41 protein-coding genes are annotated in these 45,062 nt (G+C 73.5%); 11 read left to right on the forward strand and 30 right to left on the reverse strand.

The window, feature by feature from the left end; translation table 11 throughout:
* The first annotated feature begins 121 nt into the window (after positions 1-121).
* Entirely contained in the window at positions 122-874 is a 753-nt protein-coding gene (locus QRT03_RS30685; RefSeq protein WP_286056971.1) for a vWA domain-containing protein, read from the forward strand.
* A gap of 52 nt (positions 875-926) precedes the next feature.
* Here QRT03_RS30685 and QRT03_RS30690 read toward each other — a convergent pair whose 3' ends face one another.
* From QRT03_RS30690 to QRT03_RS30725, 8 genes are all read right to left on the reverse strand, one after another.
* On the reverse strand, positions 927-1,187 hold the full coding sequence (locus QRT03_RS30690; RefSeq protein WP_286056972.1) for an acyl carrier protein: 261 nt from the start codon (positions 1,185-1,187) through the stop codon (positions 927-929).
* Positions 1,187-2,767, reverse strand: coding sequence for an amino acid adenylation domain-containing protein (locus QRT03_RS30695; RefSeq protein ID WP_286056973.1), 1,581 nt, complete (start codon positions 2,765-2,767; stop codon positions 1,187-1,189). The genes QRT03_RS30690 and QRT03_RS30695 overlap by 1 nt, the downstream gene beginning before the upstream one ends.
* Complete coding sequence (locus QRT03_RS30700) at positions 2,764-3,777, reverse strand: LLM class flavin-dependent oxidoreductase (protein WP_286056974.1); 1,014 nt, start codon at positions 3,775-3,777, stop codon at positions 2,764-2,766. The genes QRT03_RS30695 and QRT03_RS30700 overlap by 4 nt, the downstream gene beginning before the upstream one ends.
* Positions 3,774-5,516, reverse strand: coding sequence for a carbamoyltransferase family protein (locus tag QRT03_RS30705; protein WP_286056975.1), 1,743 nt, complete (start codon positions 5,514-5,516; stop codon positions 3,774-3,776). The genes QRT03_RS30700 and QRT03_RS30705 overlap by 4 nt, the downstream gene beginning before the upstream one ends.
* Before the next feature lie 87 nt (positions 5,517-5,603).
* Positions 5,604-7,613 carry a glycosyltransferase gene (locus QRT03_RS30710; RefSeq protein ID WP_286056976.1) on the reverse strand — a complete coding sequence of 670 codons (2,010 nt, stop codon included), beginning with the start codon at positions 7,611-7,613 and terminating at the stop codon, positions 5,604-5,606.
* An 84-nt stretch (positions 7,614-7,697) separates the two neighbouring features.
* Positions 7,698-8,759, reverse strand: a complete 1,062-nt coding sequence (locus QRT03_RS30715) for a GNAT family N-acetyltransferase (RefSeq protein ID WP_286056977.1) — start codon at positions 8,757-8,759, stop codon at positions 7,698-7,700.
* A gap of 149 nt (positions 8,760-8,908) precedes the next feature.
* Positions 8,909-11,305, reverse strand: coding sequence for a xanthine dehydrogenase family protein molybdopterin-binding subunit (locus QRT03_RS30720; RefSeq protein ID WP_286056978.1), 2,397 nt, complete (start codon positions 11,303-11,305; stop codon positions 8,909-8,911).
* Between the two features lie 118 nt (positions 11,306-11,423).
* The gene (locus QRT03_RS30725; protein ID WP_286056979.1) at positions 11,424-12,530 is read right to left on the reverse strand and encodes an alkaline phosphatase family protein; all 1,107 of its coding nucleotides are present in this window, start codon (positions 12,528-12,530) and stop codon (positions 11,424-11,426) included.
* Positions 12,531-12,622: 92 nt separating this feature from the next.
* Here QRT03_RS30725 and QRT03_RS30730 point away from each other — a divergent pair, with 92 nt between their 5' ends.
* Positions 12,623-14,095 (forward strand): carboxylesterase/lipase family protein, encoded by a 1,473-nt coding sequence (locus QRT03_RS30730; protein ID WP_286056980.1) that lies wholly within the window; start codon positions 12,623-12,625, stop codon positions 14,093-14,095.
* 54 nt (positions 14,096-14,149) lie between these two features.
* Here QRT03_RS30730 and QRT03_RS30735 read toward each other — a convergent pair whose 3' ends face one another.
* From QRT03_RS30735 to QRT03_RS30775, 9 genes are all read right to left on the reverse strand, one after another.
* Positions 14,150-14,617 carry a hypothetical protein gene (locus QRT03_RS30735; RefSeq protein WP_286056981.1) on the reverse strand — a complete coding sequence of 156 codons (468 nt, stop codon included), beginning with the start codon at positions 14,615-14,617 and terminating at the stop codon, positions 14,150-14,152.
* A complete protein-coding gene (locus QRT03_RS30740) occupies positions 14,614-15,378 on the reverse strand; it encodes a hypothetical protein (RefSeq protein WP_286056982.1) in 765 nt (254 codons plus the stop codon). Before QRT03_RS30740 ends, QRT03_RS30735 begins: the two co-directional genes overlap by 4 nt.
* Positions 15,379-15,600: 222 nt before the next feature.
* Entirely contained in the window at positions 15,601-16,401 is an 801-nt protein-coding gene (locus tag QRT03_RS30745) for an alpha/beta fold hydrolase (protein WP_286056983.1), read from the reverse strand.
* 106 nt (positions 16,402-16,507) lie between these two features.
* Complete coding sequence (locus QRT03_RS30750) at positions 16,508-17,533, reverse strand: uroporphyrinogen decarboxylase family protein (protein ID WP_286056984.1); 1,026 nt, start codon at positions 17,531-17,533, stop codon at positions 16,508-16,510.
* A complete protein-coding gene (locus QRT03_RS30755; protein ID WP_286056985.1) occupies positions 17,530-18,411 on the reverse strand; it encodes a dioxygenase family protein in 882 nt (293 codons plus the stop codon). The genes QRT03_RS30750 and QRT03_RS30755 overlap by 4 nt, the downstream gene beginning before the upstream one ends.
* On the reverse strand, positions 18,408-19,229 hold the full coding sequence (locus tag QRT03_RS30760) for a citryl-CoA lyase (RefSeq protein WP_286056986.1): 822 nt from the start codon (positions 19,227-19,229) through the stop codon (positions 18,408-18,410). Before QRT03_RS30760 ends, QRT03_RS30755 begins: the two co-directional genes overlap by 4 nt.
* Positions 19,214-20,350 carry a CaiB/BaiF CoA transferase family protein gene (locus tag QRT03_RS30765; protein ID WP_286056987.1) on the reverse strand — a complete coding sequence of 379 codons (1,137 nt, stop codon included), beginning with the start codon at positions 20,348-20,350 and terminating at the stop codon, positions 19,214-19,216. Before QRT03_RS30765 ends, QRT03_RS30760 begins: the two co-directional genes overlap by 16 nt.
* Positions 20,351-20,430: 80 nt before the next feature.
* Complete coding sequence (locus QRT03_RS30770; protein WP_286056988.1) at positions 20,431-21,588, reverse strand: FAD-dependent monooxygenase; 1,158 nt, start codon at positions 21,586-21,588, stop codon at positions 20,431-20,433.
* A 284-nt stretch (positions 21,589-21,872) separates the two neighbouring features.
* Entirely contained in the window at positions 21,873-22,679 is an 807-nt protein-coding gene (locus QRT03_RS30775; protein ID WP_286056989.1) for an IclR family transcriptional regulator domain-containing protein, read from the reverse strand.
* A gap of 150 nt (positions 22,680-22,829) precedes the next feature.
* On the opposite strand from QRT03_RS30775, the gene QRT03_RS30780 reads away from it, so the two are divergent.
* Positions 22,830-24,281, forward strand: coding sequence for an amidohydrolase family protein (locus QRT03_RS30780; RefSeq protein ID WP_286056990.1), 1,452 nt, complete (start codon positions 22,830-22,832; stop codon positions 24,279-24,281).
* 25 nt (positions 24,282-24,306) lie between these two features.
* Here QRT03_RS30780 and QRT03_RS30785 read toward each other — a convergent pair whose 3' ends face one another.
* From QRT03_RS30785 to QRT03_RS30795, 3 genes are all read right to left on the reverse strand, one after another.
* On the reverse strand, positions 24,307-24,735 hold the full coding sequence (locus QRT03_RS30785) for a nuclear transport factor 2 family protein (RefSeq protein ID WP_286056991.1): 429 nt from the start codon (positions 24,733-24,735) through the stop codon (positions 24,307-24,309).
* Between the two features lie 80 nt (positions 24,736-24,815).
* Positions 24,816-27,377: a helix-turn-helix transcriptional regulator gene (locus QRT03_RS30790; protein ID WP_286056992.1), complete on the reverse strand. Its 2,562-nt coding sequence runs from the start codon at positions 27,375-27,377 to the stop codon at positions 24,816-24,818.
* Positions 27,378-28,547 (reverse strand): serine hydrolase domain-containing protein, encoded by a 1,170-nt coding sequence (locus QRT03_RS30795; RefSeq protein WP_286056993.1) that lies wholly within the window; start codon positions 28,545-28,547, stop codon positions 27,378-27,380. It abuts the gene before it with no gap.
* Positions 28,548-28,672: 125 nt separating this feature from the next.
* Between QRT03_RS30795 and QRT03_RS30800 the strand changes: the two genes are divergently transcribed.
* A complete protein-coding gene (locus QRT03_RS30800; protein ID WP_286056994.1) occupies positions 28,673-29,164 on the forward strand; it encodes a pyridoxamine 5'-phosphate oxidase family protein in 492 nt (163 codons plus the stop codon).
* A 1-nt stretch (position 29,165) separates the two neighbouring features.
* Here the strand turns inward: QRT03_RS30800 and QRT03_RS30805 are convergent, their stop codons facing one another.
* The 3 genes from QRT03_RS30805 to QRT03_RS30815 all read right to left on the reverse strand — a co-directional run bounded on the left by QRT03_RS30805 (position 29,166) and on the right by QRT03_RS30815 (position 32,241).
* Positions 29,166-30,743, reverse strand: coding sequence for a fatty acyl-CoA synthetase (locus QRT03_RS30805; protein ID WP_286056995.1), 1,578 nt, complete (start codon positions 30,741-30,743; stop codon positions 29,166-29,168).
* An 81-nt stretch (positions 30,744-30,824) separates the two neighbouring features.
* The gene (locus QRT03_RS30810) at positions 30,825-31,577 is read right to left on the reverse strand and encodes an alpha/beta fold hydrolase (protein WP_286056996.1); all 753 of its coding nucleotides are present in this window, start codon (positions 31,575-31,577) and stop codon (positions 30,825-30,827) included.
* 52 nt (positions 31,578-31,629) lie between these two features.
* Positions 31,630-32,241, reverse strand: a complete 612-nt coding sequence (locus tag QRT03_RS30815) for a dihydrofolate reductase family protein (protein WP_286056997.1) — start codon at positions 32,239-32,241, stop codon at positions 31,630-31,632.
* Positions 32,242-32,387: 146 nt separating this feature from the next.
* Between QRT03_RS30815 and QRT03_RS30820 the strand changes: the two genes are divergently transcribed.
* Entirely contained in the window at positions 32,388-32,990 is a 603-nt protein-coding gene (locus tag QRT03_RS30820; protein ID WP_286056998.1) for a DJ-1/PfpI family protein, read from the forward strand.
* A gap of 7 nt (positions 32,991-32,997) precedes the next feature.
* On the opposite strand, the gene QRT03_RS30825 is transcribed toward QRT03_RS30820, so the two are convergent.
* Together QRT03_RS30825 and QRT03_RS30830 are read right to left on the reverse strand one after the other, a co-directional pair.
* The gene (locus tag QRT03_RS30825) at positions 32,998-34,536 is read right to left on the reverse strand and encodes a CoA-acylating methylmalonate-semialdehyde dehydrogenase (protein WP_286056999.1); all 1,539 of its coding nucleotides are present in this window, start codon (positions 34,534-34,536) and stop codon (positions 32,998-33,000) included.
* An 80-nt stretch (positions 34,537-34,616) separates the two neighbouring features.
* Positions 34,617-34,949, reverse strand: a complete 333-nt coding sequence (locus tag QRT03_RS30830) for a LysM peptidoglycan-binding domain-containing protein (RefSeq protein ID WP_286057000.1) — start codon at positions 34,947-34,949, stop codon at positions 34,617-34,619.
* A gap of 201 nt (positions 34,950-35,150) precedes the next feature.
* Here QRT03_RS30830 and QRT03_RS30835 point away from each other — a divergent pair, with 201 nt between their 5' ends.
* Positions 35,151-35,435: a hypothetical protein gene (locus tag QRT03_RS30835; RefSeq protein WP_286057001.1), complete on the forward strand. Its 285-nt coding sequence runs from the start codon at positions 35,151-35,153 to the stop codon at positions 35,433-35,435.
* 3 nt (positions 35,436-35,438) lie between these two features.
* On the opposite strand, the gene QRT03_RS30840 is transcribed toward QRT03_RS30835, so the two are convergent.
* Positions 35,439-36,593, reverse strand: a complete 1,155-nt coding sequence (locus QRT03_RS30840) for an acetyl-CoA C-acyltransferase (protein ID WP_286057002.1) — start codon at positions 36,591-36,593, stop codon at positions 35,439-35,441.
* Positions 36,594-36,750: 157 nt separating this feature from the next.
* Between QRT03_RS30840 and QRT03_RS30845 the strand changes: the two genes are divergently transcribed.
* Entirely contained in the window at positions 36,751-37,314 is a 564-nt protein-coding gene (locus tag QRT03_RS30845; protein WP_286057003.1) for a TetR/AcrR family transcriptional regulator, read from the forward strand.
* Positions 37,311-39,080 carry a CocE/NonD family hydrolase gene (locus QRT03_RS30850; RefSeq protein WP_286057004.1) on the forward strand — a complete coding sequence of 590 codons (1,770 nt, stop codon included), beginning with the start codon at positions 37,311-37,313 and terminating at the stop codon, positions 39,078-39,080. The genes QRT03_RS30845 and QRT03_RS30850 overlap by 4 nt, the downstream gene beginning before the upstream one ends.
* Here QRT03_RS30850 and QRT03_RS30855 read toward each other — a convergent pair.
* From QRT03_RS30855 to QRT03_RS30865, 3 genes are all read right to left on the reverse strand, one after another.
* A complete protein-coding gene (locus QRT03_RS30855) occupies positions 39,071-39,712 on the reverse strand; it encodes a histone-like nucleoid-structuring protein Lsr2 (protein ID WP_286057005.1) in 642 nt (213 codons plus the stop codon). The two genes, QRT03_RS30850 and QRT03_RS30855, sit on opposite strands and share 10 nt — an antisense overlap.
* A 119-nt stretch (positions 39,713-39,831) precedes the next feature.
* Positions 39,832-40,407 (reverse strand): hypothetical protein, encoded by a 576-nt coding sequence (locus QRT03_RS30860; protein WP_286057006.1) that lies wholly within the window; start codon positions 40,405-40,407, stop codon positions 39,832-39,834.
* Positions 40,404-41,735, reverse strand: coding sequence for an FAD-dependent oxidoreductase (locus QRT03_RS30865; protein WP_286057007.1), 1,332 nt, complete (start codon positions 41,733-41,735; stop codon positions 40,404-40,406). Before QRT03_RS30865 ends, QRT03_RS30860 begins: the two co-directional genes overlap by 4 nt.
* A 75-nt stretch (positions 41,736-41,810) precedes the next feature.
* On the opposite strand from QRT03_RS30865, the gene QRT03_RS30870 reads away from it, so the two are divergent.
* Entirely contained in the window at positions 41,811-42,452 is a 642-nt protein-coding gene (locus tag QRT03_RS30870; RefSeq protein WP_286057008.1) for a TetR/AcrR family transcriptional regulator, read from the forward strand.
* Here QRT03_RS30870 and QRT03_RS30875 read toward each other — a convergent pair.
* Positions 42,430-43,191: an ABC transporter permease gene (locus QRT03_RS30875; protein ID WP_286057009.1), complete on the reverse strand. Its 762-nt coding sequence runs from the start codon at positions 43,189-43,191 to the stop codon at positions 42,430-42,432. The genes QRT03_RS30870 and QRT03_RS30875 overlap by 23 nt on opposite strands.
* A 36-nt stretch (positions 43,192-43,227) precedes the next feature.
* Here QRT03_RS30875 and QRT03_RS30880 point away from each other — a divergent pair, with 36 nt between their 5' ends.
* Both QRT03_RS30880 and QRT03_RS30885 read left to right on the forward strand, forming a co-directional pair.
* A complete protein-coding gene (locus tag QRT03_RS30880; protein ID WP_286057010.1) occupies positions 43,228-43,656 on the forward strand; it encodes a TIGR03618 family F420-dependent PPOX class oxidoreductase in 429 nt (142 codons plus the stop codon).
* Positions 43,657-43,763: 107 nt separating this feature from the next.
* Positions 43,764-45,062, forward strand: a 1,299-nt coding sequence (locus QRT03_RS30885; RefSeq protein ID WP_286057011.1) for a DUF222 domain-containing protein, incomplete at its 3' end; no start/stop codon positions are given.

Raw genomic sequence — 45,062 nt, forward strand, 5'->3', positions numbered from 1 at the left:
GAAGACGTCGCGGGCGGACCTCGCCCGTCGTCACGAGGACTTCGAGTCGGTCTCGCCGCAGGTCGGCGAGATCGACCAGGAGACCTTCGACGCGCTCCTGCGGGAGGACCCGGGGGCCGCGATGGAGCTCCTGGTCGACATGACGAAGGCGACCGACGAGACGCTGCGGGAGAAGGCACGCCGACTGGCGGGCACGCTCCTGCTGGAACGCTCCAAGGTCGGGCCGTCGCGCGCCCGGGGCTCCTCCAAGCTCCGGCTGCGTCCGGCCGACCGCGGCGGGGACATCGACATCGACGCGTCGATGGAACCGCTGGTCGAGGCGCGGGCCGCCGGCCTGCCCCCGCACCTGGAGGACCTCCACGCGATCGACTGGGCCCAGCCGGGCATCGCGTTGTGCCTGCTCGTCGACACCTCCGGGTCGATGACGGGCGGGCGACTGGCGGCGGCGGCCCTCACGGCGGCCGCGTGCGCGTGGCGGGCGCCGGAGGAGTTCGCGGTGGTGTCGTTCGAGCGGGAGGCGACCGTGCAGCGCGGGCTGCACCAGCCGACGCCCCCGGAGATCCTGGTCGACCAGCTCCTGGCCCTGCGGGGTCACGGGGTGACGGGGTTGTCGGCGGCGATGCGTTCGGCGGCGGACCAGCTCGTGGCGGCGCGCTCGTCCCGACGGGTCACGGTGCTGCTCTCGGACTGCCGGGCGACCGACGACAAGGACCCGGTGCCCCTCGCCGCGTCCCTGGACGAGCTGCTGATCCTTGCCCCGGCCGACGACTCGTCGGACGCCGTCGCGCTGGCGGAGGCGGTCGGGGCGCGGGTCGAGACGATGGCCGACCCGTCGGAGGCCCCGGCGGCGCTGGCGCGGTTGCTCGACGCGTAGGAGGTGGCTTCGCCTCGTGAGCACTCAGTGGGGCTACAGCCCCACTGAGTGCTCACATGGGGCTCGCCCCCACCTCCACGAGGAAGTCGGCCATCGCCGCGACCGAGCGGAAGCGCTCGATGTCGAAGTCGTCGAGCGGGAGCTGCACGCCGAAGGTCTCCTCCAGCGCCACGATCAGCGTCACCAGCGCCAGGGAGTCGATGAGGCCGGCCTCGAGGAGGTCCTCCTCGGCGGACGGCACGTCGATGCCCGCCCGGTCGCTCACCACGTCCGCCACCTGGGACCGGAGCGCGGCCGTGGTCTCGGTCAACATCACTCGCTCTCCTTCGGCGCCGGTCGGAACCGCTCCCGCAGCACCGGCCGGTCGATCTTCCCGTTCACGTTCTTCGGCAGTTCGTCGAGCACGAGCCACTTCGCCGGCACCATGTAGCGCGGCACGAGCGTCCCCACCGCCCGGCGCATGTCGTTGACCGGCAGCTCCGCGCCCTCGGTCACGGAGTACGCGCAGCAGATCGTCGTGCCCTCGAACCCGCCGAGGTCGACGCCCACCACCGCGCACTCGCGCACGCCCGACACGGTGTTCACCGCGGTCTCGATCTCGCCCAGCTCGATCCGGTAGCCGCGCGACTTGATCTGCGAATCGGTCCGTCCGAGGAAGTGGACGACGCCGTCGGCGTCCGCGCGGGCCAGGTCGCCGGTCTTGTAGATCCGCTCTCCGTCCGGCCCGGTGACGAACGCGGCGTCGGTCTTCTCCTGGTCGCGCCAGTACCCCGGCGACAACCCGACCCCGCCGATGTACAGCTCGCCGATCTCCCCGACGGCCGCCTCCCGGCCCTCGTCGAGCACGACCAGCGACTCGCCGTCGCACGGCCGCCCGATCGGCACCGGGACGGACTCGTCCTCCGGGACCGAGGGAACGTCGTAGTACGACGAGGCGATCGTCGCCTCGGTCGGCCCGTACAGGTTCGTGAACCGCACCCGCGGGAGCTTGCGCATCCAGTGCGCGAGGATCGGCGTCGGCAGCACCTCGCCGCACCACAGCAGCCGCTCCAGCGCCGGGAAGTCGTCCTGCCCGACGGCGTCGAACCGCGCCAGGTAGGTCAGCACCGACGGCACCGAGAACCACTGCGTGAGCTCCCGGTCGCGGATGAACGCCGCCGTCCTCCGCGCGTCCAGGCCCAGCGACGCCGGCACGAGGTGCAGCTCCGCACCGGCGGCGAGCGTCGCGTAGATGTCGAACGTCGAGAGGTCGAAGTGCAGCGGCGGGTGCCCCGAGATCCGGTCGCCCGGCTTCGTCCCGAAGTGCCCGAGCGCCCAGTCGACGAACGCCGACACCATGTCGTGCGTGATCATCACGCCCTTCGGGATCCCGGTGGATCCCGAGGTGAAGAGCAGGTGCGCGAGCGGATCCTTCCCGACGTCGGGTCGGGTCGGGTCGAGCGCCGCGATGTCACCCGCGGCGAACGCCGTCGTGAAGCGCTCCCCCTCCAACGGCGACTCCAGCGAGCCCACCGTGAGGTCCGGGAGGCCTTCGTCGACGAGGCCGTCGACGAGCGTCTCGGCCGTCGCGTCCGCGAGCAGCACCGTGGGCTCGGCGGAGCGGACGATCCGCGCGACCCGCGCGGCCGGGCTCGCCGAGTCGACCGGCACGTAGACCCCGCCGGCCTTGAGCGTCCCGATCAGCGACGCGATCGTCCACGGCGTCTTGGCCGCGAGCACCCCGACGCGGTCGCCCGGCGCCACACCGCGGTCGACGAGCATCGACGCGATCCGGTTCGTCAGCGCGTCCAGGTCGGCGTAGGAGAGGGTCTCGACGCCGTCCGGCCCGACCAGCGCCGTCGAGCCCGGGGAACGTTCGGCCGAGGCGGTGAGCAGGTCCTCGAGACGAGTCACTCGCCGCCACCCACTGCCACCACGCCCGCCCGGCGGAAGACCTCGCCGATGTGGTCGAGCTCCTCGGCCGACGGCGGGATGTCCAGCACGAACACCCGGGTGCCCTGCCCGGCGTAGTGCGCGATCGCGGCGGCCACGCGGTCGTAGGAGCCGACCAGGTACGGGCAGAACGTCTGGTAGTTCTGGAACGGCCCGAGCCAGAACGGGTCGGGCTCGCCGTCGACGGTCACCGGCTGGGCCTTCGCGGCCTCCGAGAGCTGGGCGTGCCACGACGAGTCGCTCGCCCGCATCGCCATGGAGTGCGCGATCTGGCCCTTGCGGTCGGTCGGGAAGCGCTCCTCCGCGACCTTCCACGCATCGGCGGTGTCCTCGCGCGCGACGATCCCGACCCGCACGCCCCCGCCGGTCGGGGCCTCGGAGGTCTCCTGGCCGAGCGGCTCCGGGTACCGGATCGGCACCGCGCCGATCGCCTCGGCCGCCGCGCGGCCGGCGGGCGACGACCCGGAGATCAGCACCTCCGGCATCAGCTCGGCCGGCAGCGCCGGGGCGAGCTTGAGGTTGTGCACCTGGTGCCAGCGACCCTCGTGCGTGACGGTCTCGCCACGCAGCAGCGCCATGAGGATCTGCGTGTACTCGGTGGTGCGCGCGTAGCGGTCGTCGTGCTCGGTCGGGTCGCCCAGTGCGAGCAGGTCGTTGCGGAACCCGCCCGCGAGCATGTTGAGGTGCACCGACCGGCCGTGCAGGTAGGACAGTGAGGACACCATCGACGCCGCCGTGAACGGGTGCATGTACACCGGCTGCACCGCGACCAGCGGGGCGAGGCGCTCCGTGGCCGTGATCGCGTGCTGGGCGACCAGCCACGGGTCCGCGATGCCGTTGTCGGTGTAGACGAGCATCCCGGTACAGCCCGCGGCCTCGCTCCACCGCGCGACCTCGGCGACCGCTCCCGCGTACTCCCCCGCCGGCACGTCCTTCGACTGCGGGCAGGTGGAGTAGATCTGGACGCTCACCGCGCGGTGCCTTCCACGACGAAGCCCTCGATGTACAGCCGGTCGAGGGCGATCCGGGCGAACGTGTCGACCGCGGTGGCCGGGTCCATGATCAGCGGCTGGCCCTTGACGTTGAACGACGTGTTCACGACGCAGCCGGTGCCGGTGCGCTCCTTGACCTGCGCCAGCAGAGACGCGAACGTCGGGTTCAGCCCGGGCGTCACGGTCTGGATCCGGGCCGAGTCGTCCTCGTGCACGATGCCGGACAGGACCGGCTTCGCCTCCGGCCGCACGTGGGCGGTGCAGAGCATGTAGTGGTCCGGCTCGAAGCCGCGGGTGACGAAGAGCCGGTCCCGGTCGTCGACGTGCACCGCGGGGGCGAACGGACGGAACGCCTCGCGGAACTTCACCGCCGAGTTGATCCGGTCCTTGATCCGGTCCCCGTCGGGGCGGGCCAGGATCGAGCGGTTGCCCAGCGCGCGCGGCCCGAACTCCATGCGGTCGTGGAAGACCGCGATGATCCGGTCCGCAGCGATGTCGTCGGCGGCCGCCGCGAGGTACTCGTCGGTCATCCCGACCTCGCGCCACTGCAGGTCGGGCCGCGCCTCGAGCACGGCCCGCACCTCGTCGGCGGAGTAGCGGGCGCCGAGGTAGGGGTCGAACGGCGTCGCGACCGGCTTCAGGTCCTCCGCCACCGCGTACGCCGCGCCCAGCGAGGTCCCGTCGTCCCCGGAGGCCGGCTGGACGAACAGGCGCTGCACGCCGGGGAGGTCGGCGATCGACTGGTTGGACTTGCAGTTGAGGAACGTCCCGCCGGCCAGCGCCAGGTTCGTCTCTCCGGTCTTCTCCAGCCAGTACCCGACGAGGTCCACGAGCAGGTCGGTCAGGCACTCCTGCATCGAGGCCGCGAAGTCGGCCTCGTCGCGCTGGATCGAGCCGTCCGGGAGCGACGGGGTGAACGTCTGCTCCTCGAGCATCGTCCGGGCGTACGGGTAGCCGTGTTCGGCGTCGGAGAGTGCTCCCGTGGGCCAGTCGATCACGACGGAGCCCTTGTCGTGATCGAATCGGGTGAGCTTGCGGAAGACCTCGCGGTAACGCTCCGGGTCGCCGTAGGGCGCGAGGCCCATGACCTTGTACTCGTCATTGTTGAACTGGAAACCGAGGAACCGCGTCCCGATGGAGTACAGAATGCCGAGGGACGCGGCGATCGGCTGCGAGTGCAGCTTCTCCAGCTCACGCCCGTCGAAACGGAAGATCGTCACCGAGTCGACCTCGCCCATGCCGTCGGAGACGACGGCGAGCCCACGGTCGAACCCGCTGGGCACGACGGCGGACAGCGCGTGGGCCCGGTGGTGCTCTACCGGCGTCAGCGCCGCGGCCAGCTGCGGCCACCCCGCGTCGGTGAGCGCGTCGCGCACCGTCTGCGAGCTCAGGACCTCCTTGAAGTGGGTCCGGTTCAGGACGAACGCCCGCTCGTGGCGGTCGTAGTCGAAGCCGTGGGCCACGACGTCGACGTCGTCGGCGGACACCCCCGCCTCGGCCAGGCACCAGGCGATGGCCTGCCGGGGCAGGGCGCCGGTGCCCTTGTCGCCGTCGAACCGCTCCTCGGACGCGGCGGCCACGAGCGTCCCGTCGACGATGATCGCGGCGGCGCTGTCGAGTCCCTGACAGATTCGCGCGTCGAGCGGATCGATGTCCGGGTTGTCCTCGTGAAGCTTCCGTTGCGAATTCGGAAGACCACTGAGTCCGAGAACGATCATCGAGCGGGGCCCCCTCGTGGACGACGAATAGTCGGCTCCCTCACTATGACGTGCGAGTTCGCCTCCGGTTCATCCGGGGTGTGGGACTCAGAGCCGCTCGGCCGTCTCCGTCGCTCCCGGGAACGGGTGGCCCAGCACCGAGACGAACGCCCGCTGGTAGGCGTCGACCATGGCGTCGTCGGTGTAGAGCGCCAGCGCCCGCTCCCGCCCCGCCCGTCCGAGGCGGGCGAGCTCGGCGCGGTCGTCGAGGACGCGACGCAGCGCCTCGGTCCACGCCGGGACCGTCACGGGGTCGACGACCACGCCCGCGGCGCCGAAGTCGAGCATCTCGGGCACCGACCCGCTCGCCGACGCCATCACCGGCATCCCGCGCGTCATCGCCTCGACCATGACGAGCGGGAACGCCTCGAATCCGCTGGGCACGCACAGGACGTCGGTCTCGGCGAAGGCGTGGTCCGGCCCCGGGGACACCCCCCGCCAGCGCACCCGGCCCCGCAGGTAGGCCGGGGTCTCGGCCTCCATCTCGGCCTGGTCAGGCCCGACGCCGAAGATGTCCAACGTCCACTCGTCGGGCCGCGCGAGGGCGTCGAGGGCCTTGATCAGCAGCGTCGTGTTCTTGTAGGTCTTCAGCCGGGTCAGCATGCAGAAGCGCACCGGCCCGGTCGCGGACACCTCGCCCAGCGGCTCCCCCGGGGTCAACCCGTTCGGCGCGACCATCACGGTGTCGGTGAGCCGCTGGTGGCGCGACAGGTCGGTGTGGTGCTGCCGGGACAGCACGAGCAGGGCGTCCGCGGTGCGCAGCGCCCGGGCCTGCGCCGCGGAGTAGGTGGGCCGCTCGAGCTCGGCCGGGTCGTGCGCGGCGGGGATCCAGTACCGCCGCTGACCCGCCGCCCGGCCGAGCGCGCGCCACGCCGTCGCGAACCCGATCTCGGTCTTCGTGCAGCCCCCGACGACGATGGCCTCGTCGGTCGCGGCGACGTCGACGACCGGCTGCCACCAGGGCTGCATGAGCAGGCGCACCCGGGGGTCGAGCTCCGCGATGTACTGCCCGAGGTGCTGGAGGACCACGAGGGTCACCGGGTGCCCGCGCTCGACGAGCTCGTTGGCGAGCACCACGCGCTGGCGTTCGGCGCCGCCGGGCCGCAGCCCGTTGCTGATCACGACGACGGCGGGTCGTCCCCCGGCCTCGCGGGCCAGGGCGTCGAGCCGGGCCCGACGGGGACCGCGCTTGGAGCGCTGCACGCGGTCGAGCAGCGTGGAGCCGGCGGCGTAGAGCGACCCGCGCCCGGCGTTGTGCTCGAGGCCGAGCACCATCACCTGCGCGCTGCGCAGCAGGTCCGAGCCGCGCAGGGAGGCCAGGGGGTCGTCGGCGACGGTGCCGCCGGAGGAGTGCCGTACCTGGGGCCCGGCCTCGTCGTCGACCAGGCGCAGGTCCCACCCGGCCTTCCGGGCGGCGGGCTGCCACGTGGCGTCCTCGCCGTAGACGAAGAACTGCTCGTCGAACGGGCCGAGGGCGTCCCAGGCGTCGCGGGCGATGAACAGCGCGCACCCGGTCAGGTAGCCGTCCACGTGCTCGGGTGCGGACGGGTACAGGTCGCTGATCGTGCGGCCTCGGAGCCGCTTCGCGTAGCCCGCCGAGTTCAGCAGGTTGCGCACCACGCCCTGCTCCCGGTGGGCCACGTCCCACGGCTGGTCGCGGCCTTCGGGGTCGAGCACGGTCGGCGAGACGACGGCGACCTCGGGCTCCTCGAGTACCTGGCGGGCCCGCGTGCAGGGCCCGAGGAGCTCGGCGTCCGGGTTGAGCTGGAGCACGTCGTGCTCGGGGACCTGGGCCATCAGCGCGTTCATGGCGGCGATGTAGCCGAGGTTGAACTCGGAGAACGTCCACGTGACGTCCGGCCGGGACGCCGCCAGCTCGCGCACCGCGGGCGAGCCGGAGGACGCGTTGTCCCACACGTGCACCCGCGCGTCGGGCAACCACTTCTCCACGCTCGCGAGCGCACGGTCGAGCAGGTCGGCGCGCCGGTAGGAGACGATCAGGACGGCCAGACCCCGCCCGTCGGGTCGAGCTCCGCTGCGCTTCGTCTCCTGGGACACGGCTGTCGATTATGTGCGCTCCGCGCAGGTGAGCACTTCGGGGGGCTATAGGCCCTCGAAGTGCTCACCTGCGCTCCGCCCACATCACTGGCGCACCGCATGCGAGACCAGCCACTCGCCGTCGAGGTGGCTGCACAGCGACGTGGTCGAGCTCAGCAGGCCGAGCACGTTGGCCTCGGCGTGGACCAGTGCCCGGGCGTTCTTGCGGACGAGCACCCCGGGCCGCCCCAGCAGCCCGGCGGTGACCGGCTCGAGCCGGCCCTGGACGGCGGCCGCGCCCTGCGTGGCGGCGTGCGCGACGAGGTGGTCGAGCACCGGCTCCGGGTCGGGCCCGGTGACGCCGATCTGGAGGACCTCGGCCACCCCGCCGGGCGGGAGCAGGTAGAGGAACCAGCCGAGCACCCGCCCCTGCGGTCCGCGGACGAGCTCGGCGGAGAGCGCGCCGCGGTCGAGACGGCGCAGTTCGGCGAGGACCCACTCCAGCCAGGCAGGGTCGTAGTCCGGCCGCAGCCGCAGCCGACGGCCCGCCGCCGCAACCTGCTCGGCAAGGGTCTCCGCGGTGAGCGGCTCGGTGGTCCCGGCGGGTCGCGGCGGGGGCGGGACGAAGCGCCCGCCGAGGGCGTCGACCGGCCGGGACAGCACCCGGGCGGCCCGTCCGAGGCGGTCCGAGCGCCGGGACACCAGGCTCTCCGCCGTCGAGCCGGGCGAGAGCACCCGGAACCACGCCAACGAGGCGCCCGGCAACTCCTGGCCGCCGAGGCCGAGCCAGAGGCCGCGGGACTCGTCGTTCGCGCGGTCGGCGACGGTGAACTCCTGCGGCCCACCCAGCAGCTTGCGATTGAGCAGGGCGCCCACGCCCTTCGACCGCCAGTCCGGGTGCGCGACGAGGTTGCTGCTCACCGCCATCCGCACCTTGCGGCCGTCGAGCACCATGCGCCGGGTGCTCGCGGCGATGAACCCGACGACGCCGCCGTCGGAGCCCTCGTGCACCAGCGGCGGGATCTCGGGGTCCGCCCACGGGTCCTCGATCAGGATCCGCTGGAGGTAGGGCGCGACGCGTTCGGCCGACGCCCCTCCCATGACCTGGGCGAACAGGGTGCTGACCTGCGGGAGGTCGCTGCGCTCCAGCGCACGGATGCCGGCCATCCGCGGCACTCTACGACCGTCCGCGACCGGCCCACGAGCCGCCGTCGTCCACCTCGTCGTCGCCGCTCGGGGTCCCGAAACGCACGAACGGGCCGTTCGTCACCTTCTTGGGTGACGAACGGCCCGTTCATGCGGAACCGGGGGCGGGACTACGCGTCCGTGCCGTCCGGGACGTGCTCGGTCTCGGACTTGCCCGCGTACTCCGGGCCGGCCTGGTGGCGGGTGCCCGGGTCCGAGGCGGAGGCGCCGTGGATGGCGCGCCACACCGCCTCCGGGGTCAGCGGCATGTCGATGTGCCGCACCCCGAGGGGCGAGAGGGCGTCGATGACGGCGTTGTGCACCGCCGGCGTCGACCCGATCGTCCCGGACTCCCCGATCCCCTTCGCCCCGATGGGGTTGAGGTGGGTCGGGGTCTCGGTGTTGGAGGCCTCGTAGGAGCAGAGGTCCGCCGCCGAGGGGATCGTGTAGGACGCCAGGTTGCCCGTGGTCGGGTTGCCGTCCTCGTCGAACGTGACCCGCTCGAAGAGCGCCTGCGAGATGCCCTGCGCGATCCCGCCGTGCTGCTGACCGGCGACGAGCATCGGGTTGAGGATCTTGCCGCAGTCGTCGACCGCGACGTGGCGCAGCGGCTTCACCATGCCGGTGTCGAGGTCGACCTCGACCACCGAGATGTGCGTGCCGAACGGGAAGCTCGACTGGCCCTGCTTGAAGTCGAGGTCCTCGCGCAGCGCGCGCCCGTTGCCGTCCTCGAGGCCGGTGCCGTCCTCCGACGCCGTGGCGACCTGCTGCCAGGTGATCGTGTTGCCGGCGACGCCGCGCACCCCGAAGCCGTCGTCGGAGTGCTCGATGTCCTCGACGGCCGCCTCGAGCAGGTGCGCCGCGATCTCACGCGCCCGGGAGACGAGCTCCTGGGACGCGTTGTGGATCGCCGAGCCGCCGGTCTGCAGCGAGCGGGAGCCGAGGGTGCCCGCACCGGAGCGCACCACGGCGGTGTCGGACTGGACGACCTTGACCTTCTCCATCGGCACGCCCAGCACCGAGGAGGCGAGCTGCGCGAACGCGGTCTCGTGGCCCTGGCCGTGCGCGCTGGTGCCGGCCATGACGGTGAAGGTGCCGTCGGGGTGGGCCTGCGCGGAGCCGTACTCGCCGTCGAGGCCCAGCGGGGCGGTGACCTCGACGTAGGAGCCGACGCCGATGCCGAGGGCGACCCGGTCGCCCGCGTCGCGGCGGCGCTTCTGCTCGGCGAGCAGCTCCTGGTAGCCGGAGGCCTGGATCGCGGCGTCGAGCGCCTTCTCGTGGTCGGCGTTGTCGTACTCGGCGCCGGTCAGCGAGGTCATCGGGTACTGCTCGGGCTGCAGGTAGTTCATGCGGCGCATCTCGAGCGGGTCCACGCCGATCTCGTCGGCGGCCATGTCGATGATGCGCTCGAGCAGCTGGGTCGCCTCGGGACGCCCGGCCCCGCGGTAGGCGCCGACCGTGGTGGTGTTGGTGACGACGGTCTTCCAGGCGAAGTCGATCGCCGGGATGTCGTAGACGCCCTGGGCCAGCAGCTGGGTGAGGCTCGGGAGGATCGTGCCGACCGCGGGGTAGGCCCCGCCGTCGCCGATGACCGAGGCGCGCAGCCCGACGATCTTGCCGCTGCGCTTGACGCCGAGCTCGACCCACTGGACCTGGCTGCGCCCGTGGACCATCGAGAGCATGTTCTCCGAGCGCGTCTCGTTCCAGCGCACCGGCCGGCCGAGCAGCAGCGCCGCCTTCGCGGCGATCGTGTACTCCGGGTAGGCCGTGGCCTTCGGCCCGAAGCCACCACCGACGCGCGGCGCGACGACGCGGACCTGGTCGGCCTCGAGGCCGAGGTCGCCGGCGAGGGCGTCCCGGGCGCCGTGCGGGGTCTGAGTGGAGAGCCAGAGGGTGATGCCGCCCTCGGGCGTGCCGGGCTCGGCGACGCACGCGTTCGGCTCCATCGGCACGCCGGCGACGCGCTGGTTGAGGAACTTGCCCTCCACCACGACGTCGGCCTCGTCGAAGATGCCCTCGACGTCGCCGGTGCCCGCGCCCGCCGCGAGGTTGCTGCCGACCTCGTCGAAGAGCAGCGGCGCGCCCTCGGCGAACGCCTCTTCGATGCCGGTGACGGCGGGTAGCGGCTCGATGTCGGGGAAGACGGTCTCGGCCGCGTCGAGCGCCTGGCCGGCCGTCTCGCCGATCACCGCGGCGACGATGTCGCCGACGAACCGGACCTTGCCCTTGGCCAGGTGCGGGCGGGCCATGGCGTCGGGGACGACGCCCGGCAGCCCGGGGCGGTCGGCCACGTCGAGGTCGGCCGCGGTGTAGATCGCGACGACGCCCGGCATGGACCGGGCCTCCTCGACGTCGATGTCGCCGAGCGTCCCGTGCGCGATCGGCGACCGGACGAAGACCGCGTGCAGCGACCCCTCCACGGGCAGGTCACCCGTGTAGAGGCCGGCACCGGTGATCAGCTCCTGGTCCTCGGTGCGCTTGACCGGGTGTCCCAGGATCGAGCCACCGGTGTGGGTCGTGACGGACACGCATGCTCCTCTGCGTCGTGATCACGGGTCTCGCCTTGGACACTAGACGAATACTGTGACTGCGTGCACAGCTCGTTTCCACCGTCCGGGAACCCGCTCACCTGCGGTTGAGGGCAGTTCAGGAGCCCGCATCCGCGGAGATCAGGAGCGGTACCAGCCGCTCCGCGTCGGTGGTCGACCCGTGCTGGCCCGGCAGCCGGGACAGCATCGGCTCGTCCTCGCTGCGTACCACGGCGGCCGTCCCGCGCAGCGCGACCAGCAGGTCGGGCACGCGGTCCGCGACCGCGTCGTCCAGCGGTCCGAACCAGCCCTCGTCGAGGATCTCCTCCTTCCCGACGACGAGCGCGTCCGCGCCCAGGACCTCGGTCCAGGCCGCGCGGACGTCGTCGGCGGTGCCGGGCCGGGTGTAGACCAGCCGGGCCCGCGGGTCGCCGCCCACGAGCGGCTCGCCGGCCCGGAGGGCGGGGTCGGTGTCGGCGTCGTACCGGCGGTCGACGGCGACCATCCCGTGGTCCCCGGTGATCGCGAGCAGGGTCCCCGACGGCAGGTCCTCGGCGAGCCGGGCGACGAGGTGGTCGATCGCGCGCAGCTGCCACCGCCAGGCCAGAGAACCCGGTCCGTGGAGGTGGCCGAGCTGGTCGAGGTCGGCGTGGTAGGCGTAGACGAGGCCGGGCGCGGCGGCCGCGGTGAGGATCTCGGCGGCCAGGTCGCCGAGCGACCCGATCCCCCGGTACGTCGCCCCGCGCAGCCCGGAGCGCGTGAGACCGGACTCGCGGAAGGCGCGGTCGGAGACGACGGTGCAGGCGACGCCGGCCGCGGCGGCCCGCTCGAAGACCGTCGGGTGCGGCTGGACGCGTTCCGGGACGAGCCGGTCGCGGAGGTCGGTCGTCCCCTGCGTCCACGTGAGGGCGTCGAGCAGGGTGTCGTCGACGCGGAAGCGCACCCCGAGGGTGCCGTGCGCGCCGGGCGGCAGGCCGGTCCCGAGGCTCGTCAGGCTGATCGGGGTGCTGCTGGGGAAGCCGACGGCGAGGGGCCCGGCGTCGGTGAGTGCGGCCAGGAACGGCGCGTCGGCGGCGTGGGCGTCGAGCAGCTCGCGCCCGAGACCGTCGACGAGCAGGAGCACGGCCGCCCGTGCAGATGGGAGCGCGAGGTCGTCCGCGGTAGGGCCCAGGTCGTGGCCCAGCGACCGCAGGAGGGCGGGGAGCACCGCGTCGAGTCCGGTCACGGCGTCGATCCTGCCCTGCTCCGGGCGCTGGCGGCTTCCGGTGATCGGACGCCGCGTTGCCCGGCTGACCCGGTCGAACGAGGCTCGGACTCGTGACCGAGATCCACACGACGTACGGGCGGGTCCGCGGGCGCGTCGAGGACGGACTGCACGTGTTCCGCGGCATCCCGTTCGCGGCGCCGCCGGTCGGCACGCGACGGTTCGCCGCGCCGGAGCCGCCGGAGCCGTGGGCGGACATCCTCGACGCGACCGCGTTCGGCCCGGTGCCGCCGCAGTCCGCGATGTCCGTCGCCGGCCCTGACGCACCCCGGCCGGTTGACGACGGGCGCGGCTGGCTGACCGCCAACGTGTGGTCGGCGGACGTCGACGGGCGGCGCCCGGTCATGGTGTGGATCTACGGCGGCGCCTACCGGGCGGGCAGTTCCGCCGAGCCCGGCTACGAGGGGACCGTGCTCGCCCGTGAGCACGGGGTCGTCGTCGTGACCTTCAACCACCGCGTCGGCGTCGAGGGCTACGGACAGATCGAGGGCGCGCCGGCGAATCGCGGACTGCTGGACCAGGTGGCCGCGCTGGAGTGGGTCCGCGACAACGCCGCGGCCGTCGGCGGGGACCCGGCGCAGGTGACGGTGTTCGGCGAGTCCGCGGGTGCCGGGGCCGTCGCGTCGCTGCTCGCGATGCCGCGGGCCGTCGGGCTGTTCCGGCGTGCGATCGCGCAGAGCGTGCCCGGGACGTTCTTCTCCGCCGACCTCGCGGCCGACGTCATGATCACGATCGCCGCGGGCCTCGACCGGCGCGCGACGGTCGACGACCTCCGCGACGTCGACCCCGACGAGCTCGCGACGGCCGCGGACCGCCTGCGCATGCGCGAGCACCTCGACCGTTGGGGGGTCGTCGCGCTGACCCCGACGCCGTTCTCCCCGGTCGTCGACGGCGACGTGCTCCCGACGACGCCGTGGCGGGCACTGCGCGAGGGCGCCGCGGCGGACGTCGAGCTGATCGTCGGGCACAATCGCGACGAGTTCCGGCTCTTCCTCGCGCTCGCCGGCGTGCTCGGGACCGTCACGCCCGGGATGGCCGAGGGCACGCTGACTGCGTTCGCGCCCGACGCCGACGCCTTCCGGGCCGCCTACCCGGACGCGTCCGACGAGAAGCTGGTCGAGCTGGTGCAGTCCGACTGGCTCTTCCGGATGCCGTCGCTGCGGCTGGCGCAGGAGCACCAGGGGCGCTCGCACGTCTACGAGCTGACGCTGGAGGCCCCCGGGCGGGGCGGCGTGCTCGGCGCGTGCCACGGGCTCGACGTCCCGCTGGTGTTCGGCACCGCGGGCGGAGCGCTGGGCACGATGCTGCTCGGGGCGGAGCCCGGGCCCGAGGTCGAGGCGGCGTCGGCGGCGATGCGCGCGGCGTGGACGGGCTTCGCGCGCGGCGAGGGCCCGGGGTGGCCGGCGTGGTCGGAGGCCCGGGAGGCCTGGGTGGTGGACGCCCGACCCGTCGTCGGGACCTACCCGGAGGAGACGTCGGCCGCGCTGTGGGCCGGGCACGAGTTCGCGCCCCTGCCCCTGACGTAGGAGGACCGCCCGGGACGCAGGCGACGGACGTCCCGGGCGGTCGGGGAGGGTGGTCTACAGGGAGAGCAGGCGGTCGAAGAACTCGCGGTAGCGCTGCAGCGCCTGGCGCAGCTCCTCGGTGCCCGGCTCGGCGTTGCCGCTCCACTCGGCCTCGAGCTCCGAGCGCTGGTCGCGGAACACCCGACTGACCTCGTCGAGCACCTCGCCGACGAGCTGGTCGGCCTCGGTCACCGACTGCCGCGGCTCGTCGACGAAGCCGGCCTGCACCTCCTGCCAGCGGCCCCGCAGCCGCTCCGAGGCACCGGGGTCGAGGACCGTGACGGAGCTCTTCCCGGCGTCGTGGTCGTGCTGCCCGGCGTGGTCGCCGTGCTGGCGGGTGTATCGGCCCGGCTCGTCGTCGCGGTCCCGGCCGGCGTCGGAACGCGTGTCGGCGCGGTCGTCGTGGCGGTCGTCGGGCCGATCGTCGGGCCGGTCCTCGCGGCGGTCGGCACGGTCCTCGCTGGTGTGGGCGTCGGTGCTCACCGTCGGCTCCTGTCGTCGTCGCGGGCCTGGTCGTGGTCGGCCGGGCGGTCGGTCCGGTCGGCGCCCGCGCGGTCGTGGCCGGCGCGGTCGCGGTCGGCGCGGTCGCGGTCGTCGACGTGGTGTCCGTCGTCCCGGTGGCGGCCGCGGTCGGAGTCGTCGGGGCCGCGGTCGTGGTCGTCGCGGCGGTCGTGGTCGCGGCCGTCCCGGCCGTGCTCCCCGCCGTCCCGGTCGCCGCTCTCGTCGAGCAGGGCGTCCACGAGGCTGCGGTAGGACGTGACCGCGCCGCGCAGGTCCTCGGTGTCGGCGCTCCCGTCGCGCTGGGCGTCCCGGACCCGCCGGGCCTCACGGTAGTTCTCGACGACGCGCGGGTGCTCGACGGAGATGTCGTTCGCGCGCTGGTCGAAGTCGTCGACGGGATAGCCCCGCTCGCGCATGATCGTCGTGACCAGGGAGTCGGCCTTCTCGACCGCACCGCCCGGGTCGTCCACGAACTCGCCCTGGATCCGCTTCCAGTCGCCGCGGAAGCGCTCACGGGTCTGCGGGTCGATCGGCTTCAGGTCGAGCTGCTGGTGGCGCTTGCGGCGCTCGGCCAGCTCCTTCTCGGCCTCGCCCTTGCTGCCCGAGCCCTCGAGCACGCGGTCGTACTCCGGGCCGAACTCCTGCTGGAGCTGGTCGGAGCGCTTCTTGCGCGCGAGGGCGAGGCCTCCGCCGACCAGTGCCAGCACGACGACGACCACGATGATGACGATGACGGTGGTCATGGCGACCCCTCCGAGGGGCGGGTGAACATGACTCAGAGCGTCGTCGCGCACACGGCCGGTATCAATCGACCGTCAAGCGGCTCGTGCGCTGCGTCACACGGCGGGCAGCCGGATTCCGCAAACCTCGACACGCCGGGCCGGGCCGGGCCGCAGCTCCCTCGATCGAGGACGGGCCCCGCTCTCCCACCGTGCCGCATCGGGCCGACGTCGGGAAGACCCTTCTCAGCGCTCGAGCAGGGCCTCGACCTCGGCCAGCCACTCCTCGCGGTGGGCGAGCTCGTCGTGGATGACGTGGCCCGCCCGGGGGAAGCGTCGCACCGGGACGTCCGGGTACGCGTTCGCGAGTGCGGCCTCGGCGCTCGCGGGGAGGACCGACCCGGTCGACTCGTCGGCCGCCAGCACCCGGACGGGGACGGTGACGGGCGTGGTGAGGTCGAGCGCGGCGAGCCCTGTCCCGTCGGCGACCGCACCGAGGGCCGCGGGGTCGACGTCGAGCAGGCCGCGGGCGCGGGCCTCGAGCACGTCCGGGCCCTGCACCTCGGCCGCCGGGCGCCCGCCGAACACCGGCATCGCGCCCAGCGCGGCGGCGACCGTGGCGGGGTCGACGTCCCCGTCCTGCCAGCGGGTCACCTGGTGGCGCAGCGCGCGGAAGATCGGCGACAGCGTGCTCACGTCGGCCGGTCGCAACGGCGGGTCCTCGAGCAGCGCGGCCCGGATCAGCTCGGGACGCCGCTGGGCCAGGGTCCACGCGATCGCCCCGCCCAGCGAGTTCCCGACGACGTACGCCGGCCCGACCTCGTCGAGCAGCGCCTCGACGTCGCCGACGTAGTCCGGGAGCCGGTACCCGTCCGGCACGCGGGGTGAGGCGCCGTGGCCGCGCAGGTCGGCCAGCAGCACGTGGGCGCGGTCGGCCAGGGCGTCCGCCGCGAACCCGAAGGTCCGCTGGCTGTTCCCGACGCCGTGCAGGAACAGCAGCGTCGGCGCGTCCGCCCGACCCGCCTCGACCACGTGCAGCGCGACCATGATCGCCAGTATCGCCCGGCCCCGTCATGAACGAACGGCACTCTCGCGCGCATAGAAGCTGCGGGGGTGCCGCTCGTTCACGGGCGACGGGGGACGGCGGCCGAGATCAGCCCAGCTCGGCCCGCAGGATCGCCGCAGCCTCCGCCATCGCCCGCATCTTGCCCTCCGCCGCCTCGCGGGGCAGGTACTTCATCCCGCAGTCGGTGGCGATGACGACCTGCTCGGGCGGGAGGTAGTCGAACGCCCGGCGGACCCGGGCAGCCACCGTGTCGGCCGATTCGACGGACGGGTCCGACAGGTCGATGACGCCGAGGATGATCGTCTTGTCGGTGAGGTCGCGCAGCACGCCGAGGTCGAGGCCGGACTGCGCGGTCTCGATCGAGATCTGGTCCACGGGACTGCCCGCCAACTCCGGCAGGAACGAGTAGCCCTCGGGCCGCTCGTGGATGATCGCGGCGTAGCCGAAGCAGATGTGCACGGCCGTCGTCCCGGTGACGCCGTCGAGGGCCGCATTCAGCGCCGCCAGCCCGTACTGCCGCGCCGGTTCCGGCCGGGCCTGCATGTACGGCTCGTCGATCTGCACCACGTCGGCGCCCGCGTCGAACAGGTCGCGCACCTCGGCGTTCACCGCCGCCGCGTAGGCCATCGCCGCGGCCTCGTCGTCGGGATAGAAGTCGTTCTGCGCCTGCTGGGACATCGTGAACGGGCCGGGCACGGTGATCTTGATCGTGCGGTCGGTGTTCGCGCGGAGGAACTCGACGTCGCGACGCTCGATCGGGCGCGTCCGCCGGATCTCGCCGGCGATCCGTGGCACCGGGTTCGGGTGGCCGCTGCGATCCAGTGCGGTGCCGGGGTTGTCCACGTCGACGCCGTCGAGCGCCGTCGCGAAGTGGTTGGAGTAGCTCTCGCGGCGCATCTCGCCGTCGGTGAGCACGTCGAGGCCGGCCCGCTCCTGGGCGCGGATCGCGAGCAGCGTGGCGTCGTCCTGGGCCTGCTCGAGGAACTCCGGGTCGACGCGCCACAGCTCCTTCGCCCGCACGCGCGGCGGGAAGCGGCCGGCGAGCTTGGAGCGGTCGATGAGCCAGTCCGGCTGGGCGTAGGAGCCGACGAGGGAGGTGGGCAGCACCGTCACCGGGAGGCCTCCTGCAGCACGAAGTCGTACTCCGCCTCGAGCCACGGGACGTCGCTCGACCCGCCGTCGGGCGTGGGCCCCGGGTCGCGCTCGACGAAGCGCACGATCAGCTCGCGCTTCACCCCGTAGACGACGTCGGTGTCGAGGTACTGCGCGCCGTCCTGGAACAGGTGCGTGATCAGCGGCTCGTAGCCCGGCACCTCCATCCAGAAGTGGACGTGCGCGGGGCGCATCCAGCTGATGTCCGTGGCGTGGATGAGCTCGCCGACCGGCCCGTCCATCGGGATCGCGTAGCCCTTCGGCGCGATCGTGCGCAGGCAGTACGACCCGTCGTCCCGCGAGCGGTACTTGGCCCGCAGCCGGGCCTCGTCGACGTCGAGCTGCGACTCGTACGCGCCCTCCGCGTCGGCCTGCCAGACGTCCATCTCCGCGTCCGCGATCGGCGTCCCGTCGAGCGAGCGGACGACGCCGTGCACGAAGAGCGGGGTGCCCTCGACGCCGTCGGACATGTCGCCGCCGAACCCGAGGGACGGCGACTCGTCGATGAAGAACGGCCCGAGCACGGTCGCCGGCGTCGCGCCCTCGGAGAGGCGATTGTTCTGCTGGACGACGAGCATGGACAGCCCGAGCACGTCGGAGGCGAGGATGAACTCCTCGCGCTTGTCGTCGCTGATCTGCCCGGTGCGGGTGAGCCAACGGATCGCGGCCATCCACTCGGACTCGGACAGCTGCGTCTCGCGCGCGAAGGCGTGCAGGTGGCGCACGAGCGCGGTCAGGAGCTCGGCGGTCCGTGGGTCGTGAGCGGTGGCCCACCGCTCCACGGCGACGTCGGTGATCGTCTCCTCGGTGACGGTCCGCGGCGTGGTGGAGTGCGTCATCGTCCCTCCTCGGTGATGGACGGCGGCTGATAGGGATCAGGGTCCACCGGTCGGTTGTTCAGGTCGACCGACAGGAAGATGTCGTTCGCGACGGGGTGGCGCAGTTCCTCGGCGAGCTGGCCGATCAGGCCGGCCGTGCGGGCGAGCAGCGCGAAGCCGCGCAGCAGCTCCAGCGGCAGCCCGAGGTCGGCCAGCACCGCGCCGCAGACGCCGGCGCCGTTGAGCGGCAGCGTCTTCCCCAGCACCTGCGGGTGCACCCGGCCGATCGCGGTGAACAGCGCCAGGTGCGGCCCGGTCACACCCTCCTCGGCGGCGAGCGCCATGAGCTTCGGCGTGCGCGGGTCGCCCTGCTTGTGGACGTGGTGGCCGAGGCCGGGGACGAAGCGCTTCTGCGCCCGCTGCTCGGTGACCACCCGCAGCGCGAGCTCGTCCCACCCGGCGTCGTCGACCGGGAGCGGGGCCCTCAACTGCTCGTGTAGGAACCGCCCGCAGTCCTCGGTGACGCCGAGGAACCGGGAGCCGCCGGCCAGGAGACCGGCCGCGATCGCGCCCTGCACCGAGTCCGGCGCCGAGAGGTGCGTCAGGCGCGTGACGATGGCCGTGGGCGTGTAGCCGTGGTCGGCCAGGGCGGCGAGGACGGCCTCGAAGACCCGGGTCTCCCCCGGCGTCGGCCGCCGCTGCGTCGCCAGCCAGAACGCGAGCTCGCCGAACCCGACCTGCCCCATCACGTCCTCGACGAGGTCGTGACCGAGCAGGGTGATCTTGTCCGGCGACGCCGCCCCGAGGGCGGTCTCGTAGGTGTTCACGTGGTCAGCCACGCGCGCAGCTCCTCACCGTGCTCGTCCAGGTCGGGCGGGGGCAGTTCGTAGACCGCCGGGGTCGCGGAGAACCGGATCGGGTGCCTCGTCGTCGGGACCGCGCGGTCGCCCTCGCCGACCTCGACGACCGGGTCGAGCCCGAACCGCTCCGCCATCGCGAACCCGCCGTCGATCGACTGGATCGGTCCGCACGGCACGCCCGCGTCGACGAGCAGCTCGAACCACTCGACGGCGGACTTCTCCTTCAGCTTCCCGACGAGGATCGGGCGCAGCTCCTCGCGGTTCTCCGTCCGGGAGGCGTTCCGGGCGTAGCGCTCGTCGGCGGCCACCTCCGGGATGCCGAGCACGTCGCAGAGCTTGCGGAACTGGCCGTCGTTCGCGGCGGCGATGATCAGGTCGTCGTCGGCGGTCGCCAGCGGCTCGTACGGGAAGACGCTCGGGTGCGCGTTGCCCATCCGGTGCGGCACGACGCCACCGGCGACCCAGGCGCTGGAGTGGTTCACCAGCCCCGTCAGCGCCGAGGACAGCAGGTTGAGCTCGACGTGCTGGCCCTCGCCGGTGGCGTCGCGGTGGCGCAGCGCGGCGAGGATGCCGATGACGGCGTGGTTGCCGGCCATCACGTCGAACACCGAGATGCCGGCCCGGAAGGGCTCGCCGTCAGGATCGCCGGTCAGGTCCATCAGCCCGGAGATCGCCTGGACCATCAGGTCGTAGCCGGGGACGTGCGCACCCTTGCCGGAGCCGAAGCCCGAGATGCTCGCGTAGACGACGCCGGCGTTGGCCTCCTTCACGGTGTCGAAGTCCAGGCCGTACTTGCGCATCCCGCCCGGGCGCAGGTTCTCGATGACCACGTCCGCCCGGCGCGCGAGCTCCTGCGCCACCGCGACGTCGTCGGGATCGCGCAGGTCCAGCGCGATCGAGCGCTTCCCGCGGTTGATCCCGAGGTAGTACGTGGAGGTCTCGCCGCGGGTCGGCGGCATCCACGTGCGCGTGTCGTCACCCTGCGGGCCCTCGACCTTCACCACCTCGGCGCCCATGTCCGCGAGCAGCATCGTCGCGTAGGGCCCGGCGAGGATCCGGGAGAAGTCGGCCACCAGCACCCCGGCGAGCGGGCCAGCCATCGTGGGTCCTCTCTGTCCGTCTGTCGGACGGTCGTCCGCCATCGATCCTGATCCTTCCCGACGACGGGCGTCAAGGCTCGTCAGGGATGGGAGTCGACGCCCGCGTAGGCGTGGGCGAACCACCGGGCGAGCAGCGGGTCGTCCCGGAGCCGCCGCACCCAGCCCTCCCGCATCCCGTGGACGAAGGCGGCCGCCCCGGTGCCGGCGAGGGCGTCGGCGGAGAACGCCGAGAGCACGCGCAGGAACCAGTCCGAGAAGCCCTGGGTCGCCATGACGACCGGGAGCCGGGTGTCGGAGTAGGCGGTCAGCCGCGCGCCGTCGCCGCGGTGGGCCTCGACGAGCCCGTGCGCGAGCTCGACCGCGTCGGCGACCGCGAGGTTCATCCCCTTGCCGCCCGCCGGCGTGATCAGGTGCGCGGCGTCGCCGACGAGGTAGGCGCCGCCGGCCTGCATCGGGGTCGTGACCCGGGTGCGCAGGTCCAGGTCGTCGACGGCGATCTCGACGCCGTCGAGGGCACCGGGCTCGCCGAGGCGGTCGGCGAGGTCGCGGCGCAGGTCGTCGTGGGTGAGGTCCGCGGCCCGGACGTCGTCGGGCACCTCGAGGTAGAACCGCGTCTCCTGCGGGCCCCGCCGCAGGTGGGCGGCGTACCCGCGCGGGTGGATGGCGTAGATCGTGTGCCCGACCAGCGGCGCCGTCCGCGCGGAGACGACGAGCCACCGGGCGGCGAGCGGGCGGTCGAGGACCTCGACCCGGTCGCCGAGGGCCCGCGCGACGACGCTGCCCGCCCCGTCGGCACCGACCAGGGCCCGGGGACGGTAGGTCGTGTCGCCGGCGGTGATCGACGGTCCGTCGGGGTCGACGTGCGTCACCGGCTGCTCGAACCGCAGCGGGGCGCCCTCGTCGACGAGCGCGGCCGCCAGCTCCGCGACGATCCGGTGCTGCGGGAAGACGTAGTGCGGCCGGTCGCCGGTGAGGTCGGCGTAGTCGAACAGGTGCCGTGTCGACGGTGTGCGGAACTCGACGCGGCGGTTCTCGGTGTCGAAGACGAGCGGCAGCCCCTCGGCCCGCAGGAGCTCCGCCGTCCGGTACTCGACGATCCCGGCCTTCGGCAGCGTCCCGATCTCCGCCCGTCCCTGCCGTTCGAGGAGCACGTACGGCACTGCGGCGCGCTGCAGCAGCCAGGCGAGCACCAACCCGGCCGGCCCGGCGCCGACGATCACCACCTCGGGCTCGTCCATGGCGCCATCGTGCGCGCATGGTGATCGTGCCGCGTGCCGACTTCCGGCGGGCGGGAACCCGAGGTGGGGGGTCGCCCGGACGTCAGCCGTGGCCCACCGCGGACGTCCGACGTCAGCAGGTCGCCACGCTCGTCGTCGCCTCCGGAGCGACGATGTCCCGCTGCTCCCACCGGATGCGTGCAGGTCGCCATCGTCGCCGGCGGACCGCTACCGCGACGAGCTGACGATGCGGATTTCCCGCCACCGGATGACAGCAAGGACGCATTGCTGTCACCGCGGGAGCCCTACGACGCCGGCAACGTCACGTGCGGCAGCGACTCCCGGCGCGCGAAGTCGGCGCTGATCTCCCCCGCCGTCGCGAGGAGCAGCGGGAGGTGGTGCTCCACGAGGTACTCGACCGACGTCTCCGCGGCGTGGCAGTTGACGTTGACGCCGGCGACCACGCGCCCCGACCCGTCGCGCAGCGGCGCCGCGACCGACCGGATCCCGAGGGTGAGCTGCTCGTCGGTCAGCGCCCACCCGCGCGCCCGGACCTCGCGCAGCGCCGCGTCCCGCTCCTCGACCGACGGCGTCCAGCGCGGCGTCAGCCCCGACCGGGTCGGCTCCGCGAGCACGCGGTCCAGCTCGTCGGGCGACAGCGCGGCCAGCTGCACCTTGCCCAGCGACGTCGGCAGGGCCGGGAACCGCGTCCCGATCTGCACCGCCAGCGACACGATCTTCGGCACCGACGCCCGCGCCACGTAGACGATGTCCGACCCGTCGAGCTGCGCGATCGAGCACGACTCGTGCGTCCGCGCGGACAACGCCTCCAGGTGCGGCCGCGCCACGTCCCACAGCCCCATCGACCCGACGTAGGCCGCGCCCAGGTCGAGCACCCGCGGCGTGAGCACGTACCCGCGGTCGGCGGAGCGCACGTACCCGAGCTCGGTCAGCGTCAGGAGGATGCGGCGCGCGGTCGGGCGCGCCAGGCCGGTGGCGCCGGCGACCTCGGCGAGCGTCATCGCCGGTCGCGTCGCGGAGAACGCCCGGATGACGTCCAGCCCGCGCGCGAGCGCCTCGATGAAGTCCGGACCCGTTCCCTCGCGCGGCACGTCGCGCACCCTACGTCCGCCAGGCGGACACCGTCTCCCTTCCCGAGGGCGGGTCAGGGCCGGTTGACACCGCAACCATCGCTGAGCACAGTGAGCCAGGTCATTCGACCGACAGACGGACAGGTGTCCGAGTGCGAGGGAGCGAGCACGATGAGTGAGGCCCGGCGACCGGTCGTCCTGCGCGGGGGAACCGTGCTCACCCTCGACGCGAGCCACACGGTGCTGACCGACGCCGACGTGCTCGTCGTCGACGACCGGATCGCCGCCGTCGGCCCGCAGCTCGACGTCCCGGAGGGCACCGAGGAGATCGACGCCCGCGGCGGCATCGTCATGCCGGGGATGATCGATACACACCGGCACATGTGGCAGACCGCGATGCGCGGCTACGGCGCCGACTGGACCCTCACGCAGTACTTCGTCTGGTACTACCTCGAGCACGGCCGCACCTTCCGGCCGGAGGACGTGCACGCCGGCAACCTGCTCGGTGCGATCGAGGCGATCGACGCGGGCGTGACCACCACCGTCGACTGGTCGCACGGGCTGCAGACCGCCCAGCACGCCGACGCCGCCGTCGACGCGCTGCAGGCCGTCCCTGGCCGCTTCGTCCTCGCCTACGGCAACATCCAGGACGCGCCCGCGAACTGGACCGGCTCCGCCGAGTTCCGGGACTTCGTGCAGCGCCGCATGTCCGGCGACCGCGACCTGCTCGGCTTCCAGCTCGCCTTCGACGTGACCGGCGACCCGGCCTTCCCGGAGAAGCCGGCGTTCGAGGTCGCGCGCGAGCTCGGCGTCCCGGTCACCACGCACGCGGGCGTCTGGGGCGCCACCAACGACGACGGCATCCGCCTGATGCACGACCACGGGTTCATGACCCCGGAGACCGTCTACGTCCACGCCGCGACGCTGTCCGCCGACTCCTACCACCGGATCGCCGCGACCGGCGGCTCCGTGTCGGTGTCCACCGAGAGCGAGCAGTCCGCCGGACAGGGCTACCCGCCCACCTGGGCGCTGCGGTCGCACGACATCCCGGTGTCGCTGTCGATGGACACCACGGTCTGGTGGAGCGGCGATCTGTTCTCCGCGATGCGCACAACCCTCGGCGCCGACCGCTCCCGCGAGCACCTCGAGGCGCACGCGAAGGGCGAGACGGTCACGCACGCCGCGTTGCGCGCCGAGCAGGTCGTGGACTGGGCGACGCGCGGCGGGGCCCACGCCCTCGGCCGCGACGACCTGGGGAGCCTCGAGGTCGGGAAGAAGGCCGACGTCGTGCTGATCCGCAACGAGCACTCGCCGGTCTCGTTCCCGCTGCTCCACCCCTACGGCCACGTCGCCCTGCAGGCGCAGCGCGGCGACGTCGAGGCCGTGATCGTCGACGGGCGCGTGGTCAAGCGCGACCACCGCCTCGTCGGGATCGACCTCGCCGCTGCGCGCCGCACCGTCGAGCAGACCGTGGAGCACCTGCGCTCGACGCTCGGCGAGGAGGCCTGGGCCGCCGGGATGAACCCGGAGGTGCCGGAGACGAAGGTCCTCGACAACCCGTACACCTACACCGACTACCGGTCCTCGGCGACGCACAGTGTGGCTTCGCCAGGTGAGCGGTAGTTGTCGCCATAGCGACAACAACTGCTCACCTGCGCGCCAGCGCACACCCCCAGAACGTCTCGATCCCGGCGCGGTCCATGTCCATGGTGCGCAGTTCGGTCATGCGGCCGTCGGGACCCAGGAGCGCCTGGTAGATCGCGCGGTTGTCGAAGACGGCGCCGTTCACCTCGCCGCGTTCGTGGACGAGGAGGACGACGCCGTCGTCGAAGCCCCATCCCGCCAGGATCTCCTGGCCGAAGGTGCCCGCGAAGAACCCGCCGAAGGCGAACCAGAACCCGAGCACGGCGTCGCGCCCGCGGAGCTCCCGCCACGGGCCGGCGCCGATGTCGTTGATCATCACGACGTCGGGGTGCATCAGCGCGACCGTGGGCTCGACGTCCCCACCGGCCAGGGCCTCCAGGGCGCCGCGGAGGCGGACGAGGTTCGGGTGGTCGGTGCTGACGGTGACGGTCATGGAGCTCCCCCTCGGTCGTGGACGAGGGCGACGCTAGGGAGCGCGGCGGCGCGGAACATCTGCCGAGCGGCAGAGGCGATTCATTCCCGACGACGGGCCGCGAGCGCGGCCAGTTCCACGCGGCTCGACACCCCGAGCTTGCCGAACACGCTGCGCAGGTGGGTCCGCACCGTCCCCGCCGACACCAGCAGGGCCGCCCCGACGGCCGCGTTCGTCAGCCCCTTCCCGACGAGGCCCACGACCTCCCGTTCGGTCGGCGTCAGGCTCTCCCACCCGCTCGACGGCCGGTCCCGACGACCACGGGTCCGGGACGCGTAGGCCACGGCCCCGTCGCGGTCCAGGCGCCGGCCACGCTCGGTGCACTCGGCCAGCGTCGCCACCGGCAGGGCAGCGACCGCCGCGTCCCGGTCACTCCGGACCGCCCGCCCGAGCGGCGACACGGCCAGCCCGAGTTCCTCACGACGGTGGTCGGCGGCCGCGTGCAGGGTCGCCGCGACCGTCACCCGACCGGCCCGCAGCGCTCCCCTCGCCACGACGTCCAGCGCATCGGGGACGAGCAGCTCGCACCCGGCGGCCGCAGCTTCGGCGAGCGCGGCGTGCGCACCGGCACCGGCGACGGCTGCCCGCACCAGCCCGGCGGCGGCACCGAGCTCCCGGTGCCCGATCGAGGCAGCCAGCTCCCCGGCCTCCGTGGCGGCGGCCCCGTCGAACGCGAGCGTCGCGTGCAGCAGGGCGACCTCCGCGCCCAGCGCCGGCAGCCCGGCCGCCGCGTCGCGCAGGGCCGGCGGGACCGGGCGCGGCGGCTCGGACCACGCCCCGGCCACGGCGTCCGCGAGCTCCACCACGAGCGCCGTGCCGATCCCGGGGTGCTCCTCGAAGAACGGGCGAACCTCCCCGACCAGCGCCGACCCGTCGTCGGGACGTCCCCGAGCGCACAGGGCCCGGACGAGCGGGAGCAGGCAGGCCGCCGCACTCACCGGCTCGGCCACCCCGAGCGCGAGCCGCAGACCGTCCCGCCCGACCGCCTCGCCGTCGACGAGCCGCCCCGCGCGGACGGCGACCTCCGCCCGGATCGCGGCGTCCCACGCGCGCAGCTGCGCGTGCCCGAGCCGCCCCAGGGCGGGACGTGCGCTGTCGGCCCAGCCGACGGCCTCCGCGTCCGCACACTGCTGCAGGTGGCAGTAGGCCAGCAGCTGGCGGGCCTCGACCTCGCCCCAGTCGTCCCCGGCACGCCCGCCGAGCTCCACGGCCTCGGCCAGCACGGCGATCGCCCCCGCCGGGTCGACGAACAGCTGCGCCATCCCGACGAGGGTGAGCGCCCGCCCTCGGGTCGCGCCCTCGGCCCGGTCGGCGACGCCGGCCGCGAGCTCGACCCCCGTGGCCAGATCCCCGGCGTAGGCGGTCAGGAATGCGAGCGCCCAGCCCAGTCGCGGCGGCACCTCGGGCAGGGCCTCGGCGACGCCGCGGGCGAGGTCCCGTCCCTCGTGGCACCGTCCACGCAACGACCAGCCGAACGCCAGGTCCACGACGATGCCCGCGGCCTCGTCGAGCCCGTGGCCGCTCGCGGCGGCGTCCCGCAGCACGGCGACGACGGCGACGGCCTCCCGGTCGAGCCGGTCCAGCGCGTCCGGGTCGGCCCGGCCGAGACCGTCCGCCAGCTCTCCCGCCAGCTCGGCGACCCACGCCCGCAGCCGGTCCGTCACGGACCCGTCGTCAGGAAGGAGCTCGGCCGCGTGCTCCCGCACCGTGTCGAGGAGCCGGTACCGCGCGTCCGCGGGATCGAACATCACCAGCGAGTGGTCGACGAGCGTCTCGAGCACCGCAGCGGGCTCGCCGGTCGCGGCCCGTGCCGTCTCGAGGGTGAACCGTCCCGGGAGCACCGACAGCGCGGCGAGCGCCTGGGCCGCGCGCTCGCCGGCGGCGTCCAGACCCCACGCGATGCAGGCCTGCAGCGAGCGGTGCCGGGCCGGGAGGCCGGAGTCGGCGCTGACGGGGAAGCGCAGGCGGTCGGTCATGCCGTCGCGGATCGCCGCGAGCGACAGTCCCCGCGCGTGGCCCGCCGCGAGCTCGACCGCGAGCGGCAGGCCCTCGGCGAGCCGGCAGATGTCGGCCACCGTCGAGTCGTCGGGGCGGAGGTCGCCGCGGACCTCGCGGGCGCGCTCCACGAACAGCGCCCGCCCGTCGTCGGGCAGTCGCCCCACCGCCCGCACGGTCTCGCCGACCAGCCCGAGCCGCACCCGGCTCGTCGTCAGGACCCGGAGGTCGGGGCAGCCGCGCACCAGGCGACCGACGAGGACCGCCGCCGCGGAGCGCACGTGCTCGCACCCGTCGATCACGAGCAGGCCGTGCCGGTCGGTGAGGCTCGCGACGAGCCGGTCCTCGGGAGACGCGTCCGGGTCCTCCCGGACCCCGACGGCCCGCAGGGCGACGAGGGCCAGGTCCGCCGGGGCACCGGCCTCGACGAACCCGACCACGCCGCCGACCGCCCCGCCAACCACCCTGGCGACCTCGACCGCCAGCCGCGTCTTGCCCGACCCGCCGGGCCCGACGAGCGTCACCACGCGGGTGCGCCCGACGAGTCCGGCGAGGTCGCGGACGTCGTCGTCGCGGCCGACGAACGACGAGGCGTAGGCGGGCAGCACCTACAGCGCCGCGTACAGCGCCTGCTCGAAGTCGCCGTAGAGGCCCCACGCCTCGGGCGTGATGAACGGCAGCGAGTTGGTGTAGATCGACGCGCAGACGCCGGTGGTCCGGTCGATGAAGAAGTGCGTGTTGAACAGGCCCGCCCAGGCGCCCGTGTACGCCCGGCGTCCGCCGGGCACGTCGGCGGTGTTGAGCAGCAGGCCGTAGCCCCAGGCCCAGCCCGGACCGAGCGTCAGGGAGTCGGTGATCGGCGGGTCCGCGGTGGGGATCTCGGTCGGCATCGGGGCGCCGTCGAGCTGGTCGGTGAACGCCGCGTCCACGGTCTCCTGCCGGAGGATCCGGACGCCGTCGAGCTCGCCGCCCCGCAGCAGGGCCCGCTCGAAGCGGACGTAGTCGCGCGGCGTCGAGTGCAGCCCGTGGCCGCCGGCCCACCACGACGGGTCGTCGGGCAGCACGTTCCCGATCGAGCCCCAGGTGCCGTCCTCCCCCTTGACGTGCACCGGCGTCTTGTTCGCCTGCCGCGCGTCGTCGAGGGCGAACATCGTCTCGCCCATCCCGAGCGGGCCGGTGATGTTCTCCTTCACGACGACGTCGAGCGTGGTCCCGGCGACCGCCTCGACGACGCGTCCGAGCCAGTCGGTGTTGATGCCGTAGACGAAGCGGGTGCCCGGGTCGGCGACCATCGGCGCGCCGAACGCCGCCATGTCGCCCGGCACCACGTTCGGCGTGCCGGTGGCCTCCTCGTAGCGCTTGAGGTCCTCGTTCCAGAACCAGTACCCGAGCCCGGACGTGTGCGTGATCAGCTGCTTGACCGTCGCCTTGCTCGCGGGCGCGCGCAGCTTCGGCGTGTCGCCGTCGAAGCCCTCCAGGACCTGGACGCCGGAGAACTCCGAGACGTAGGACTCGACGGGTGCGTCCAGGTCCAGCAGCCCCTGTTCCATCTGCTGCAGTGCCGCCGTCGTCGCGACCATCTTCGTCATGGACATGATCCGGAAGTGCGTGCTCGGGGAGACGGCCTCCCCGCTGCCGACGACCCGCTCCCCCGCCGCGCCCTCGTAGAACACACCGTCGCGGTCGGCGGCGATCGCCACCACCTGCGGGACGGCGCCGTCGTCCACGGCGGCGGACAGGAGCCGGTCGATAGCGGAACCGTCGATCGATCGGGACACAGGAGACCTCCAGCGGCTTGAAGTGTGCTGAGTCACATCACACCGCGACCGCCGTGAGGATGTCGAGAACCGGGCGGTGGCTCCGTCCCGGGGGCGTACCACCCCCGCCGACGAAGGAGCACCCCGTGGACGCCGCCACCGTGACCGCCACCCTGCAGCAGCCGATCGCGCAGGAGCTGCTGTTCTCCGACATCCCGGCCCGGTTGTCTTACGTCGGCCGCGACGGCGACCCGCGCGTCGTGCCCACCGCCTTCTGGTGGAACGGCGAGGCGATCGTGATCGTCACGGTGCCCCGCTCGGCGAAGGTCGCGGCGATCCGGTCGCACCCGCGCGTCGCGATCGCGGTCGACCGTCCCGGGATGCCGCCGCGGTCGCTGCTGATCCGGGGTGCGGCCACCGTCGAGATCGTGGACGGCGTCCCCGACGAGTTCGTCGAGGGCTCTCGCAAGATCATGCCGGCCGAGGCGATGCCGGAGTGGGAGGCGGGCGTCCGGGCTCTCTACGCGCAGACGGCCGTCATCACCGTCGTGCCCGACCACGTCGTGCTGCACGACTTCGAGACCACGGTCCCGAAGGCCGTGGCCGACCTGATCGCGGCGCACGGCGACCCGCGGTGAGTCAGCCGCCGGCCAGTTCGGCGTAGGTGTCGCGCAGCTCGCGCTTGAGGATCTTCCCGCTCGGGTTCTTCGGCAGGGCGTCGACCACGACGACGTACTTGGGCGCCTTGAATCCGGCCAGGCGCTCCCGGGTGTGGGTGACGATCTCCGCCGCCTCCGCGGTCGCACCGTCGCGCAGCACGACCGCGGCCGCGACGGCCTCGATCCACTCTGGGTGCGCCACCCCGAACACGGCGACCTCGCTGACCGCCGGGTGCTCGTAGATCGCGTCCTCGACCTCGCGGCTCGCGACGTTCTCCCCGCCGGTGATGATGAGGTCCTTCTTGCGGTCGACGATCGTCAGGTAGCCGTCGGCGTCCATCCGCCCGAGGTCGCCGCTGTGGAACCAGCCGTGGCGGAACACCTCGGCGGTGGCCTCGGGCCTCCCCCAGTACCCCCGCATGGCGTGCGGGGTGCGGTGGACGATCTCGCCGACCTCACCGACCGGCACCGGCTCGTCGTTCTCGTCGTGCAGCCGGGTCTCGACGTTCAGGCTCGCCCGGCCCGCCGTGCCCGCCTTCGCGATCTGCTCCTCGGGGAACAGCACGGTCGCGTTCGGGGCGAGCTCGGTCTGGCCGTAGTAGTTGAAGAGCCGGATGCCCGGGAGCCGGTCCCCCAGCTCCTTCAGGACGGAGACCGGCATGATCGCCGCGCCGTAGTAGCCCGTGCGCAGCGAGGACAGGTCGTACCGGTCGAACGCGGTCGACCGCAGCAGGCGGATCCAGACCGTCGGCGGGCAGAACATCTTCGTGATCCGCTCGGCCTCGACCGTGCCGAGGATCGTCTCGGGGTCCGGCGAGTCGACGATGACGCTGGTCGCGCCCAGGTAGACGTCCGGCGTGAGGAAGTCGTGCAGGGCGGCGCAGTGGTAGAGCGGCAGGGCGTGCAGCTCGACGTCGTCGCGGCGGTACTCGCCGTCGACGATGTCGCTGACGTACTGGGCGATCAGGTTCCGGTTGGTCATGATCGCGCCCTTCGGCGCGGACGTGGTGCCGCTGGTGTAGAGCAGCTGCACCGGGTCGTCGTCGCCGATCTCGAGGTCCGGCTCGGTGGCGTCGTCGTGGGCGAGCAGGTCGTCGAACCCGGTCCACCCGTCGCGCTGCCCGACGACGATTCGCAGGCCGACGTCGACCCCGGCGGCCTCGAAGGTGTCGGTCAGCCCCTCCTCGACGACGGCGGCCGACGCGGCGCTGTCCTCCAGGACGTAGCGGACCTCGCCGGCGGTGAAGTTGAAGTTCACGGGGACCGAGATGGCGCCCGCCCGCGCGAGTGCGAAGTAGGCGACGACGAAGGCGTAGGAGTTGCGCGAGAGGATCGCGACCCGGTCGTCGCGCCCCACACCCCGCGCGAGCAGGGCGTTCGCGACGCGGTTCGCGTCCGCGTCGAGCTCGGCGAAGGTGCGCCGGGTGTCGCGGTGCACGATCGCGGTCTTCGCCCCGACCTTTCCCGCGGTCCGGGAGAGCAGCGTGCCGATCGTCTGCCGGCGTGCCCGTGCGACGTCGGGGGTGAGCGGCGGCAGGTACGGGTCGAGGTCGGACACCCAGGCTCCTTCTCCGGCGGCTGTGACGACGACGCCGTCGGACGAAGGTCTAGCGCAGGTGGGCGGTCCGGGACCAGCCCGTCAGCGCAGCAGCGGCACGACCAGCTCGGGACGCTGGAGTGCCAGGAGCGACCGGGCGCGGGCGATGCGGTGGAAGCGAGCCCCGGTGACGGCGTCGGCGATCGTGCGGCCGTGCTCGGGCTCGGCCCCGTGGTCGTCCTCGCCCACGATGACGTCGACCGGGATCGTCAGTCGCGGCAGGTCGGCGAGGACGTCGGTGTCCGCGAGCCGGTCGAGGCCGTCGGCCCAGACCGCGACGCGCGTGCCCTCCACCCGCGCGCGGGCGTACTGGACCGCGGCGCCGTTGCGGGCGAGCTGGCTCGCCGTGAACCAGCGGTTGATGGAGATGTCGGCGACCGCGACGTCCTGACGCAGGGCGCCCGCGAGCGTCGCGAACAGCGGCGAGGGCGAGGCCCGCGCCCCGAGCAGGGACAGCCGTCGTACGCGTCCGGGGTGGGTGAGCGCGAAGCACTGCCCGACGGTCGCCCCCAGGGAGTGCCCGACGACGTGCACCGTCGGCAGGTCGAGGACGTCGAGGAGATCGACGAGGTCGGCCACCAGACGTCCCGTCGACGGGACGTCCGCGTCGGCGGCGACCCCGTGGCCGGGCAGGTCGTAGCGGATCACCCGGTGGTCCGCGCGGAGGGCGGCCGCGAGTCCGGACCAGTAGTCGAGGTCGAACGGGGTCGCGTGCACCAGGACGATCGCCGGGCCGGCGCCCTCGTCCGTCACACGGGTCGGCACACCACCGAGCACGACCGGTCGTTCACTCATCCGGAGATCCCCCCGACGGGGACGATACCGAGTCAGGGTCGGCGCGGTCTCCTCACCCGCCGTCGACCCGGCGGTACCGGATGTGGGTCGCCAAGGGCGAGTGGAGCACCTCGACGGGCTCGAACCCGAAGGAGTCCACACCGTCGAACATGCGCTCGCCCGACCCGAGCAGGACGGGAGTGATGTCGAGGGTGAACTCGTCGATCACGCCGGCGATCAGGGCCTGGCGGACGGTGGAGGCGCCGCCGGCGATGTCCACCCCGCGGTCGCCCGCCGTCTCGAGCGCCTGCGCGTAGGCCGCGTCGAACCCGTCGGTGACGAAGTGGAAGGTCGTCCCGCCGTCCATCTCGATCGGGTCGTGCGCGTGATGGGTCAGGACGAACACCGGCGCGTGGTACGGCGGCTCGTCGCCCCACCAGCCGCGCCAGTCCTCGTCCCACGCGCCGCGGACCGGCCCGAACATGTTCCGGCCCATCACGTAGGCGCCGCGGGGACGCATGAGCCAGCTCGTCGCGATCGCGTCGGTCTCGGTCGCGCGGGGGTCGCCGATGTGCCACCGGTGCACCTCGACACCGTTCCTCCCGAGCGGGTTCTCGCGGGACTGGTCGGGCCCCGCGACGAAGCCGTCGATCGAGACCGACATGTGGCAGGTGGTGTCCGTCATCGGCGCTCCCGAGGAGTTGCAGAATGCAATCGGTTCGCCGGACTGTAGCGCACTGGCGATAAACCACCTATCGATGGCAGGAACCTGGCGAACCGTGGCGTTCCTGCCACTCGTTCCCGACGGCGGGTGCGGCCAGGCTGGGTGCCATGCGGATCGAGATCGTGGTGTTCGACGGCTTCGACGACCTGGACGCGTTCGGCCCGCACGAGGTGTTCTCACACGCGTCGAAGCGGCTCGACGGATGGACGTCGACGCTGGTCGGGGTGGATGCCCCGGGCACCGTCACGAGTGCCCACTGCGTGGTCATGACGGTGTCGGAGGTGCTCGGGGAGCCCGACGTCGTCGTCGTGCCGGGCGGCGGCTGGTTCGTCGAGGGCGCCGGTGCCCGGGCCGTGGCCGACCACGGGGTGCTGCCGCGCCGCCTCGTCGAGCTCGCCGACCGGGGCACGATCGTCGCCTCCGTCTGCACCGGCGCGATGATCCTGGCCGCGGCGGGCCTCACCGCGGGCCGACCCGCCGTCACGCACCCGAGCGCGATGGACGCGCTCGAGGAGTCCGGCGCACTCGTCCGTCGTCAGGACCGCGTGGTGGACGACGGAGATCTCGTCACGGGCGGCGGCGTCACGAGCGGCATCGACCTCGCGCTGCACCTCGTCGCGCGCGAGGCCGACCCGGGGACGGCCCGCGGGGTCGCGGCGCACATGGTCTACCCGCCCCAGGTCGACCTCGGCGCCCCGACTCCCGCCTGAGGGCGCGTCAGCCGTTCCGGGGGAACCCGAGGTCGAGCCCACGCTCCGACGGGTCCGGCCAGCGGGTGGTGACGACCTTGCCGCGGGTGAAGAAGTGCACGCCCTCGGTGCCGTGGGCGTGGGTGTCGCCGAACAGCGAGTTCTTCCAGCCGCCGAAGGAGTAGTAGGCCATCGGCACCGGGACCGGCACGTTCACGCCGATCATCCCGACCTCGACCTCGTTCTGGAACCGCCGCGCGGCCCCGCCGTCGCGGGTGAAGATCGCGGTGCCGTTGCCGTAGGGGTTGGCGTTGATCAGGTCGACGGCCTGCTCGTAGGTGTCGACGCGGACCACGCTCAGGACCGGGCCGAAGATCTCGTCGGTGTAGACGCTCATGTCGGTGCCGACGTGGTCGAGCAGGGTCGGGCCGACGAAGAAGCCCTGCCCGTCGGCGTCCGGGGCGACGTCCCGGCCGTCGACCACGATGCTGGCACCCTCCCGCTCGCCGGCCTCGACGTAGCCGGACACCCGCTCCTGCGCGGCCCTCGTCACCAGCGGACCCATGTCGGGGTCCCGCCGCCCGTCCCCCGTGCGCAGGCCCTCGGCGCGGGTGCGGATCCGCTCGACCAGACCGTCGGCGACGTCGCCCACCGCGACGACCGCGGAGATCGCCATGCACCGCTCGCCCGCGGAACCGAACCCGGCGTTGACGGCCTGGTCGGCGGCCAGGTCCAGGTCGGCGTCGGGCAGCACCACCATGTGGTTCTTCGCCCCGCCCAGGGCCTGCACCCGCTTGCCCGCGGCGGTGCCGGTCTCGTGGATGTAGCGCGCGACCGGGGTCGAGCCGACGAACGAGATGCTCTTGACGTCGGGACTGGTCAACAGGCCGTCGACCGCGACCTTGTCGCCGTTGACGACGTTGAACACGCCGTCGGGCAGCCCCGCCTCGCGCCAGAGCTCGGCCATCCACAGTGCCGCCGAGGGCACCTTCTCGCTCGGCTTGAGGACGACGGTGTTGCCGGCGGCGATCGCGATCGGGAAGAACCACATCGGCACCATGGCCGGGAAGTTGAACGGCGAGATGATGCCGACGACGCCGAGCGGCTGACGCACCGAGTGCACGTCGACCCCGGTCGAGGCGTTCTCCGTCGCGGAGCCCTTGAGCAGGTGCGGCATCCCGCAGGCGAACTCCACGACCTCCTGGCCCCGGGCGACCTCCCCCGCGGCGTCGGAGAGGACCTTGCCGTGCTCCGCGGTGATCACCGCGGCCAGTTCGTCCGCACGGCCGTCGAGCAGCTCCCGGAACCGGAAGAGGATCCGGGTCCGCGCGCTCAGCGAGGTGTCCCGCCACGCGGGGAAGGCCGCCTTGGCCGCGGCCACCGCGTCGACGACCTCGCCCGCCGACGCGAACGGCACCCGCGCGGTCACCGCACCGGTCGCGGGGTCGGTGACGTCGCCGAGGATGCCGCTGCCCCCGGGCGCGGGCCGGCCCGCGATCCAGTGGGTGAGCTCCGGGACGCCACCGTCGGTCGGGGTGGTCGCGGTGTCCTGCAGCGTGCTGGTCATCTGGTCTCCGTCCCGGTCCTTCTCGACGGGGTCGACGCTCCCGCACCTCGCGCACTCCGTCGACCCGGCGCGGCCCGACCTCAGTACCGCAGGCGCTGGCCGGGGTGGATCAGGTCCTCGTCGGCGATGCCGTTGCGCGCGGCGAGCCGGTCCACCCGGGTCCCGTGTGCGGTGGCGACCGACGTCAGCGTGTCTCCGGGCCGGACGACGTACGTCCCGCTCTCGGCGTCGGACACCCGACGGGTGGACACGGTCCCGCCCAATGACGACACGAACTCGCCCAGACTCGTCCCGACCGATCCCAGCGCCTGCCCGCCGGACCGCGCCATCGCCGCGGAGTTCGACGGCTGCGTGATGACCGCGAGCAGCAGGACGACGAGCACCGCCAGGCCGACCACCCGCGCCAGCGTCATGCCACGGATCTTGACCCGCTTCGCGGCGTGCCGCGCGGCTGATTTGCCAGCTTGGGCTTGACGGACGCGCGGGTTGGTCCCTTCGCCGCGCCGCTCCGGTGGAGATCCCGTTCCGCCGAGCGGACAGGGGCGCGGACCGATCGGTCCGCTCGGTTGGACGGGATCTCGCGCCGGGAGTGCGCGCACCGCCGCGAGTGCGACGTGACGCAGGCGCCGGCGCGCCGGGGCATGCGTGGCGTCGCACTCGCGGTGGGCGGGTTGCGGTTCCCGGCGCGCGCCCAGCAAGATCCGTCCGTCGGCCACGCGAACGGGGGACCCTTGTCGAGCCTGCTGCCGCTCGCCGTCGTCGTCCTGGTGGTGCTGTTCGTCCTCGTGCCGTTCCGCCGGCGCATCGGCGGCCCTGAAGGTGGCTCCGAGAAGGCCGTCGTCGGCGCGACGTGGGTGATCGTCGGCGTCGTGCTCGCCCTGATCATCGCCTCCCGGTGAGGCCTACACCCGCTCGATGATCGTGGCGTTGGACTGGCCGCCGCCCTCGCACATCGTCTGCAGCCCGCGGGTCGCGCCGGTGCGCTGCAGCTCGTGCACGAGCTTCGTCGCGAGGACCGCGCCGGTCGCGCCGAGCGGGTGCCCCATCGCGATCGCGCCGCCGTTGACGTTGGTGCGCTCCAGCGGGGCGCCGGTCTCCTCGGCCCACGCGAGCACGACGGAGGCGAACGCCTCGTTGCACTCGAACAGGTCGATGTCGTCGATGCCGAGGCCCGCCTTGCGCAGCACCGCCCGGGTCGCGGGGATCGGGCCGGTCAACATCAGCACCGGGTCCTCCCCGACGACGGCCATCGTCGAGACCTTCGCGACCGGCTGGAGGTCGTGGTCGCGCATCGCCTGCTCCGAGGCGATCAGCATCGCCGCCGACCCCACCGACACCTGCGACGACACGGCCGCCGTCAGGGCGTAGCCCTCGCGCAGCGGCGGGAGCGAGGCCATCTTCTCCAGGTCGACGTTCGGCCGGACGCCCTCGTCGTGGGACAGGAAGTTCAGCGGGGCGATCTGCCCGGTGAAGCGGCCCTCGTCGGTCGCGACGGCGGCCCGGCGGTGCGACTCGACCGCGAGCTCCTCCATCCGCTCCCGCGTGATCCCCCACTTCTCCGCGATGAGCTGGGCCCCGCGGAACTGGCTGATCTCCTGCTCGCCGTAGCGCTGGATCCACTTCTCGCCCTCGCGGCGGGTGCCCATCCGCTCCAGCACCGCGGCGTTGGCGTCGATCGGGACGATCGCCATGTTCTCCACGCCCGCCGCGACGACGAGATCCTGCGTCCCGGACATGATCGCCTGCGCCGCGAAGTGCAGTGCCTGCTGCGACGAGCCGCACGCCCGGTTGATCGTCGTGCCCGGCACGTGCTCGGGCAGGCCCGCCGACAGCCACGCCGTCCGGCCGATGACCCCCGCCTGCGGGCCGAGCTGGGACACGCACCCCATCAGCACGTCCTCGACGGCGCCCGGGTCGACGCCGGTGCGCTCCATCAGCGCCGTCAGCGCGTGCGCGCCGAGGTCGGCGGGGTGCACGTCGGCGAGCTTGCCCTTGCGGGTGCCGACCGGCGAGCGGACGGCGTCGACGATGTAGGCCTCATTGACGGGCGGGGCCACGGTGCCTCCTGGGCGCTTCGGGGAGCCCCAGTCTCTGGGGTGGACACCTGCGGCGCCACCCACCCGACGTGATCGGGCGGGCACGGGCCGAGGTTCACCTTGACGACGGCTCCCACCCCTGTGTCTCCTTGGTTGGTCTACCAACGAGGAGCGCGCGATGACCGGCCGTCGGGACGAGATCGTGGAGGCGGCGCTCGCCGTCATCCGGGAGTCCGGGCTCGCCGCGTTCACCCAGCCCCGCGTGGCCCGCCGGACCGGGCTGCGCCAGAGCCACCTGACCTACTACTTCCCGACCCGCGACGAGCTGCTGGTGGCCGTCGCCCACGAGGCGGTGCGGCAGCGCCTCGTCGCTCTCGGGCCCGTCGGTACGGCGCCGACCGCCGAGGCGAAGGTCGCCGCCCTCGCCGCGGTCCTGGTCGCCCCCGAGCAGACCCGTGTGCTGCTCGCCCTCACCCAGAGCGCCGACGTCGTCCCCGACGTGCGAATCGCGATGGTCGAGCTCGGCCGGGGCCTCGTGCCCCTGGCCGCCTCCCTCCTCACCGCGGCCGGCGCCGAGGTCGCCCCGGCCACCCTGGACACCTTGCAGTCCACCTCCACCGGCATCGCCGTGCTCGCACTGGCCCAGGGCGGTGAGGCGTTCCGGCAGCGCGCCGAGGCCGCCCTCACCGCGCTGCTGCACGGACTCGCCGTCACGAACCCGCTCCGAGAGGCCCGACCATGACCGCCCGCGTCCGCATCCCGCTCAAGCCCTCGACCGCAGGTCCGCAGTACGCCGGCTGGACCCCGCGCGCCGTCGCCATGGAGGGCCTCGGCAACCGCGTGCTCGCCGGCCAGTCCGTGCCCGTGGCCGACGGCGTCACGCTCAACGCCGACGTCTACACGCCCGCCACCCCGGGCCGGTACCCGGCGGTCGTGTCCTTCGGCGGCTACAACACCGAGTGGCACACCGCGGGGGTGCCGACCGGCTCGAACGAGATCGGCTCGCCCCCCGTGTTCACCGACCGCGGGTACTGCCCGGTGATCGTCGAACGCCGGGGCATGGGCCGCTCGACCGGCGAGCAGGTCATGTTCTTCGACCCCCAGGACGTCGACGACCACGAGAAGGTCATCGCCTGGGCCGCGGAGCAGCCGTGGTGCAACGGCGAGGTCGTCCTGTTCGGCACCTCGTACTACGGCATGACCCAGCCTCTGGTCGCCGCGCGCCGCCCGCCAGCGCTCAAGGCGTTCTTCGCGAACGAGATCTGCACCGACTTCGTCCGGCACCTGCAGCTCTTCGGCAGCGTGCCGTCGGCGTTCTTCCTCGCGCTCTGGATGGGCGCGAACTTCACCGAGGCCCGCTACCGCCAGACGATGCCGCCGAACCGGCGCGCGCTGATCAGCCGGGTCACCAACGGCCCGCTGCACCCGCTGCTCGAGAAGATGGTGCACCGCAACGTCGACACCCTCTTCGAGCGGTTCATGGCGGCGACCCCGGTCGAGTTCGTGCGCGAGATCTACGCCCGGTGGATGTTCGACGAGAAGACGCGCGAGTCCTCGACGATGCCGGAGGGGTCCGCGCCGGTCCTGGGCGAGATCGACGTGCCGTTCGCGGTCGTGCAGAACCTCGGCTACCTCAACCTCCACCAGTTCGGCAGCTACGACCTCGCCGAGCACGCCGGCACCCCGGCCGACCGCCGGTGGCTGATCCTCGGTCCGCCCGAGTACGACCTGCCGGTGTACGCGTGGGAGGGCGAGGCGCTCGCGTTCTTCGACCACGTCCTGCGCGGCGTCGACAACGGCTACGACACCCAGCCGCCGGTCCGCTACTGGGTCGACGGCGACGGCGGCTACGCCTCGGCCGCCGCGTTCCCACCGCCGGACGGCGAGGTCCTGCACCTGCAGCTCGCCTCGGGCGGCGCCGACCACGAGACCCACCGGCTGACGACGGAGGCCGCACCGGACGGGTCGAACTCGTGGGCCGCCGTGCCCCGCGGGGTCCCCGTGCTCGGCGGGATGGACCAGCTGGCCAACCAGCTGCTCCGTTTCGAGCTCCCGGTCACCGAGGAGACCCACCTCGCGGGCCCGGTCACCGCCCACCTGCGCTTCAGCTGCACCGAGATCGACTCCTACGTGCTCGCGCGGCTGTCCCGAGTCGATGCGGCCGGCGCCTCACACCTGCTGTCGATGGGCGCCGTCCGGCCCGTCGCGCGCACCGAGGACACGGCCCGCAGCACCGCGGTCGAGATCGCGATCGACCCCGGGCACCGGGAACCCCTGACGCCGGGCGAGCCGGTCGTGCTGCGGTTCAGCCTCACCCCGGGCCCGGTGCACCTGCGGGCCGGGGAGCGGCTGCGCCTCGAGCTCGGCAGCCGGACCGACCTGCTCATCGAGGGCCCGGGGCAGGGCTACGTGCAGTTCGACCTGCCGGTCCCGCCGTACCTGTGCCGCAACACCGTGCACCTCGGCGGGGAGAGCCGGATCGAGGTCACGCGCGTGCCTCAGCCCTGACGGGCCGCCCACGCGTTGTAGTTCGCGATGAGGTCCTTCTTGAGCTGGCCGCGCGGCTTGACCTCGATGCCCTCGCCGACCGCCCAGGCCCGGATCGTCTCGCGCTCGGGGGCGGTCAGGCCGTCACGGCCGCGGGGCTGCTCGTCGGTCTCGGCATCGGCGGTCCCGGTGGCGGTCTCGGTGGCGGTCTCGGTGGCGGTCTCGGTCGCGGTCTCGGTGGCTGGCTCCGGCTCGCTCTCGACGGCGCTCGACTCCGGCTCGGAGGCGGGGCGGGCGAGCAGAGACGCGTCGCCCGCCTCGAAGGCCTGGATGACATACGCGGGGAGACGGCCCCGGGCGGAGAGCGAGGCGCCGTGCTGGTCGGCCCAGGCCCGGATCTCCTGGTTCCGCTCGCGCGAGGACGAGTTCGACGAGGCCGGCGTGCGGGCGGGAGCCGGCTCCGGAGCAGCCTGACGTCCCCCGGTCCGCCGGGCCGCCGCGAGGTAGGGCTCGAGCGTGGACCGCAGGTCGCCCGCGTGCGCGGTGGTCAGGTCGATCTCGTACGAGGCGCCGTCGAGGCCGAAGCCGACGGTCTCGTCGGCGGTGCTGCCGTCGATGTCGTCGACCAGCGTGACCGTCGTCCTGGTGGCCATTCCTGCGCTCCTCGGGTGGCCTGGGCGTGTGGTGTCGGGACGCCGGTCCCCCTCGGGCCTGCTCCTCGGGGCGATGTCCTACCAGGTACCCGGCGTCCCCGCCGCGAGAATCGCCCGGGTCACAGGCCGCACATCGCCAGCAGGCGGTCGCGGGGCGACGGTGAGTCCGGCTCCCCGGCGGGCAGGAGGATCCCGACCTGACGCCACAGCTCCGCGCGCGAACCGAGACCGACGAGCACCGCGGACGCCAGCTCGTCGTCGAGCGGCGAGGGCGTCCCCAGCGCCCGCGCCAGAGCCTCCGCGCCGAGCGTGCGCGCGACCACGAGCTGCCACAGGTACTCCTCGACCGAGCAGTCCCCGAACGAGCAGTGCACGGTGCCGGCGAGGTCGTCCACGCGCTCGGCCGCCGCCCGCGCCCGCGCTGCCAGATCCGGGAACGCACCGATCTCCGGCTCCCCCGCCTCGGCCATCGTCTCCCCCGCGAGCTGCGAGGGGATCCACGCCTCGTCCCGCGCGATGTGCGCGACGGCCTCTCGCACCGGGCGGCGTCCGACGGGGTCGGAGGCGAAGACGGGCTCGAGGACCACGCCCCACCCGTCGTCGGGAACGGACGAGACCACCCGCTCGATCGCGCGGTCGGCGGCGAGGAACGTCGAGATCGGCATGGCCGTGAGCGTCGCGGACGTGGCGGTCATGTTCGGTCCGCCATCACGGGGGCAGCCAGCGCCTTCTCGACGACGGCGGAGAGCTCGGCCCGCGTGGGCCCGGGCGCGAGCGCGGGGCGCCACCCGGTCTCGTAGACCCGGCGGGCGCGCTCGCGGACCGTGTCGAGGCTCGCGGGCCCCGCCAGCATCGCGAGGTAGGGCCCGATCGACTCCGCGATGACCGGGTCCACCGCGGCCGCCGCCATGACGCGGTCGGAGGGCAGGTCGGGGTCGAGGTCGGTGTCCCGGCCGCGCCAGCGATCGAGCATCGCGCCGTCCATGCAGACGTGGTCGGCGACCCACGGCCGCATCTCCCGGTCGCACCAGGACTCGAACGCCGGGCCGATCCCGTCGTCGGGAACCTCCTCGTCGAGCAGCCGCAGCAACTCGCGTACCTGCAGCAACGACGTCGCGATGCCGCGCCCGAACATCGGCGTCGTGGTGGCGACCGCATCCCCGACGTGCACCAGGCCGCGGAGGCCCGACTGGCGACGGTAGTGGTTGACGAGCTCCCCGCCGGGCAGGACCGCGGTGATCGGCTCGGCACGCTCCGGGTCGGTCCAGGTGTCGAGGCCCGGGATCGCGGCGCAGGCCGCCTCGAAGACGCGCTCGTGGCGGAGGGCCGCGAGGTCGGGGTCGGCGATCGGACGGACGATCAGGACGGAGAAGATGCCGCGCTCGTGCCGGAAGACGATGACCTGGTAGCCGTCGAGCTCGGCCTGCCAGGCGAGCGGGTTCGTCATCGGGCCGGGCTCGGCCCCCGGTCGGAGCTGGTACTGGCGGTCCACGTACGCGACCCCGGTGCGCCCCGACAGCTCCGCGTCGGGCCGGAGGGAGCGGGTGACCCGCCCGGACCGCCCGGAGGCGTCGACGACGAGGTCGGCGGGCTCCACGATGCCGTCGACGACGAGACCGGTGGCGCGGCCGTCCTCGACCGTGACCGCGTCCACGTGGCCACGCCTGAGTTCCAGGCCAGGGGTGGCGGCGACGACACCGTGCAGCGCCCGCTCGAAGGTCTCCCGCCGCGACCGCATGCCCCCACGGGTGGTCCGGCCATCGGGGAGGGTGAACGTGATCGGCTCCGCCCCCGCGGCCAACCACGCCTCGTACGCACCGGGCACCTCCGCCTGCAACGTCTCGCCGATCTGCGGGCGGAAGCCGTGCGCGTGGTGGAACTGCATCACGCCCCGGCGGGCCCACCCGCCGTCGGGATCCGGCCCGGCGTCCCGGTCGACCGCCACCACGTGATGTCCGCGCCGGGCGAGCGCCGCCCCCAGGACGAGCCCGGTCGGGCCGCTGCCGATGATCGCGACGTGCACGGCGACCGCCTCGGATCTACACTCGTGGTGAATCGGATGCACCCAGAGTGCAACGTCGACGAGGAGGTGTCAAGGTTGTCCCGTTCCTACCGGTCCGATCTCCGCGCCCGGCAGGCCCGGTCGACCCGCTGGTCCGTGGTCGAGGCCGCCGCCGCGCTCTTCGTGGCCCGGGGTTACGACCGCACGACCCTGGATGCGGTCGCCGAGGAGAGCGGGGTCAGCCGGCGGACCGTCGTCAACGCGGTCGGCGGCAAGGCGGCGCTGCTGAAGCTGGCGTGGGACTGGACGCTGGTCGGCGACGACGAGCCGACGCCCATGGCCGACCGACCAGACGTCGTCGCGATCCGCACGAGCAGGGATCCGGAGGAGTCGCTGCGGCTCTGGGCCCGCGTGGTCACCGAGACCGGGTCGCGGGCGGCCGCCCTGGGCCGGGTGCTCGTCGCCGCGGCGGACGCGGACGACGAGGCGGCGGCGCTGCTGGCCACGGCCGAGACGCAACGACTCGAGGGGGCACGGGCCTTCGCGCAGCACCTCGCGTCGCTCGATGCGCTGGCCGTGCCGGTCGACCGGGCCGCGGAGGCGTTCTGGGCCCTCTCCTCCGGCGCGGTGCACCGGAGCCTGGTGATCGACCGCGGCTGGTCGACCGAGGAGTTCGCGGTCTGGCTGGAGGCGCAGGCCGCGGCCAGCACGCGCCCTACTCCGTCCGTGCCGCGATGAGGCGTTCCGCGAGCCCGGCGAGCCAGTCGACCAGCAGCGCGAGCGCGGCGACGAGCGACCCGGCGACGACGAGCACGGAGAGGCGGTTGAGCAGCAGCGCCTGCTGCACCAGCGCGCCGAGGCCGCCGGCGCCGATGTAGGAGGCCAGGGTGGCGGTGCCGACGTTGAGCACGAGCGCGACCCGCACCCCGGCCACGACGACCGGCATCGCGAGCGGGATCTCGACGTCGAGCAGCGTCCGGCGCGCGGACATCCCCATGCCGCGGGCCGTCTCGACCAGCGACGGGTCGACGTCCTTCAGCCCGACGATCGTGTTGCGCAGCACCGGGAGCAGCGCCGCGAGTGCGAGCCCCAGGACCGCGCTGCGCGTCCCGAAGTCCCAGAACCCGAGCAGGATGAGCACGCCGAACGCGGGCAGGGCCTGCGCGAAGCCGCCGATCGCGGCGACCGCGGTCGCGAGTGTGGCGAACCGCGGACGGCTGAGCACCAGCCCGAGCGGCACCGCGACGCCCAGCACGAGCACGGTCGAGTACAGCGTCAGCTCCAGGTGCTCGCCGAGCTGGCCGAGGACGTTCGCCGGGTCGAGCGCGCGTTGCTCGAGCGAGTCGAGGCGGGAGCCGTAGACCGAGCCGAAGGCCACGGCCAGCCCGACCACGATGACGGCGGGGACCAACCAGAGATCCGGTCCGACCTGCCACCGGCGCTCGTCGACCGTGCCCCCGAGCGCCACGTCGACCATGGTGGAGGTGGCCGTGCGGTCGGGCAGGATGAGCGGATGGAGCTCGATGAGTGGGGCGCGCTGGCGGCCGAGGAGCACGGGCTGGTCGTCGTGGCGACGGCGCGCGCGGACGGCTCGATCCAGTCCTCCGTGGTGAACGCGGGCGTGCTCGCGCACCCGGTCACGGGAGAGGACGTGCTCGCCTTCGTCACCTACGGTCCGGCCAAGCTGGGGAACCTCCGACGCCGGCCCTGGACGGCGGTGACCGCCCGGTCGGGGTGGCGGTGGGGCACGGTCGAGGGCGGGGTCGAGATCGCGGGACCGGACGACCCGCTGCCGGGGGTCGACGACGTGGCCACGCTGCTCCGAGCGGTCTTCACGGCCGCCGGCGGCACTCACGACGACTGGGACGAGTTCGACGCCACGATGGCGCGGGACCGGCGGGCCGCCGTCCTCGTGACGCCGGCACGGGTCTACTCGAACTGAGACGGTCCGGCCTGCCCAGAGATCGTGACCGTTTCGTGATCTCTATGGAGCGCTGTCCTGGGCTTTCTCGGCCGTGACTGTCGGGGGTTCGCTCTAGTGTTCGAATCATGAGCACGGCAGTGGACTCCGGGCCCCGGATGGAGGCCGAGGCACTGCTGCGTGCTGATCCGGCGGAGCTGCCCGGCGAGCAGGTCGATGCGGGGATGGGTGCGTGCTTCGCGGCGGTGAACACCGCGGCCTGGAAGCTGTCCCGTTATGTGTTGGAGTGTTCGCGGGCGAAGGCCGGCACCCTAGAGCGGGTCCCCGCCCGTCGTCGGGCGGGGAAGGTCGTGGCGGAGTCGCTGGGTTGGTCGGAGAGCTACGCGGCCTCGCGGATCGAGTTCGCCCGCCAGGTGCTGGAACGGCTGCCGCGGCTCGGCGCGGAGATGGCCGCCGGGCGGTTGGAGGAACGCAAAGCCGCGGTGATCGTCGACCTGGTCGCCGATCTCGACGACGCCCAGGCCCGGGAGGTCGTCGAGGAGATCATCGACGCCGCGGCGGGGTTGCCGTACACCGCGTTGCGTCAGCGGGTGGCGCGGGTGGCGGCGGCAGTGGACCCGGACTGGTGGGAGCGGCGCCGCGCCGCCGCGGTGGCGCGGCGGCGGGTGACGTTGCGTTCGGCGCCGTCGGGAGCGGCGGAATTATGTGGGCTGGATCTGCCCGAGGACCCGGCCCAGGACGCCCACGACCGGATCGTCGCATTGGCGGCCGCGGCTCGACGCCGTCTGGCCCGCGCGGGGATTCGTGTGTCGGTCGGGGAGGTGGAGTGCGAGGTGATGCTCACGCTGACCGGGCCGGCCGGGGCCGGGATGTACGACCTCGACGTCGTCGACCACGTCACCACCACCTTCGGTGGCCCCACCGACACCGACAACAACGGCGGCGGTCCCGATCACGGACCCGATGACGGACCCGACGGCGGACCCGGAGGCGGTCCCGAAGACCCAGGCGACGGACCTGACCGCGGACCCGACAGCGGACCCGACGACAGCCGACGCAAGGACAGCGAACTCGACGACGTCGGACCCGACGACCGCGGACCCGACGACCGCGAGTCTGCGAGTGACTGCGCCGGTGACGGCGAGCCCGAGCCCGAGCCCGTGGCCGATGGACCTGTTGCAGGCGTCAACGACTGCAACGACGCGTCCGACGTCAGCGGGGGTCCTGGCGAGGGCGGCGCCGGTAGCGAGTGCCAGGCGCCGGTGGTGGGGTTCCGGGCGCGCACAGTGCTACGTCTGGAACTACGCACCGTCCTCGGGTTGGACCGCCGCCCCGGCGAACTGCCCGGCCACGGCCCGATCGCCAACCCCGAAGCGGTGGCGATGGCCTGGGCCCGCCGACACCAACGCTGGCGGATCGCCCTCTAC

This window comes from Actinomycetospora termitidis (genome assembly GCF_030286555.1).
GTDB classification, from domain to species: Bacteria; Actinomycetota; Actinomycetes; order Mycobacteriales; family Pseudonocardiaceae; genus Actinomycetospora; species Actinomycetospora termitidis.

Bases quoted from the DNA above. Each gene is read 5' to 3' on its own strand.
- QRT03_RS30685 (WP_286056971.1), top strand. From the start codon at position 122: ATGGAGCTCCTGGTCGACATGACGAAGGCGACCGACGAGACGCTGCGG.
- QRT03_RS30690 (WP_286056972.1), bottom strand. From the start codon at position 1,187: ATGTTGACCGAGACCACGGCCGCGCTCCGGTCCCAGGTGGCGGACGTG.
- QRT03_RS30705 (WP_286056975.1), bottom strand. From the start codon at position 5,516: ATGATCGTTCTCGGACTCAGTGGTCTTCCGAATTCGCAACGGAAGCTT.
- QRT03_RS30715 (WP_286056977.1), bottom strand. From the start codon at position 8,759: ATGGCCGGCATCCGTGCGCTGGAGCGCAGCGACCTCCCGCAGGTCAGC.
- QRT03_RS30740 (WP_286056982.1), bottom strand. From the start codon at position 15,378: ATGACCACCGTCATCGTCATCATCGTGGTCGTCGTCGTGCTGGCACTG.
- QRT03_RS30745 (WP_286056983.1), bottom strand. From the start codon at position 16,401: ATGGTCGCGCTGCACGTGGTCGAGGCGGGTCGGGCGGACGCGCCGACG.
- QRT03_RS30755 (WP_286056985.1), bottom strand. From the start codon at position 18,411: ATGACGCACTCCACCACGCCGCGGACCGTCACCGAGGAGACGATCACC.
- QRT03_RS30765 (WP_286056987.1), bottom strand. From the start codon at position 20,350: ATGGCTGGCCCGCTCGCCGGGGTGCTGGTGGCCGACTTCTCCCGGATC.
- QRT03_RS30770 (WP_286056988.1), bottom strand. From the start codon at position 21,588: ATGGACGAGCCCGAGGTGGTGATCGTCGGCGCCGGGCCGGCCGGGTTG.
- QRT03_RS30780 (WP_286056990.1), top strand. From the start codon at position 22,830: ATGAGTGAGGCCCGGCGACCGGTCGTCCTGCGCGGGGGAACCGTGCTC.
- QRT03_RS30785 (WP_286056991.1), bottom strand. From the start codon at position 24,735: ATGACCGTCACCGTCAGCACCGACCACCCGAACCTCGTCCGCCTCCGC.
- QRT03_RS30810 (WP_286056996.1), bottom strand. From the start codon at position 31,577: ATGAGTGAACGACCGGTCGTGCTCGGTGGTGTGCCGACCCGTGTGACG.
- QRT03_RS30815 (WP_286056997.1), bottom strand. From the start codon at position 32,241: ATGACGGACACCACCTGCCACATGTCGGTCTCGATCGACGGCTTCGTC.
- QRT03_RS30820 (WP_286056998.1), top strand. From the start codon at position 32,388: ATGCGGATCGAGATCGTGGTGTTCGACGGCTTCGACGACCTGGACGCG.
- QRT03_RS30825 (WP_286056999.1), bottom strand. From the start codon at position 34,536: ATGACCAGCACGCTGCAGGACACCGCGACCACCCCGACCGACGGTGGC.
- QRT03_RS30830 (WP_286057000.1), bottom strand. From the start codon at position 34,949: ATGACGCTGGCGCGGGTGGTCGGCCTGGCGGTGCTCGTCGTCCTGCTG.
- QRT03_RS30845 (WP_286057003.1), top strand. From the start codon at position 36,751: ATGACCGGCCGTCGGGACGAGATCGTGGAGGCGGCGCTCGCCGTCATC.
- QRT03_RS30850 (WP_286057004.1), top strand. From the start codon at position 37,311: ATGACCGCCCGCGTCCGCATCCCGCTCAAGCCCTCGACCGCAGGTCCG.
- QRT03_RS30855 (WP_286057005.1), bottom strand. From the start codon at position 39,712: ATGGCCACCAGGACGACGGTCACGCTGGTCGACGACATCGACGGCAGC.
- QRT03_RS30860 (WP_286057006.1), bottom strand. From the start codon at position 40,407: ATGACCGCCACGTCCGCGACGCTCACGGCCATGCCGATCTCGACGTTC.
- QRT03_RS30875 (WP_286057009.1), bottom strand. From the start codon at position 43,191: ATGGTCGACGTGGCGCTCGGGGGCACGGTCGACGAGCGCCGGTGGCAG.
- QRT03_RS30880 (WP_286057010.1), top strand. From the start codon at position 43,228: ATGGAGCTCGATGAGTGGGGCGCGCTGGCGGCCGAGGAGCACGGGCTG.